At 44.2% G+C, this 57,280-nt stretch carries 62 protein-coding genes (1 of these 62 cut by a window edge); 45 read left to right on the forward strand and 17 right to left on the reverse strand.

Annotated elements, in window-relative coordinates:
• Window positions 1–64 precede the first annotated feature (64 nt).
• Genes RMO68_RS09800 through RMO68_RS09910 form a run of 23 tightly spaced genes read left to right on the forward strand, consistent with a single transcriptional unit; the run spans window position 65 to window position 24,683 of the window.
• The gene (locus tag RMO68_RS09800) at window positions 65–1,396 is read left to right on the forward strand and encodes an imelysin family protein (RefSeq protein ID WP_310440572.1); all 1,332 of its coding nucleotides are present in this window, start codon (window positions 65–67) and stop codon (window positions 1,394–1,396) included.
• Between the two features lie 2 nt (window positions 1,397–1,398).
• Window positions 1,399–2,703: a di-heme oxidoredictase family protein gene (locus RMO68_RS09805; protein WP_310440573.1), complete on the forward strand. Its 1,305-nt coding sequence runs from the start codon at window positions 1,399–1,401 to the stop codon at window positions 2,701–2,703.
• Window positions 2,703–3,665 (forward strand): imelysin family protein, encoded by a 963-nt coding sequence (locus RMO68_RS09810; RefSeq protein WP_310440574.1) that lies wholly within the window; start codon window positions 2,703–2,705, stop codon window positions 3,663–3,665. The genes RMO68_RS09805 and RMO68_RS09810 overlap by 1 nt, the downstream gene beginning before the upstream one ends.
• A complete protein-coding gene (locus RMO68_RS09815) occupies window positions 3,649–4,548 on the forward strand; it encodes a sterol desaturase family protein (protein ID WP_310440575.1) in 900 nt (299 codons plus the stop codon). Before RMO68_RS09810 ends, RMO68_RS09815 begins: the two co-directional genes overlap by 17 nt.
• A complete protein-coding gene (locus RMO68_RS09820; protein ID WP_310440576.1) occupies window positions 4,545–4,958 on the forward strand; it encodes a DoxX family membrane protein in 414 nt (137 codons plus the stop codon). Before RMO68_RS09815 ends, RMO68_RS09820 begins: the two co-directional genes overlap by 4 nt.
• On the forward strand, window positions 4,955–6,067 hold the full coding sequence (locus tag RMO68_RS09825) for a cytochrome-c peroxidase (protein WP_310440577.1): 1,113 nt from the start codon (window positions 4,955–4,957) through the stop codon (window positions 6,065–6,067). The genes RMO68_RS09820 and RMO68_RS09825 overlap by 4 nt, the downstream gene beginning before the upstream one ends.
• 10 nt (window positions 6,068–6,077) lie before the next feature.
• Window positions 6,078–7,079, forward strand: a complete 1,002-nt coding sequence (locus tag RMO68_RS09830; RefSeq protein ID WP_310440578.1) for a Fe(3+) ABC transporter substrate-binding protein — start codon at window positions 6,078–6,080, stop codon at window positions 7,077–7,079.
• A 3-nt stretch (window positions 7,080–7,082) separates the two neighbouring features.
• Window positions 7,083–8,651: an iron ABC transporter permease gene (locus tag RMO68_RS09835; RefSeq protein WP_310440579.1), complete on the forward strand. Its 1,569-nt coding sequence runs from the start codon at window positions 7,083–7,085 to the stop codon at window positions 8,649–8,651.
• Window positions 8,651–9,568: an ABC transporter ATP-binding protein gene (locus RMO68_RS09840; protein WP_310440580.1), complete on the forward strand. Its 918-nt coding sequence runs from the start codon at window positions 8,651–8,653 to the stop codon at window positions 9,566–9,568. The genes RMO68_RS09835 and RMO68_RS09840 overlap by 1 nt, the downstream gene beginning before the upstream one ends.
• Before the next feature lie 50 nt (window positions 9,569–9,618).
• Window positions 9,619–9,864, forward strand: coding sequence for a FeoA family protein (locus tag RMO68_RS09845; RefSeq protein ID WP_310440581.1), 246 nt, complete (start codon window positions 9,619–9,621; stop codon window positions 9,862–9,864).
• A complete protein-coding gene (feoB, locus tag RMO68_RS09850; protein WP_310440582.1) occupies window positions 9,854–11,965 on the forward strand; it encodes a ferrous iron transport protein B in 2,112 nt (703 codons plus the stop codon). Before RMO68_RS09845 ends, feoB begins: the two co-directional genes overlap by 11 nt.
• 34 nt (window positions 11,966–11,999) lie before the next feature.
• Entirely contained in the window at window positions 12,000–12,662 is a 663-nt protein-coding gene (locus RMO68_RS09855) for a response regulator transcription factor (RefSeq protein ID WP_310440583.1), read from the forward strand.
• Entirely contained in the window at window positions 12,659–13,957 is a 1,299-nt protein-coding gene (locus RMO68_RS09860) for an ArsS family sensor histidine kinase (protein WP_310440584.1), read from the forward strand. Before RMO68_RS09855 ends, RMO68_RS09860 begins: the two co-directional genes overlap by 4 nt.
• Window positions 13,958–14,725, forward strand: a complete 768-nt coding sequence (gene surE / locus RMO68_RS09865) for a 5'/3'-nucleotidase SurE (RefSeq protein WP_310440585.1) — start codon at window positions 13,958–13,960, stop codon at window positions 14,723–14,725.
• Window positions 14,722–15,360: a tRNA threonylcarbamoyladenosine dehydratase gene (locus tag RMO68_RS09870; RefSeq protein WP_310440586.1), complete on the forward strand. Its 639-nt coding sequence runs from the start codon at window positions 14,722–14,724 to the stop codon at window positions 15,358–15,360. Before surE ends, RMO68_RS09870 begins: the two co-directional genes overlap by 4 nt.
• Before the next feature lie 35 nt (window positions 15,361–15,395).
• On the forward strand, window positions 15,396–17,150 hold the full coding sequence (locus tag RMO68_RS09875; protein WP_310440587.1) for a GGDEF domain-containing protein: 1,755 nt from the start codon (window positions 15,396–15,398) through the stop codon (window positions 17,148–17,150).
• Window positions 17,151–17,199: 49 nt separating this feature from the next.
• Complete coding sequence (greA, locus tag RMO68_RS09880) at window positions 17,200–17,697, forward strand: transcription elongation factor GreA (RefSeq protein ID WP_310440588.1); 498 nt, start codon at window positions 17,200–17,202, stop codon at window positions 17,695–17,697.
• Window positions 17,684–18,697 carry an N-acetyl-gamma-glutamyl-phosphate reductase gene (argC, locus tag RMO68_RS09885; protein WP_310440589.1) on the forward strand — a complete coding sequence of 338 codons (1,014 nt, stop codon included), beginning with the start codon at window positions 17,684–17,686 and terminating at the stop codon, window positions 18,695–18,697. Before greA ends, argC begins: the two co-directional genes overlap by 14 nt.
• Window positions 18,687–19,430, forward strand: a complete 744-nt coding sequence (locus RMO68_RS09890) for a UDP-2,3-diacylglucosamine hydrolase (protein ID WP_310440590.1) — start codon at window positions 18,687–18,689, stop codon at window positions 19,428–19,430. Before argC ends, RMO68_RS09890 begins: the two co-directional genes overlap by 11 nt.
• Window positions 19,427–20,371: a chemotaxis protein gene (locus RMO68_RS09895; RefSeq protein ID WP_310440591.1), complete on the forward strand. Its 945-nt coding sequence runs from the start codon at window positions 19,427–19,429 to the stop codon at window positions 20,369–20,371. The genes RMO68_RS09890 and RMO68_RS09895 overlap by 4 nt, the downstream gene beginning before the upstream one ends.
• Window positions 20,372–20,380: 9 nt before the next feature.
• The gene (locus tag RMO68_RS09900) at window positions 20,381–22,852 is read left to right on the forward strand and encodes a chemotaxis protein CheW (RefSeq protein WP_310440592.1); all 2,472 of its coding nucleotides are present in this window, start codon (window positions 20,381–20,383) and stop codon (window positions 22,850–22,852) included.
• Between the two features lie 2 nt (window positions 22,853–22,854).
• Entirely contained in the window at window positions 22,855–23,349 is a 495-nt protein-coding gene (locus RMO68_RS09905) for a chemotaxis protein CheW (protein ID WP_310440593.1), read from the forward strand.
• Between the two features lie 29 nt (window positions 23,350–23,378).
• Window positions 23,379–24,683 carry an aminopeptidase P N-terminal domain-containing protein gene (locus RMO68_RS09910; RefSeq protein WP_310440594.1) on the forward strand — a complete coding sequence of 435 codons (1,305 nt, stop codon included), beginning with the start codon at window positions 23,379–23,381 and terminating at the stop codon, window positions 24,681–24,683.
• Here the strand turns inward: RMO68_RS09910 and RMO68_RS09915 are convergent.
• The gene (locus tag RMO68_RS09915; protein WP_310440595.1) at window positions 24,680–25,108 is read right to left on the reverse strand and encodes a hypothetical protein; all 429 of its coding nucleotides are present in this window, start codon (window positions 25,106–25,108) and stop codon (window positions 24,680–24,682) included. The two genes, RMO68_RS09910 and RMO68_RS09915, sit on opposite strands and share 4 nt — an antisense overlap.
• Complete coding sequence (locus RMO68_RS09920; RefSeq protein ID WP_310440596.1) at window positions 25,108–25,596, reverse strand: hypothetical protein; 489 nt, start codon at window positions 25,594–25,596, stop codon at window positions 25,108–25,110. Before RMO68_RS09920 ends, RMO68_RS09915 begins: the two co-directional genes overlap by 1 nt.
• A gap of 74 nt (window positions 25,597–25,670) precedes the next feature.
• On the opposite strand from RMO68_RS09920, the gene RMO68_RS09925 reads away from it, so the two are divergent.
• The 3 genes from RMO68_RS09925 (at window position 25,671) to RMO68_RS09935 (ending at window position 29,386) form a co-directional block, all read left to right on the forward strand.
• Window positions 25,671–26,369, forward strand: a complete 699-nt coding sequence (locus tag RMO68_RS09925; protein WP_310440597.1) for a DUF445 domain-containing protein — start codon at window positions 25,671–25,673, stop codon at window positions 26,367–26,369.
• Between the two features lie 78 nt (window positions 26,370–26,447).
• Complete coding sequence (locus RMO68_RS09930) at window positions 26,448–29,024, forward strand: ATP-dependent Clp protease ATP-binding subunit (RefSeq protein ID WP_310440598.1); 2,577 nt, start codon at window positions 26,448–26,450, stop codon at window positions 29,022–29,024.
• 8 nt (window positions 29,025–29,032) lie between these two features.
• A complete protein-coding gene (locus RMO68_RS09935; RefSeq protein WP_310440599.1) occupies window positions 29,033–29,386 on the forward strand; it encodes a hypothetical protein in 354 nt (117 codons plus the stop codon).
• Here RMO68_RS09935 and RMO68_RS09940 read toward each other — a convergent pair.
• Complete coding sequence (locus RMO68_RS09940; protein ID WP_310440600.1) at window positions 29,383–29,907, reverse strand: hypothetical protein; 525 nt, start codon at window positions 29,905–29,907, stop codon at window positions 29,383–29,385. The two genes, RMO68_RS09935 and RMO68_RS09940, sit on opposite strands and share 4 nt — an antisense overlap.
• A 142-nt stretch (window positions 29,908–30,049) precedes the next feature.
• On the opposite strand from RMO68_RS09940, the gene rpmH reads away from it, so the two are divergent.
• From rpmH to ruvX, 7 genes are read left to right on the forward strand one after another with little or no spacing between them, the layout of a single operon-like run.
• Window positions 30,050–30,184, forward strand: a complete 135-nt coding sequence (gene rpmH, locus RMO68_RS09945; RefSeq protein WP_013459438.1) for a 50S ribosomal protein L34 — start codon at window positions 30,050–30,052, stop codon at window positions 30,182–30,184.
• Between the two features lie 11 nt (window positions 30,185–30,195).
• Entirely contained in the window at window positions 30,196–30,540 is a 345-nt protein-coding gene (gene rnpA, locus RMO68_RS09950; RefSeq protein WP_310440601.1) for a ribonuclease P protein component, read from the forward strand.
• The gene (yidD, locus tag RMO68_RS09955; RefSeq protein WP_310440602.1) at window positions 30,518–30,850 is read left to right on the forward strand and encodes a membrane protein insertion efficiency factor YidD; all 333 of its coding nucleotides are present in this window, start codon (window positions 30,518–30,520) and stop codon (window positions 30,848–30,850) included. Before rnpA ends, yidD begins: the two co-directional genes overlap by 23 nt.
• The gene (yidC, locus tag RMO68_RS09960) at window positions 30,844–32,457 is read left to right on the forward strand and encodes a membrane protein insertase YidC (RefSeq protein ID WP_310440603.1); all 1,614 of its coding nucleotides are present in this window, start codon (window positions 30,844–30,846) and stop codon (window positions 32,455–32,457) included. The genes yidD and yidC overlap by 7 nt, the downstream gene beginning before the upstream one ends.
• Window positions 32,444–33,238, forward strand: a complete 795-nt coding sequence (locus RMO68_RS09965; RefSeq protein ID WP_310440604.1) for a Jag N-terminal domain-containing protein — start codon at window positions 32,444–32,446, stop codon at window positions 33,236–33,238. Before yidC ends, RMO68_RS09965 begins: the two co-directional genes overlap by 14 nt.
• Window positions 33,232–34,581, forward strand: a complete 1,350-nt coding sequence (mnmE, locus tag RMO68_RS09970) for a tRNA uridine-5-carboxymethylaminomethyl(34) synthesis GTPase MnmE (RefSeq protein ID WP_310440675.1) — start codon at window positions 33,232–33,234, stop codon at window positions 34,579–34,581. The genes RMO68_RS09965 and mnmE overlap by 7 nt, the downstream gene beginning before the upstream one ends.
• Complete coding sequence (ruvX, locus tag RMO68_RS09975; protein WP_310440605.1) at window positions 34,581–34,970, forward strand: Holliday junction resolvase RuvX; 390 nt, start codon at window positions 34,581–34,583, stop codon at window positions 34,968–34,970. Before mnmE ends, ruvX begins: the two co-directional genes overlap by 1 nt.
• On the opposite strand, the gene RMO68_RS09980 is transcribed toward ruvX, so the two are convergent.
• A complete protein-coding gene (locus tag RMO68_RS09980; protein WP_182729586.1) occupies window positions 34,947–35,588 on the reverse strand; it encodes a hypothetical protein in 642 nt (213 codons plus the stop codon). The genes ruvX and RMO68_RS09980 overlap by 24 nt on opposite strands.
• Window positions 35,589–35,752: 164 nt before the next feature.
• On the opposite strand from RMO68_RS09980, the gene ilvC reads away from it, so the two are divergent.
• From ilvC to RMO68_RS09995, 3 genes are all read left to right on the forward strand, one after another.
• Complete coding sequence (ilvC, locus tag RMO68_RS09985) at window positions 35,753–36,775, forward strand: ketol-acid reductoisomerase (RefSeq protein WP_310440606.1); 1,023 nt, start codon at window positions 35,753–35,755, stop codon at window positions 36,773–36,775.
• Window positions 36,776–36,833: 58 nt separating this feature from the next.
• On the forward strand, window positions 36,834–37,868 hold the full coding sequence (locus RMO68_RS09990) for a divergent polysaccharide deacetylase family protein (RefSeq protein ID WP_310440607.1): 1,035 nt from the start codon (window positions 36,834–36,836) through the stop codon (window positions 37,866–37,868).
• A 72-nt stretch (window positions 37,869–37,940) separates the two neighbouring features.
• Window positions 37,941–38,717 carry a DNA-processing protein DprA gene (locus RMO68_RS09995; protein ID WP_310440608.1) on the forward strand — a complete coding sequence of 259 codons (777 nt, stop codon included), beginning with the start codon at window positions 37,941–37,943 and terminating at the stop codon, window positions 38,715–38,717.
• Between the two features lie 9 nt (window positions 38,718–38,726).
• On the opposite strand, the gene RMO68_RS10000 is transcribed toward RMO68_RS09995, so the two are convergent.
• Genes RMO68_RS10000 through hemW form a run of 6 tightly spaced genes read right to left on the reverse strand, consistent with a single transcriptional unit; the run spans window position 38,727 to window position 43,645 of the window.
• On the reverse strand, window positions 38,727–39,041 hold the full coding sequence (locus tag RMO68_RS10000; protein WP_310440609.1) for a sulfite:cytochrome C oxidoreductase subunit B: 315 nt from the start codon (window positions 39,039–39,041) through the stop codon (window positions 38,727–38,729).
• 9 nt (window positions 39,042–39,050) lie between these two features.
• Entirely contained in the window at window positions 39,051–40,271 is a 1,221-nt protein-coding gene (locus tag RMO68_RS10005) for a molybdopterin-dependent oxidoreductase (RefSeq protein ID WP_310440610.1), read from the reverse strand.
• A 52-nt stretch (window positions 40,272–40,323) separates the two neighbouring features.
• Window positions 40,324–41,370: a tRNA preQ1(34) S-adenosylmethionine ribosyltransferase-isomerase QueA gene (gene queA, locus RMO68_RS10010; protein ID WP_310440611.1), complete on the reverse strand. Its 1,047-nt coding sequence runs from the start codon at window positions 41,368–41,370 to the stop codon at window positions 40,324–40,326.
• A complete protein-coding gene (gene tatC / locus RMO68_RS10015; protein ID WP_310440612.1) occupies window positions 41,348–42,130 on the reverse strand; it encodes a twin-arginine translocase subunit TatC in 783 nt (260 codons plus the stop codon). The genes queA and tatC overlap by 23 nt, the downstream gene beginning before the upstream one ends.
• A complete protein-coding gene (gene tatB / locus RMO68_RS10020; protein WP_310440613.1) occupies window positions 42,130–42,525 on the reverse strand; it encodes a Sec-independent protein translocase protein TatB in 396 nt (131 codons plus the stop codon). The genes tatC and tatB overlap by 1 nt, the downstream gene beginning before the upstream one ends.
• Before the next feature lie 58 nt (window positions 42,526–42,583).
• The gene (hemW, locus tag RMO68_RS10025; RefSeq protein ID WP_310440614.1) at window positions 42,584–43,645 is read right to left on the reverse strand and encodes a radical SAM family heme chaperone HemW; all 1,062 of its coding nucleotides are present in this window, start codon (window positions 43,643–43,645) and stop codon (window positions 42,584–42,586) included.
• A 70-nt stretch (window positions 43,646–43,715) separates the two neighbouring features.
• Here hemW and RMO68_RS10030 point away from each other — a divergent pair, with 70 nt between their 5' ends.
• The 8 genes from RMO68_RS10030 to motB all read left to right on the forward strand — a co-directional run bounded on the left by RMO68_RS10030 (window position 43,716) and on the right by motB (window position 50,577).
• Complete coding sequence (locus RMO68_RS10030) at window positions 43,716–44,186, forward strand: RNA pyrophosphohydrolase (protein WP_310440615.1); 471 nt, start codon at window positions 43,716–43,718, stop codon at window positions 44,184–44,186.
• Window positions 44,186–45,397, forward strand: a complete 1,212-nt coding sequence (locus tag RMO68_RS10035; RefSeq protein ID WP_310440616.1) for an aspartate kinase — start codon at window positions 44,186–44,188, stop codon at window positions 45,395–45,397. The genes RMO68_RS10030 and RMO68_RS10035 overlap by 1 nt, the downstream gene beginning before the upstream one ends.
• 53 nt (window positions 45,398–45,450) lie before the next feature.
• Window positions 45,451–45,945, forward strand: a complete 495-nt coding sequence (locus tag RMO68_RS10040; RefSeq protein ID WP_310440617.1) for a HobA family DNA replication regulator — start codon at window positions 45,451–45,453, stop codon at window positions 45,943–45,945.
• Window positions 45,932–46,555 carry a DNA polymerase III subunit delta' gene (locus tag RMO68_RS10045; protein WP_310440618.1) on the forward strand — a complete coding sequence of 208 codons (624 nt, stop codon included), beginning with the start codon at window positions 45,932–45,934 and terminating at the stop codon, window positions 46,553–46,555. The genes RMO68_RS10040 and RMO68_RS10045 overlap by 14 nt, the downstream gene beginning before the upstream one ends.
• Window positions 46,545–47,684, forward strand: a complete 1,140-nt coding sequence (folP, locus tag RMO68_RS10050; RefSeq protein ID WP_310440619.1) for a dihydropteroate synthase — start codon at window positions 46,545–46,547, stop codon at window positions 47,682–47,684. Before RMO68_RS10045 ends, folP begins: the two co-directional genes overlap by 11 nt.
• A gap of 2 nt (window positions 47,685–47,686) precedes the next feature.
• Complete coding sequence (locus tag RMO68_RS10055; protein WP_310440620.1) at window positions 47,687–48,838, forward strand: cation:proton antiporter; 1,152 nt, start codon at window positions 47,687–47,689, stop codon at window positions 48,836–48,838.
• A 103-nt stretch (window positions 48,839–48,941) separates the two neighbouring features.
• Window positions 48,942–49,715 carry a flagellar motor stator protein MotA gene (motA, locus tag RMO68_RS10060; protein WP_310440621.1) on the forward strand — a complete coding sequence of 258 codons (774 nt, stop codon included), beginning with the start codon at window positions 48,942–48,944 and terminating at the stop codon, window positions 49,713–49,715.
• A gap of 10 nt (window positions 49,716–49,725) precedes the next feature.
• The gene (gene motB / locus RMO68_RS10065) at window positions 49,726–50,577 is read left to right on the forward strand and encodes a flagellar motor protein MotB (RefSeq protein ID WP_310440622.1); all 852 of its coding nucleotides are present in this window, start codon (window positions 49,726–49,728) and stop codon (window positions 50,575–50,577) included.
• 140 nt (window positions 50,578–50,717) lie between these two features.
• Here the strand turns inward: motB and RMO68_RS10070 are convergent, their stop codons facing one another.
• The 7 genes from RMO68_RS10070 to RMO68_RS10100 all read right to left on the reverse strand — a co-directional run bounded on the left by RMO68_RS10070 (window position 50,718) and on the right by RMO68_RS10100 (window position 56,718).
• Window positions 50,718–52,199, reverse strand: a complete 1,482-nt coding sequence (locus RMO68_RS10070) for an anion permease (RefSeq protein WP_310440623.1) — start codon at window positions 52,197–52,199, stop codon at window positions 50,718–50,720.
• Between the two features lie 135 nt (window positions 52,200–52,334).
• Window positions 52,335–52,868, reverse strand: coding sequence for a peptidylprolyl isomerase (locus RMO68_RS10075; protein WP_310440624.1), 534 nt, complete (start codon window positions 52,866–52,868; stop codon window positions 52,335–52,337).
• A complete protein-coding gene (gene msrB / locus RMO68_RS10080) occupies window positions 52,868–53,272 on the reverse strand; it encodes a peptide-methionine (R)-S-oxide reductase MsrB (protein ID WP_310440625.1) in 405 nt (134 codons plus the stop codon). The genes RMO68_RS10075 and msrB overlap by 1 nt, the downstream gene beginning before the upstream one ends.
• Complete coding sequence (locus RMO68_RS10085; RefSeq protein ID WP_310440626.1) at window positions 53,265–54,725, reverse strand: hypothetical protein; 1,461 nt, start codon at window positions 54,723–54,725, stop codon at window positions 53,265–53,267. Before RMO68_RS10085 ends, msrB begins: the two co-directional genes overlap by 8 nt.
• A gap of 134 nt (window positions 54,726–54,859) precedes the next feature.
• Entirely contained in the window at window positions 54,860–55,144 is a 285-nt protein-coding gene (locus RMO68_RS10090; protein ID WP_013459477.1) for an HU family DNA-binding protein, read from the reverse strand.
• Window positions 55,145–55,491: 347 nt separating this feature from the next.
• Window positions 55,492–55,737, reverse strand: a complete 246-nt coding sequence (locus tag RMO68_RS10095; protein WP_310440627.1) for a helix-turn-helix transcriptional regulator — start codon at window positions 55,735–55,737, stop codon at window positions 55,492–55,494.
• A gap of 321 nt (window positions 55,738–56,058) precedes the next feature.
• Complete coding sequence (locus RMO68_RS10100; RefSeq protein ID WP_310440628.1) at window positions 56,059–56,718, reverse strand: hypothetical protein; 660 nt, start codon at window positions 56,716–56,718, stop codon at window positions 56,059–56,061.
• 169 nt (window positions 56,719–56,887) lie between these two features.
• Between RMO68_RS10100 and pyk the strand changes: the two genes are divergently transcribed.
• On the forward strand, window positions 56,888–57,280 hold the 5' portion of the coding sequence (gene pyk, locus RMO68_RS10105; RefSeq protein ID WP_310440629.1) for a pyruvate kinase. Its footprint extends 1,104 nt past the window's final position; 393 of the gene's 1,497 nt are visible here — the first part of the coding sequence; the start codon lies at window positions 56,888–56,890; its stop codon lies off the right edge, out of view.

The following is a 57,280-nucleotide window of genomic DNA, read 5'->3' on the forward strand; positions in this document are numbered from 1 at the left end:
GCAGGATGATGGCAGCTTTGATCGTCTCCTTGTCCGTCTGAACTATAACTTCTAAGGATATAACATGAAAATGATCTTAAAAACGGCAACCCTTTCCGTAGTATTAGCGATGTCGCTTTATGCGGCTCCGGCACAAGAGCCGAAAATGGCAATGCTCAGTAACTATGCGGCGATTGCATTAGCAAACTACAGTGATGCACTCAATGATGCCAAAGAGCTTGATAAAGCGATCAAAACATTTACTACTTCTCCGAACGAAACAACGCTGAACGATGTAAAATCGGCTTGGCTAAAAGCACGTGAGAGTTATGGCTCGACTGAAGCATTTCGCCTCTCTAACGGACCGATTGATGCGGAGGAGAGCTGGGTAGCGGAAAGTTACGGCGCATTGGAAGGTCAGCTTAATGCGTGGCCGCTTGATGAAAATATGATCGACTATACGATTGATGCGGAGGGTAAACGTACTTCCGGAAACATTATCGATACTAAAGGGAAATTCAATCCGGGCGGTGAAGGCTCAAAAGAGGTCGATGTAACGTCAATCACGGTCGATGCGATCACCGCACTCAATGAAAACGGCGGCGAAGCAAACGTGGCAACAGGTTACCATGCGATCGAATTTTTACTTTGGGGACAAGATCAAGATTACAGCAACTTCACCAAAGATGCGATCACCAATGGAGCTACAACAGCAGGGCAACGCCCTCTAAGCGATTATACTACGGATGTTAATGCGGATCGTCGTAAAGCGTTTCTTATCGCCGCTTCCGAAAAAATCGTTGCCGATTTAACGACGGTAAACAGTGCATGGAGCACTACCATCAGCGCTGATTGTTCTAAAGATGCGACAGGGTGCTATCGCGGTGCAATTTTGGGTGAACTCAAAGGGAACGATGCGGGCAAAAACATTGCACCTAAAGAGGGACTCAAACAGATCATGGCGGGATTGGGTGTGTTTATCAAGTCGGAGCTTGCGAACGAGCGTATCGCCGTAGCGGTATTGACGCCGAGCGAAGAGGATGAACACTCTTGTTTTAGTGACAACACGCACCGTGATATCGCCCAAAACTATCAAGGGTTCAAAAACATTCTAATCGGTCAATACGGCACAATTAAAGGTGCCAGTATGCTCGATAAAGTGGATCCGAAAACCAAAAAAGTGATCGAAAGTTTGATGAGCTCCATCGAAGCAAAAATCGCTAAAGTCGATGAAACTGCCAAAAAATCGGCTCACTTTGACTATCAAATCCGTAGCGATAACGCTATGTCAGGCGAGATCAAAAAACTCAAAAACGAGATGCGCAAACTGGGCGATATGATGGTATTGGTAGCGAAAGCTAACGGTATCCGCCTTAGCACCGATGATGTAACGGACCCTGAAGAGACGAAGTTGTAATCATGATTTTCCGACTAGCCACGGCAATCGTCCTTTTTGGGGCGTGCGCTTTAGCCAATCACCTAACAACGATTCAGACTAAAGCGCTTTTATCACAAGCTTACGGAAATCTCAGCAATGAGGAGAGTGAGCGTTTTATTCTGGGCAAAAGTTTTTTCCGCATACCGTGGGTCGAAGCACCGAGTGCAACTACGGCGCGTGACGGATTGGGACCGCTTTTTAGCGCCAATACCTGCATCAGCTGTCATCCTCATAACGGTGCGGGATCGGTCTATGGAAGTAACGGCGAGATCAGCCGCTCGCTGGTAACCCGATTTTCACTGAAAGCTCAAAGTGATTCCAAAAACGGGTTTGTCCCTGAGCCTATTTACGGGGCACAACTGAGTATCAATGGTGTCAAAGGGGTTCCTTTCGAGGGGAAGCCGACATTGCTGTATGAGCGTGTGATGAGCGAGTATGCTGATGGAAGCCGCGTTGAGCTTCGCCGCCCGATTCCGGGGGTAAAAGAACTGGGTTATGGTTCTTTGGACGCGGACACCGTTATCGCCAATCGACTAGCACCCGCATTGATCGGAATGGGGCTGTTGGATCAGATCAGCGATGCCGAAATTCTCTCACGTGAAGACGCGGAAGATAAGGATAACGACGGTATTTCAGGACGGGCCAATCGTGTGATGGATCCCATCACAGGTAAAAGTGCGATCGGTCGTTTTACATGGAAAGCTTCCGCCGTGAGTGTACGCCATCAGGTCGCTTCGGCATTTCACAACGATATGGGATTAAGCACGTCGATCTATCCGCATAAAAATTGTACCTCTAAACAAGCGGAGTGTTTGAATGCCCCTCGCGGACGGGATGCCCTGGATGTGAGCGATGAACGTCTGAATGCGGTCACGTTTTATGTGAGCCATTTACGTATTCCTAAACCCTCAGTAAATAAAAAAGGGGAAGCGCTGTTCGCTCAAATCGGGTGTACATCGTGCCATACTCCATCGGTTAAACTCTCGGATGGGACAATGATCGAACCTTACAGTGATCTATTGCTACACAATATGGGGGAAGGGCTCTCTGATAATCGTAAAGAGTTTGATGCAAGTGAGCGAGAGTGGCGTACTGCACCGCTGTGGGGGATCGGGAAACGTACTCTCGTATTGAATCAGCGCAACTATCTTCATGATGGGCGTGCGAGAAGTATCGAAGAAGCGATCCTCTGGCATGGCGGAGAAGCGCGGGGAGCACAGGAAAGGTTCCGGGCTCTTGGGAGTGCGGATAGACGTGCCGTACTCAATTTTTTAGAAGGTTTATAATGAAGAGAATAGTTTTAATACTCGTAACCGCACTCTCGTTGATGGCGGCGGACAAACCGTTTCCTCAAGGGGTTTATGATGAAGTGATTCTCGCCGATGCACGCAGTGCTCGTGAGAGTGCCAAAGCAATGGTCATTTCTTTAGAAAAAGGGTCTATGGAGAAACAAGCGTTTGAGAGGTTGGCTATGGATTGGAAGAGGGTGCAGGCTCTCTACATCGCGGGAGAAATCGACGAAGCGTACGCCGATACCCCTAGAGAGATTGATATCTACCACAACGCTAAAGAGGACATCACGGCACAGCTCGATCGGATTGTCGTCTCTAAAGAAGAGGTAGGCAAAGAAATGTTTAAAAACTCGTTTAAAACGATCAACGCCCTCGAATACCTTCTGAATAAAAAAGGGGTAAATGTTCAGCGAGAGCGGGCTATGGCACTCATCGCGGCACGTAATTTAGAGGAGAAATTCTCTACTATTGTTCAGGTGTACGAAAAAGAGCGTAAAAAACTTCTGAATGATGAGAGCCGTTTTAATGCTCTCGTGATGAATCAGCTGATTGCGAGTTCGTATGAACTCAAAGAGTGGCGTGTGGGTGAACCGAGCGGATTGGCGAAAAAATACAAAGGATCCCGCGATATCCGTCGTGCCGATTTGTACCGAAGCGGACTCTCACTCAAAGCATTGCAAGTGATTGTGGAGACCCACAAACGGGTTATGGACGCTTCCGGGTATGTCGATTTCGGCGATTACGCGATAAAAGCGGGTGCCGATTCTGAGGTGGTGATTGTCCGTAGAGCGTTAGCATCGGCGCTGAAAAATATCCAAACGATGAACACTGATCTGTTCGCTCCTGCCTCGAAAGGGCTTTATAGCGATTTGGGACGGCTCCATAACGGCTATTACATTTCACTCATCGGGGCGTTGAAAATGACCTCGAAGATACTGGATGCCGACGGTGATTGAGAATCTGCCGTGGGATTATTTTACTGATCCCTCTAAACGTCTCTATTGGCTCTATCTTGTAACCTCGGCAGTCATTGCCGCACTCTATTTGGCGGGAAATTTGAAAAAGCTTAGCCATGCTTTTTCAGCGATGATTTGGTGGCATCCGAGTGCGCGGCTGGATTACGCCTATTTTGTGATCTCGTTTGCGATCAAAGCGTTATTGGTTTTTCCATTGGTGGTGAGTGCGGGGGAGGTGACCCGCTTAGTCTATACGGCTCTGGCATCCCATGTCGAATACGTCGAAATCGAGATGAGTTATGAGGCGGTGATGGTGTTGTATACGCTTACCTTGTTTATCGTGAGTGATTTTACCCGCTATTGGCTCCACCGTCTCCTCCATAGTGTCCCTCTTTTGTGGAGGTTTCACAAAGTGCACCATAGTGCGCGGGTACTTAATCCGCTCACCTTTTATCGGGTTCATCCGGTTGAGAATATCCTGTTCGGGTTCCGCTATGCCCTGAGTGCGGGAGTCGTTACGGGAGTGTTTGTATTTGCATTCGGAAGTTTGGAGATGATCGATCTGCTCGGAGTAAATGCGCTAGTCGTAGTATTTTTGGCATTGGGGTCAAATCTGCGTCATTCGCATGTCGCACTATCCTTTCCGACGTGGGTAGAGAGAGTAATCTCTTCACCCGCACAACATCAGCTTCACCATGCAAATGGGACGATGAATACTAACTATGGCGGGGCATTATCTCTTTGGGATACCATTTTTGGGACTTTAGCCCTTAGCTCACAAACTAAGAGAACCCGTTTCGGTTTACGTCGTGAGCAAATGAGCGAGTATAAAACGATTTGGGCGTTGTTGTCCACACCATTTAAAATGAGGAAGCGTACATGAAATTAGAAAGAGCGATACTATTTTTACGGATATCTTTGGGGATTTGTTTCCTTTGGTTCGGAATGCTCAAATTCTTTAGCGGAATGAGTCCGGCGGAGCAGTTGGCGATCATGACAATGGATATTTTAACTTTCGGGTTGATCCCCTCAGCTATAGCGATTAAACTATTGGCATTTTGGGAAGTGGTGATCGGGATCGGGTTTCTTTTCGGAAAACAGATTAAATGGGTATTGGGACTCTTTTTTATCCATATGGCCTTGACGTTTTCTCCGTTGGTGATGTTTCCCGAAATCTGTTTTACTCAGGCACCGTTTGCGTTGAGCTTGGTAGGTCAGTATATCGTTAAAAATGTGGTGCTGATTATGGGCGGAGTGATTATCTATATTTTGGATTCGGAGGTGAAACAATGAGAAAAACAACTTTATTTTTACTGTTGGGGACGGCTCTGTTTGCAGGGGCAAAGGAGCAGGAAAAGCTGGGAGAGCTCCTCTTTTTTGATACCTCCCTCTCGAAAAATCGAACCCAGAGCTGTGCGACGTGTCATAACCCCCAAAACGGGTTCGTCGATAACCGCGACAACGGAATCGGAGCGATGGTATCGCTGGGGGATGATGGCAAAAGCTTGGGAGATCGTAATGCCCCTACCGCATCGTATGCCGTGTTCTCTCCCCATTTCGGGATCGATGCTAAAACTAAAAAGATCAAAGGGGGACAGTTTCTGGATGGTCGTGAAAGCGATCTAAAAGGTCAAGCGGGAGGTCCGCCGATGAATCCTATCGAGATGGGGATGGGGAGTAAAGCGGAGGTGATGAGTCGTCTCAAAGAGAACGCTCACTATGTGAAAACCTTTGAAAAACTCTACGGCAAAGGGGTTCTCAACAACGCGGATAAAGGGTATGATGCGATGAGTCGAGCCATCGCCGCATTCGAATCCACCAAAGCCTTTTCCCCCTTTGATTCGAAATATGACCGATATCTCAAGGGAAAATATACCCTTACACCGCAGGAGGAGTTGGGGAAATCGCTCTTTTTCTCGAATAACAACACAAACTGCGCGACGTGTCACCAGCTCAAAGGGGAAGATAAAGCACTAGAGACCTTTAGTAACTATGAGTATCACAACATCGGTGTCCCTTCTAATCCCACCCTTTTTGAACGAGGGATAGTAAAAAGCGGATTCGTCGATAACGGCTTGGCGAAAAATCCAAAAGCGGCGGCTCGTGAGAATGAAGGGAAATTCAAAGTTCCGACACTTCGAAATATCGCCGTAACCGCTCCGTATATGCACAATGGGGTATTCAAAGATTTGCGTACGGTGGTACTGTTTTATGATAAGTTTAACAACCCAGCACGCAAGTTGAATCCTGAGAGCGGTAAAGAGTGGGGCGAAGCGGAGATTCAGCACTCCATCAGCACCAAAGAGATGAAAGCCAAAAAGCTGAGTGATGAAAAAGTCGATGCGCTGGTGGCGTTTATGAAATTGCTTACCGATAAAAAATACGAACATCTGATCAAATAAGGAGAAAATCATGTTAAAAATTCTGTTACTATCAACTCTCGCAGCCCTAAGCCTCGCGGCGGCAGAGGTGAATGTCTACTCCCACCGCCATTACCCTAGCGATGCAGAGTTGTTCAAACGCTTTACGGCACAAACAGGGATTAAGATCAATCTGATCAAAGCGAGTTCGGATGAGCTCATTTCACGGCTAGAAAAAGAGGGGAAAAACTCCCCCGCCGATGTTCTCATCACCGTTGATGCGGCACGGCTCCATATCGCAAAAGAAAAAGGGTTGCTTACTCCGCTAAAATCCAAAGTACTTGAAGCCAATGTTCCGGCTCATTTGCGTGACAAACAGGGGTACTGGGTTGCCCTGACGAAACGGGCGCGTGTTTTAGTCTATAACAAAGAGACGATGAAACCCTCACAACTCTCGACCTATGAAGCACTTGTAACCCCTGCGTTTAAAGGAAAGGTTCTGGTGCAAAGTTCGAACAACACCTATAACCAATCGCTTTTGGCAGGCTTGATCGTCCATAACGGCGAAGCAAAAGCTCACGCGTGGGCAAAAGGGATCGTCGCAAATATGGCGCGTAAACCCTCCGGCAAAGATGTCGATCAAATCCGCGCCGTCGCGGCGGGAGTAGGGGATGTGGCGATTATCAACACCTACTATCTCGGGCAGCTTCTCGCTTCAGAACGTCCGAGCGATCAAGCTGTGGGTGAGATGGTAGCGGTCTACTTCCCGAATCAAAAAACGACGGGAACCCATATCAATGTCTCGGGGGCAGGGATCACGGCTTCGTCTAAAAACCGCGTCGAAGCACAGAAATTTATCGAATTTCTAAGCTCGCCCGAAGCACAAAGCGTATTTGCCGAGGTCAACTATGAGTATCCGGTCAATCCGAAAGTGAAACCTTCTAAACTCCTCGCTTCATGGGGGAAATTCAAAGAGGATAACATCGAACTCTACAAACTCGGAGAGAACAACGCCAAAGCGGTGAAAATCTTCAACGAGAGCGGATGGAATTAAAGGGTGAGCAGATACATCAACCGTTGGAGTATTCAGACCTATGCATGGGTATTTACCCTCTTACTCCCTGCGGGGGTCGTAATCGGCTATGCATTAGGGGCTGAGGGGGAGACGCTTCGCCATCTCAAAGAGACGGTGCTCACGCATACCGTTCTTAATACACTCTACCTTATCGCGGGAACATCCTTTGTTGCTCTCATTTTAGGGGTAGGGAGTGCCTACCTCACCACTTTCTACACGTTTCGTTTCGAAAAAACGATTGCTCTTTTACTCGCCATGCCCTTTGTTATTCCTGCTTATATCATGGGATTCGTATATGGGGATTTGTTTGGATTTTTCGGCCCCGTTCATCTGATGTTGCGCGATTGGGGGATCAAAGAGTATTTTGATGTATTGAATTTTTATTCCGTTGTGTTGATTTTGGGATTTGCCCTCTACCCGTATGTCTATTTGATCGTCAAAGCTTCGTTTAGCAAAAGCCGCTCATCGCTTCTCTATCCGGCACTTAATCTGGGAGCGGGAAAGTTTCGCCTTTTTTGGAAGCTGATTCTTCCCCTGTCGCGTCCGGCGATTGCGGGGGCGTTGACGCTGGTGGTGATGGAGTGTATCAGCGAATACGGCACACTCAAATATTACGGCGTTGATACCCTCAGCACCGCAATTTTCACTGCATGGTTCGGTTTGGAAGATCCTCAAAGTGCGGCCTATATCGCTTCGATAGCAACCGTTTTGGTAATAAGTGTATTGATTATCGAAAAAATTGCCCGTAGCGGAGCAACGTATAAAAGTGAAAAGCTCCTCTCTAAAATTCCTAAAGAGAGATTCACTTTTCTCGGCGGTGTTGGCGCCTATATATTTATGGCGGTTCCGATCCTCTTTGGATTTTTGATTCCCCTCTCGTGGATACTCACTTACGGATATACCAATATTTCTCAGATTGTAAAGGTTGATTATCTTGTGGTGATTTTCAATACCTTTGTTGTCTCAGGCGGCAGTGCGGCACTCATTGTAGCAGGAACATTGCTCATCGGCTATACGGCGCGCAATTTCCCCTACGGTATCAACCGTTACCTCTCCAAACTGGCCTCATTCGGTTACGCTCTTCCGGGGGCGGTGATTGCAGTGGGTATCGTGATTATTACCACCACTATCGACGACTATGCGGGGGAGAATCTCCTCTCAGGGACATTGGGGGTTCTCATTTTCGGATTTGTCGTCCGTTTTTCGGCGGTGGCGATCGGTACGGTAGATGGGAGTTTTGAGCGGCTTGGTCTCTCGATCAACCGTGCCTCGAGATCTCTGGGAAAAAGTCACTTCTCAACCCTTTGGCGAGTCGAAATCCCGTTAATGAAACGCCCTTTGATCTTTGCCTATGCTTTGGTATTTGTCGATACGATCAAAGAACTTCCGTTGACTCTCATTTTACGTCCGTTCAACTACGAGACACTGGCGACGAAAACTTTTGAGATGGCAGAATCCCAAATGGTGTATGAGTCGAGCGTCTACGCCCTATCGATCATCCTTATTGCAACCGTTCCGATGGTTTTGACTATTTTAAAAAGTGAGCGCTAATGTTAAAAATCGATCATCTCAGTAAACATTTTAAATCCAAAGAGGTTCTCAGTAGCGTTTCGTTGCACGTTAATCGAGGGGAAATTATTTCGATCCTTGGACGCAGCGGAAGCGGTAAAAGTACACTGCTAAACTTGATTGCCGGATTTGAGCGTGCTGATGAGGGGACAATCTCTCTTGAAGATACTCTTATAAGCGGGGCGGGGGCTTTTATCGAACCCTCCAAACGCTCTATCGGATTTGTATTTCAAAACTACGCTCTTTTTCCTCACTTGAGTGTTGCTGATAATATCGCATTCGGGATCACCCATCTGCCTAAAAATGAGCGAAAAGAGCGGGTGGAAAAACTGCTTTCACTGATCAGTTTAGAGGGATACGGTTCCAAATACCCCGATACCCTCAGCGGAGGAGAACAACAAAGGGTTGCGCTTGCACGGGTATTGGCGACGGAGCCTTCGGTGATTTTACTGGATGAGCCGTTCTCCAACGTCGATACGGTTCTCAAAACCACGATCCGAGATCAGCTTCTTGCTATCTTACGTGCGAGCGGAGCAACGGCACTGTTTGTCACCCATGATCCCCATGAAGCGATGGCGATCAGTGATCGCATCGCTTATATCGATAGCGGAAAAATAGTCCAATTTGATACTCCTGAAGTGCTCTATCACTCTGCGGTAAACGAAAATGTTGCCGCCTTTTTCGGTCCGATCAACCGTTATAAGGGAGGATTCGTTCGTGTTGAGCAGTGTCGTCTTGTAGAACAGGGGGGGATACATGGTGAAGTGTACACTTCCAAATTTATGGGAAACCGATATGAAACGACGGTTCATTTTACCTACGAGCAGGAATCCTGCCGCTTTTTGATCTATACTGAGCGACGATATGAAAACGGCGAAAAGGTGAATATCGAGTTTTAACCCTCCTTTAACAAGATAGTAATTATCATTTCATCAACAAGGGGTATGAAATGGATAATACGACGATGACGCTACTAAGCGCCTGCACCAAAGGGGGAATTGCCACCGTAGCCAAAATCAACGCTACCGGAGCGCTTAAACAACGCCTTATCTCATTTGGACTGATGAAAGGTGCTGAGATTACGATGCTTGAGTGCGGAATAACCAAAAGCACTTTTGAGATTAAAGTCGGAAATGTCTCTATCGCATTACGCCGTGAAGAAGCGGAACTCATCGAGGTATCCGATGTCCGCTAAAAAAATCACCGTCGCGCTTGTCGGACAACCCAATGTCGGCAAAAGTATGCTCATTAACTCGATCGGAAATGCACGTTTACACGTAGGTAATTTTACGGGGGTAACGGTTGAGAAAACAGTGGTTACGTTCGAGTACGACGGATACGGGTTCAGTGTTGTCGATCTCCCCGGAACGTATGCCTTTACCGATTACTCTATCGAAGAGCGGGTAACCCACGATTATTTGTGTAATGAGCAATACGATTTGATTATCAATGTTCTTGACTCCACTAATATGGAAAAAAATCTTCAACTCACGGCAGAGTTGATGACGATGAGCAAAAAAATGGTGATTGCCCTCAATATGTCCGATGAAGCGGATAAAGAGGGGATAGAGATCAATGCCTCTTATTTGACGCAGCTTCTCGGCATTGCGTGTGTGCGGGTATCGGCAGCGGCAAAGACAGGTCTCGAAGAGTTGATGAAATCGGTGATTGCCGTTCATGAAGCACCGTTTCAAGAGCAAAAACTTATTTTCAGCGAAGCGGTCGAGGAGGAAATTTCTCTCATTAGCGAGTATCTTGATCGTCATAAGTTCAAAGCATCTATTAGCAACCGTAATATCGCTATTAACTTGCTCCAAAAAGAGAAAAAAACCTACCGTGTGCTGCATGATAATCCGATTTGGACGGAACTTCAGCCGATGTTAATTGAGGCGGATCGTCATGTACTGCTCCACCACGACACGGATGATATGAAAGAGGCGTTAGCCGAAGAGTACCTCTCTTTCAATCGGGGAGTGATTGCCGAAGCGGTCAAAGTCAGACCCAAAGCTCCGCAGATAAAGACGACGACGGAAAAAATCGATTCGGTGTTGATCCATCCGATTTTCGGAATTCCGATTTTTCTCTTTTTTATGTGGGGATTATTTCAGCTCACGTTTGAGATCGGTTCTATCCCTATGGACTGGATCGATGCGTTTTTCGGATGGTTTGGAGAGGTTGTCGGTTCCACGATAGGCAATGATGAAATCCGCTCTCTCATCGTGGATGGAGTGATTGCGGGGGTAGGGGCGGTTGTTCTGTTCGTCCCGAATATCGTCATTTTGTTTGTCGGGATAGCGTTGCTCGAATCGACAGGGTACATGTCACGTGTTGCTTTTTTGTTGGATGGGTTTTTCCATAAATTCGGGCTTCACGGGCAGTCGTTTATTCCTCTCGTTTCAGGGTTCGGGTGTTCGATTCCGGCCTATATGTCGGCGCGTATTCTAAAAAATGACCGTGACCGCCTCCTCACCCTTTTTGTTATCGGGTTTATGAGCTGTGGCGCACGGTTACCTGTTTATGTCCTCTTTACGGGAGCCTTTTTCGGTCCTGAGATGGCGGGGAATGTCTTATTCGGTATCTATATTCTCGGTGCGATGATCGGTCTTGTAGCGGCAAAAGTTCTTAAAATGACCGCTTTCAAAGGTGCGGATGAACCGTTCGTTATGGAGATGCCGAAATACAGACTTCCTTCGGTGAGACTTATTTGGCACACCGTCGTGACCAAAACGATGATGTATCTCAAAAAAGCGGGAACTTTTATCGCCGCCGCATCGTTATTGGTTTGGTTTCTCAGTACCTATCCGAAAGATAGTTCCCTCGATACACTATTCGGTGCAAAAATCGAGGCGGCTATTTCTGAAAACGAGGTCAAAATTCTTGAAAATCAGCTGGCGGAAGCACAGCTTTCCCAAAGCTTTTTAGGGCAAATCGGTCATGCTATCGAGCCGATATTCACACCGCTTGGGTTTGACTGGAAAATGGCGGTAGCACTTCAGACGGGCTTGGCAGCGAAAGAGGTCGTAGTCTCGACCATGGGGGTTTTATACTCTTTAGGAAGCGATGCGACCGAAGAGGATCATTCCCTTCTAACCACGATTAGCAGTCAAATTCCTTTTGCTTCGGCGGTAGCGTTTATTGTAGTCATTATGACGTATCTGCCGTGTTTGGCGGCATCGGTCGTCTTTACCCGTGAAGCGGGGGGGATCAAATATTTCGGTTATTTGTTCGTCTTTACGACGATTGTCGCTTATTCGCTTGCCTATATTGCGTATCACGCAGTATTGTGGCTGAGTTAGGCAATCATTAACTACTCTTTGTTACAATATCACCATGAGTAAAATATTAATGATAGAAGACGATCTCGAACTAGCCGAGATCCTCACCGAATTTTTAGAACAGTTTCAATTTGACGTAACGACGGAAGATGATCCGTTCAAAGCACTGAGTATTCTCAAATTAGAGAAATTTGATGCGGTAATCCTCGATTTGACGTTGCCGGGGATGGATGGGTTAGAGGTGTGCGAAGCGATCCGTGCGCGTCAAAATATCCCGATCATCATCTCTTCGGCTCGTTCCGATGTTACCGATAAAATCAACGCGCTCGAACTCGGAGCCGATGATTACCTCCCGAAACCCTACGATCCGCGAGAGCTTGAAGCCCGTATCCATTCGGTACTTCGTCGCTATGACGCGGCTTCGGAACTTGCTTCCCAAAGTACCTGTGATTTTAAACTTAATGAATCCGCCATGCAGATCAGTTATAAAAACCGACCGCTAGAGCTCACCAATGCCGAGTACGGTATTTTGGCACATATGATAAAAAAACAGGGGATGGTCGTTTCGAGAGAAGATTTAATCCATAACGTGAGTGCGATTAACGAGGACTCATCGAACAAAAGTATCGATGTTATGATGGGGCGTATCCGCAACAAGCTCGGGGACAAATCCCTTATTGAATCGATTCGTGGCATCGGCTACAAACTTTTAAAATGATTAAAAACAATGCGGTTCTCGCAACCGTAATATTTGCCATGGTGGTGAGTGTATCGAGCGTAAGTTATACTTTTTATCAACTCTATCAAACCAATCGTGCCAAACATATCGATAATATCTTCACCAAACATTCGCTTATTAGCCAAATCTATCATACCTATCTCATTAAACAGACATCTCAGCCGATGTTCGAAGCAAACTTGGCACTGTATGACCTTGAAGAAATTAATGATGAAAAAATGCACGAGATGATCATCCGTCATGGGAGAATACTAAAAACAGACGGTAATGCGGATGAGATTATGGATGAATACGTCCTCTCAATCTCTCCGTTTGAAACGCAGGTTTCTCAGCAGGTGATTACCTCGATGATTGAATACAAAGACAATATCTATTTTTGGGTAGAGTCTTCCCGCCATAGCGTCTTGCTCGAAGATATGAAAATCGAACCTTACCGTGCCCTTAATCTCCTTTCGGCGTATGGGACATTGATGAGCGTTTTGCTTATATCCTTTGCTTTGATTATTTATCGCTTACGTCCGTTGCGTCGTTTGCGAAAACAAATTGCCCGTTTCGGAGAAGGGGATATGGGGGTGAGGTTTAAAACGTCCGGCGGTGATGAGATCGCATTGATCGCCAACGAACTCGATTCCACCCAAAATAAAATCCGTTCTCTTATCGAATCGCGTACCCTCTTTTTACGCAACATTATGCACGAACTTAAAACCCCTATTGCCAAAGGGCGGATTATCACAACGATGTTGAATGATGAGAAACAACGCGGCCGGTTTGAGGGGATATTTGAACGTCTTGAATCGTTAATCGGAGAATTTGCTCTGATCGAAGAGATAACGTCGGGAAATCAGTACCACGAGAAAAAAGAGTATCGGCTGATCGACATTATCGACGGTGCGATCGATCTTGCGATGGTAGAGTACGAAGCCGTTGAACGTGAGATCGATGCCTCGATTAAAATCGAAGCCGATTACCGTCTTTTTGTGACGGCGGTGAAAAATTTGATCGATAATGCGATTAAATATTCTCCCGAAAAATCGATGAAGATTTGGATGGAAGAGGGGGAGATCATTTTTGCGAATGAGGGTGAACCGCTCAAAAAACCGTTGAGTTATTACATTGAACCTTTTACTAAAGAGCATCCGACAAAAGATAGCTTCGGATTGGGTCTTTACATTGTCGATGCAATTTTAAAAGAGCACGATTACGTGCTGGCGTATGAGCGGCGGGATCTCCTCAACTGCTTTATTTGTGTTCCTGTAAAAACCAAAAGGAAATAGATGAAAAAAATTTTGATTACGAACGACGACGGGTATGAATCGGCGGGGCTTTTAGCACTTATCGAAGCGTTAGAAGGGTTGGGACAGATTACCGTTGTCGCCCCCTCGACCGAGAAATCGGCATGCGGACACTCTCTGACCCTTACTCGACCGCTTAGTTTTATTAGCGTCGGGGATGATTTTTACAAACTCGATGACGGTACCCCGAGTGATTGCGTCTATCTTGCCCTACATTCGCTGTTTGAGGAGTCCAAACCCGATTTACTCATCAGCGGGATTAACAAAGGTTCCAACATGGGAGAAGATATCACCTATTCGGGAACGGCGGCAGCGGCGATGGAAGCGGTACTGCACAGTGTTCCGGCGATTGCCATTTCACAGGTGATGGACTTCACCCAGCCTATCGGCGATTTTTCGTTGGCAAAACAGGCAATCCGTCATCTGGCACAGAAAATTTTGATGGGAGAATTTCCACTCAACGAGCGGGAGTTTTTGAATGTTAACATTCCCCATGATGTAGAGGAGTTAGAGTTTGCCGTGACCTATGCGGGGTATCGCTATTATGCTAACGATGCCCATCTTCACCGTAACCCTCGAGGGATGGAATATTATTGGCTCGGACTTCATCCGTTGGAATATAAACCGCGTGAAAAACGGCAGGCACTTTGCGATTTCGAAGCGATTGAAGCGGGGAAAGTGTCGTTAACTCCGATCAAACTCGACATGAGTGCCTATAAATCAATGCAGCAATTACGAGAGTGGCTGTGAGAGATACCCGTACCCGCCTCGTATTCGGCGAAGAGGTTTTTGACAAACTTCAAAACGCCAAAATCCTTCTCCTCGGTGTCGGCGGTGTGGGAAGTTTCTGTCTCGATTGCCTCTACCGCTCTGGGGTACGAGATATCACGATTGTCGATTTTGATCGCTATGACCTTACCAATCAAAACCGCCAAATGCACTCGGAAAATCATGAGGGGGAGTTAAAAGTCGATGCTCTTAAACAGCACTATCCCGAAGTGATAGCTATCAGCGATAAGATTACCCCCGAATGGGTAGAAGCATTTGATTTTGAACCCTATGATTTGATCCTCGATGCTATCGATGATATGTGGGCAAAAATTGCGCTGATTCAAAAATGCTATCCGAAACTCATCTCATCGGTAGGTTCGGCAAAACGGCTTGATCCGACGAAGATTGAAGTGCGCTCGATTTGGAAAACCGAAGGGGACCCTTTCGCTTCCAAACTGCGCAATGAACTCCGTAAACGAAAATTCAAAGGGGACTTTAGCTGTATCAGCTCCTCCGAACTTCCCCGAATCAAAGAAAAAGGGAGTTTTGTTGCGGTCACAGGATCGTTTGGATTAGCGATGTGTTCGCTGGCATTACGGAGAATCGGTTTGTAACCTTTTCGTGATGTGAGAGTTTTATACTCCTCATCATGGAACCTCTTCACCCCCTATATCATCACTACCTCGAAATTCTGGATGTGGCATTTCAGCCTGTTGTAGATATCCATTCCGGAGCTATTTTTGGGGTGGAAGCACTGCTGCGAGGGACGGATACCCTCGGTTTTGAGAGTATCGCCTCTTTTTTTGACCGTCTTTACGAAGAAAATATCCTCTATACCTTTGATCTTCGTCTTCGTGAAAAGGTGATTGAGAAGTTTTGCACGATAGAAGGGTATGAGAGCCTCAAACTTTTTTACAATCTTGATAATCGTGTGTTAGAGATGACCGATTTCTCAAAAGGAAATACCCACCGTTTGCTTAAGCGGTATAATTTAGACCATAAAGCGATTGTTTTTGAGGTCTCCGAACATAATGAAATTCTCAATCTCGATCATTTTACACAGCTGATGCATCACTATGAGGATGAGGGGTTTTGTATCGCAATCGATGATTTCGGAATAGGGCAGTCAGGATACAAACTTCTGTATCATTGCGCCCCAAACATTATCAAAATTGACCGCTTCTTTTTAACCTCTATCGACAAAGACCCGAAAAAAAAGCTCCTTGCTCGAAATATGGTACAGCTCTCTACTCTTATGGGGTGCCGTGTGGTTGCCGAGGGGGTTGAGAGTGAACGCGAACTTATGGTCTGCAAAGAGATCGGATGCCATATGGTTCAGGGGTATTATATTCAACGTCCGACACTGGACTGTAGCTTGATTGTTGATAAATATCTCATTGACTCGATTGGTTTTCGGGGAGAAAAACACTCACTTAGCAATCAGAAAATTGTTTTAAAACGGCTCGAACCTCTCAAATCGATTATGATCAGTGATACGATGGAGACGCTGCTGGATCTGTTGAATGAAAAAGGGACGTACCTCGTTCCCGTCGTCGATAATGCGATGCAACCTCTGGGGATTATTCATGAGCATCAGCTCAAAGCGATAGCGTGTTCCCCTTATGGGCGCTCTTTGACCCAAAACCGTTCTTCCAATCTCTCCGCACTCGAAACCTATATCGAACCTATCCCGGTAGTCGATTTGACGATGCCCTTGGAGACAATGATAGAGCTTTTTTCCCTTTCTCAAAACGCACCGGGAGTTTTGATTGTGGAATCCTCCCGTTACATAGGATATCTCAGCGCACGGGAGATGATCGAGGTGGTGCATGAGCGCAATCTGATTCGAGCCCGTGATGAAAATCCACTTACCAGACTTCCTGGCAATTTTAGAATCAACGAATACATTGCTAATGTTATCGAGAGCGGTACGGATGCCGTTTTAGCATATTTCGATTTCGATCATTTTAAACCTTATAACGATTATTATGGGTTCCGCAACGGGGATCGGGTGATTTTACTGTTTGCCGAACTGATGCATAAAGTGTTGTGTACCGATTATTTCAAAGGGCATATCGGAGGAGACGATTTTTTTGTCGGTGCAATTTTGGATGAGATACAAACGTTTGAAAAAGTACGTGGTGAAATTGAGACCTTGATTGCGACGTTTAGTGATGAGGTACAGGCATTTTACGAACCCGCAGATCGTGAACGCGGTTGTATTGTTGCGGAAGATCGAGATGGTAATAGCCGTGAGTTTAAACTTCTTGGTGTCAGCTCGGTCGTTATCCGTATGGGAAGCAATTCCGTGATTACTTCAAGCGAACATTTACAGCGAACCTTTGCTATGGAGAAAAAAACCGCTAAAAAATCACCCGATCATATGAGCATCATCGGTTATTGAGACGATAGCTTTGGTATAATGTCCTATTATTATTTCTGCGGAGCTAACAGTGGAACAAAAAGAACCTATGACAAAATACGGGTTTCAGCGATTAAGTGATGAGTTGAATACCCTTAAAAATATTGACTTACCGGCAGTAAATGTCGAAATCGATCGTGCTAAAGAGTACGGCGATTTAAAAGAGAATTCCGAATACCATGCGGCGCGTGAAAAGCAATCCTTTATCGGCACACGTATCGCAGAATTGGGTGATATTCTTTCTCGCGCGCAAATCGTAGATCCGAGTGAACTTGAACATGCCCGTATCAGCTTCGGTTCGACCGTGGTACTGTGTGATTTAGATAGTGATAAAGAGGTCTCGTATACGATTGTCGGAGGATGCGAAAGCAACCCTGAGCGAGGTCTTATCTCCTTTAACTCACCGTTGGCAAAACAGCTTTTAGGTCGTGAGGAGGGAGATGAACTTAATGCTAAACTTCCCGGCGGCACCAAAAACTTTGAAGTGATGAGTGTAAAATATCAGGAGATCGTATTTGAAAGCCATTAATGTCGGCATTATCGGAGTCAGCGGTTATACAGGATTAGAGCTTGTCAAAATGCTCATTTCCCATCCGATTTTCAATCTTGTCTATTGTGCCAATACCGAAGGTGCAACAACCGTGGCGGAACTTCACCCCTCACTCTTGGGGGTATGTGAGCTTAGTGTTGAAAAGGTGGAGATAGAACATGCCGCACAGATATGTGACTTGATCTTTTTGGCGCTTCCTCATAAAACCGCAATGCAGAGCGCAAAGGGGCTTTTGGAGCGTGGGGTAAAAGTAGTCGATCTCTCCGCCGATTACCGTCTCAATGCCGAAAACTACGAAGCTTTTTATTGCGAACACGAAGATTTGGATAACCTCTCGCATGCGATCTATTCGATCCCTGAACTTCACGGTACGTTAGCAGAAGGGGCAAAACTTATTGCCAATCCGGGATGTCATGTGACGGCATCACTCCTCGCATTGGCTCCCTTTTTAGATTACATTGATCTCTCTCAGCCCATTTTTATCGACTCCAAAACGGGTGTTTCAGGGGCGGGGAAATCACCGACGAGCAGCGTCCATTATGTCAGTATTAATGATAACATTAACTGCTATAACATTATCAAGCACCGCCATGCTACCGAGATCGAACAGCACGCAAGCTCGCTCTGCAACAATGCGGTAAAGGTAACGTTTGTCCCCTCTCTTGTTCCGATGACGCGGGGGATGTTGGCGTGTGTTTACGCAACCCTAAAAACCGAGTGTGATCCGCTTACCCTTATGGAAACGTTTTATGAAAACAAACCTTTTGTCCGTGTCCGTAATGCACCTCCCCATACGAAAATGACTTCGGGAACTAATTTTGCCGATGTGTACGCCACGCGTCACGGCAATGCACTTGTTGCTATGTGCGCGATTGATAACTTGATGCGGGGTGCGAGTTCACAGGCTCTAGTCAATGCCAATATTATGATGGGATTGGACGAGAGCCTCGGTATCCCACGTATCGCGTATGTCCCATAAACCGCTTCAAGAGGGGGCAATTTTAATCGCCGATGCCCATTGTGCTCCTTGGCGTACAAGCTTTATCGATTTTCTTCGCGCTCTTGATTCCAATGAGATTGTAACCCCGCAGCTCATTTTGATGGGGGATATATTTGATATGCTCTACGGTCCGATTCCGCGAACGTATCACTACAATAGCGAAGGAATTACACTTCTCAATCGCCTCTCCGAACGACTTGAAATCATCTATTTAGAAGGAAATCATGATTTTTTAATCGGTGATTTGTTCCCGCTTATAACCGTAATCCGTCGTGAATATCAGCCTCTTCTCCTCACGTATGAAGGGAAAAACATAGCCCTTTCACACGGTGATAGTGCGATGGGGATGGGGTATGAAATCTACACGGCATTGATTCGAAGCCCCATTGTTTTAGGATTCCTCCGCGCGGTAGATATTCTCGGAGGAGGATTTATTGTGAGATGGCTGGAAAAACAGATGAAACGCAAATCCCACTGTCGAAATATCCAAAACTTTGAGGTATTGATCGAATCGCGTTTGCAGTCGTTTAACGCAGACTCGATCGATATTTTAATAGAGGGGCATTTCCATCAAAACCGCTCTTTTGAATTACCCGGATTTGATTACATTAACGTTGCCGCTTTTGCTTGTAATGAAAGATACTTTACTGTACAATCAATGCAAAATAAGACGTTATTGCACGAAGCAGTTTTTCGTAAGGAGCCCCTATGAAGGGACAAGGAGATATTTTAAAAGTCGGAAGCAACGAGATGGAGCTTGTCGATTTTCGTATATTTAAACGCGAAGGCGATGAAGTATACGAGGGAATATATGGTATAAACGTCGCAAAAGTGCGCGAAATCATCCGATTTCCTAAACTCACCGAATTACCGGGGACACCTCCGTTTATCGAAGGTATTTTTGATCTTCGCGGTGTTGTTATTCCGGTGGTGAATTTGGCTAAATGGATGGGGGTAGATGCTCCGGACAATGTGGATAAAGAGTCTCGGGTTATTATTACCGAATTTAACAATATCCTCATCGGTTTCGTCGTCCATGAAGCGAAACGTATTCGCCGCATTAACTGGAAAGATATTGAGCCTGCATCTTTTGTTTCCGGTGATGGCGGCATGGACAGTTCTAAGATTACGGGTGTGACCCGTATCGAAGATGATGCGGTTCTCTTGATTCTCGACTTGGAGAGTGTTGTCCAAGAACTCGGTCTTTATCAGCCTGCCAGCGGTAAACTCGAAGAGGGAAAATATAACTTTAGCGGTTACGTTCTTCTTCTTGATGACAGCTCTACGGCACGACGTATCATTAAAGAAGCGTTGGAGCAAATGGGCTTTGATGTTATTGAAGCAACCGACGGTCAAAACGGAATTAAAATTCTTGAAGATATGTATGATAAATACGGTGAAGAGATCTCTTCTAAACTTCGCCTTATCGCTTCGGATATTGAAATGCCGTTGATGGACGGGTTTCATTTTGCCGCCAATGTAAAAGCGGATGCACGGTTTAAAATGATACCGATTGTCTTCAACTCTTCCATTAGCGATTATTTCAGCGAACTTCGCGGAAAAGAAGCAGGCGGGGAAGCGTATTTGGTCAAATTTGATTCGAATTTATTTTACGATGAAGTAGCGCGTGTCGTACGTGCTCACATTCAATAGGGGTTAGGCATGGATGAATTTCAAGAGATATTACAGGACTTTTTGGTTGAGTCATTTGAACTGATTGAACAGCTTGACCAAGACCTTGTCGAGTTGGAGTCACGACCGGACGATTTGGATTTGCTCAATCGTATTTTTAGGGTAGCCCACACGATCAAAGGGGCAAGTTCATTTTTGAACTTTGATGTACTCACCCATTTGACCCACCATATGGAAAATCTCCTCAATATGGCACGTCACGGAGATTTGGTTATTGACGCGGATGTGATGGACGTTATTCTAGAATCAATCGATTTGATGAAAGGATTGCTCGTCCGTATTCGAGACAGCAGTGAAGACAGCGGATTGGAAGTAGGACCGTGTGTCACACGTTTGGACGCAGTTGCAAACGGTACATCAGTCCCTTCGCAAGGGCATACTCCTCCTGCTCCCGCTGCTGCTGCGGCACCTGAACCGGTAGCCGTTGCTGAAGAAGAACCTGATTATTCAGGGATGAGCGAAGAGGAAGTCGAAGCGGAAATCGAGCGTCTTATTGCGGTACGCCAAGCAGAAGACGCAGCGAAACGGGCCAATAATGCGCCAGCAAATTCAAGCGTAGAAGAAGAGCCGGATTACTCAGGAATGAGTGATGAAGAGGTAGAAGCGGAGATTGAACGTCTGATTGCCCTTCGTCAAGAAGAAGATGCGGCGAAACGTACACACAAAGCTCAAGAGGATGAAGCACCGATCTCTGCTCCGGTTCCTGCAGCTCCTAAAGCGGATGCCGCCCCTGCGGTAAAAGCTGCTGCCGCACCGGCACCTAAAAAAGTAGAATCCAAAGATGATGCTGAAAATCGCGGTTCAGTCGTAGAACAAACTATTCGTGTTGACGTTAAACGACTTGATCATTTGATGAATCTTATCGGGGAACTCGTACTCGGTAAAAACCGCCTAATTAAAATTAATGATGACGTTGAAGAGCGTTACGAGGGGGAAGCTTTCCTTGAAGAGCTAAACCAAGTCGTATCGATCGTCTCACTGGTTACAACCGATTTACAAATCGCGGTTATGAAAACCCGTATGTTACCGATCGGAAAAGTGTTTAACAAATTCCCTCGTATGATTCGTGACCTTTCTCGTGAACTAAATAAAAAAATCGAGCTTGAGATTACGGGTGAAGATACCGAGCTTGATAAATCGATCGTAGAAGAGATCGGCGATCCACTTGTCCATATCATCCGAAATTCATGTGACCATGGGATTGAAACACCGGAAATTCGTCTTGCTTCCGGTAAAGAAGAGGGTGGAACCATTCAACTCAAAGCGTATCATGAGGGGAACCACATCGTTATTCAAATTATTGATGACGGTAAAGGGCTTGATGCCGATATGCTCAAATCCAAGTCCATTGAAAAAGGGATTATCACCGAAAAAGAAGCCGATATTATGTCTGAGAAAGAGGCATTCGGTCTTATTTTCCGTCCGGGATTCTCAACCGCCGCACAAGTTACGAGTGTTTCAGGGCGCGGGGTAGGGATGGATGTTGTTAAAACGAACATTGAAAAATTAAACGGTATGATCGATATTGATTCCGAAGTGGGTCAAGGTACGTCGATGAAACTCAAAATTCCTCTTACCTTGGCAATTATCCAAGCGTTGCTAGTCGGAGTACAAGAAGAGTATTATGCAATCCCTCTCGCTTCGGTTCTTGAGACGGTTCGTATCAGTAAAGATGAAATTTATACCGTTGAGAGCCGTTCGGTTATGCGTCTTCGTGATGAAGTTCTTTCTCTTGTTCATATCGGCGACATCTTTGAAGTGGAACGCGTATTTGATAACAGCGAACACGCGTACGTTGTTGTTCTTGGACTTGCAGAGAGCAAAATCGGACTTATCGTCGATTCTCTGGTCGGACAAGAAGAGATCGTTATTAAATCACTCGGTGAATATCTCAAAGGGATAGAAGGGATCGCAGGGGCAACCATTCGCGGTGATGGCGGCGTCACCTTGATCGTTGACGTTGCGGCGTTGATGCAGATGGCTAAATCGGTCAAATCGACGGTCGGACAAGAGAGTGCGGAAGCCAAAGGGCGATCCGGTACTAAAAATTCAGCAAGTGACTATACCGTTATGATCGTCGATGATTCAAAAACAGACCGAACTATTATGCGAAAAGCACTTGAACCGATGGGTATTACCCTTGTCGAAGCAACGGATGGGGTAGAAGCTCTCAACATCCTCAAGCAGGGTGATCATATGTTTGACGGTATGTTGGTCGATATTGAAATGCCGCGAATGGATGGATACACATTGGCAGCAGAGATTAAAAAGTACAATAAGTACAAAAATCTTCCGCTCATCGCCGTTACATCACGTACCGGCAAAGCGGATCGGATGCGCGGGGTAGAATCAGGAATGGTTGAATACATCACGAAACCGTACTCACCGGAATATCTGATGAATGTCGTCAAGCGCAATATCAAGTTTAATGAGGGGCTATAACTATGAGCGAAAAACTTCAACAAATTATCAATAAACAAAACAAAGCCCTCTCCGGAGACGATGTTAAAATCGATGAAGTGATCCAACTGGTCGGATTCATCGTCGGAGATGAAGAGTTCTCGGTGCCCATTTTAAGTATTCAAGAGATCATTAAACCGATCTCTTGGACGCGTGTTCCACAAACACCTGAGTATATTTTGGGTGTATTTAATCTTCGCGGTTCCGTTATTCCGCTGATTGATTTGCGTTCACGTTTCGGATTAGAGATGATGAAACATACCGAAGAGACCCGATTTATCGTTATGAAAAACGGTGATGATGTTGCGGGATTTGTAATCGATCGCCTGACAGAAGCAATACGTCTACCAAAACGGGATGTCGGTCCGGCACCGGATACGATCGCGGAAGAAGAGAGTATGATTGACGGCGTCGGTAAACAGGCGGATCGCATCATTACCATCCTCAAAGTAGGAAAACTTCTAGAGAGAAATTTCTAAATCTGACTCATTTATGGCACAATATCGCCATGAATGAAACACACTTTTTAAATTGTCGCCATAATCTTCTTCAGTTGATGGAAGAGGGTGTGGCGATTATTACTTCAGCACCTGCTAAAATCCGATCAAACGATACCGAATATTCCTACCGTCAAAACAGTGATTTTTATTACCTCTGCGGGTTCAATGAAGACAATGCCCTTTTAGTATTGATCAAAACATCCGAATCAACAAAAACGATTTTATTTGTCGAAGCATATAATGACGAGCATGCGTTATGGAACGGAGCGCGATTAGGGGTAGAGGGAGCACGTGCGCGTTTTAGCGTTGATGAAGTGTATGCGAGTAGTGAATACGGCGGCATGATAAAAGAGATTTTACGGGAGCATGTGAATCTTTATATCGATTTGTACTGTGATTCTCCCCGAATAGTCGAAGCCAAAGGTGCCGCACAAGCACTTCACAGCATGCGTGGCATAAAACGCCATGTCCGCTCTATTCGTGATGTCACCTATCTTATCCGATCCTTGCGCCTTATTAAATCAGACGAAGAGATTGCAACGATACGTCAAGCGATAGCAATTACCGCTGAAGCGCACCATGAAGCAATGAAGGTATGTCAACCCATGATGAGAGAATATCAGCTTCAAGCCGCGATGAGTTATATTTTTCTCAACAGCGGTGCGGTGAGTGAAGCTTATGGTGCGATTGTAGCGGGGGGAAATAATGCCAATACGCTTCATTATGTCGATAACCGCGAGGAACTTCGTGATGGGGATTTAGTCCTCATCGATGCGGCATGTGAATGGGAACTTTATGCCAGTGATATTACCCGAACATTTCCGATCAACGGGAAATTTAGTAATGCTCAGCGTGAAATATACGAAAAAGTACTTGAGGTGCAATTACGTGTAATCGAAGCGATCAAACCGGGGATAAAGAGAGATTATCTTCAAACCTACAGTGAAGAACTTCTTTGTGATGCTCTTATTGCATTAGGTATTTTGAGCGGTGAGCGAGAAACCCTGATGGAAGTGAAAGCACATAAAAAATATGCACCGCACGGGATAGGTCATTGGATGGGATTGGATGTTCATGATCCGTGTCCGTATGTAGATGAATCGGGAGAATCGCTCGCTTTTGTATCAGGTATGGTGATGACGATTGAGCCGGGGCTGTATTTTCGCGCTGATGATGAGTCTGTCCCTGAGTGCTATCGCGGTATCGGTATTCGCATCGAGGATAATATTCTCGTCACACAAGAGGGGCATGAGAACCTCTCGGCGATGATCGCCAAGAGTGTGGAGGAGATTGAGGGGATGTGTCAAAACTAATTATTATAGCTATAACTCCATCCGCTGAGGCCGTCTTTTGCCTCTTTGAACCCTTCCGAATCTCCTAAAAAATCGATAATATGTAGTAACGTCCACGGGATAGTATTCGCTTCGGCATCATCGATGATATGTTTGGGCATCGGGGTTTCTTGGGTTGTGAGGGCAAAGGCGATCCGTTCACGGTTGCTTAACACATGAGAGGTTGCGGTGATCCCTAGTTCACGGCAAAATTTTTCCAAGATAAGAGGTTTTACCTCTTCAGGAACCATTTCGGCAGTGTTTAAAATAATACTAAAATGGATTGGGTACTCATCAACCATCATAGAAGGTGATGCCATTAGAATATAATCGACATTTTCAAGAAGTGTACTAATCTCTCCTGATGAGAGATAACTGTTGATTTTAAGTGCTTGCATCTCTTGCATTAACATTTTCCTTCAAGAATTTTACTAATCAAAGAGGTCATTCCGATATGGAGATTATAGTTCGTAATCGGAAAATCGACCCACTCATCATTGAGATTGACCGTATAGCCGCTCAAATAGGTTCCCAATATCTCTAAGTCAATCGGCGTATACGCGCTACAACGCTCGGATGAGAATTTGGTACGTACCAACTTTCCCTCCTGATTACTTTGTGCGAGCGTAAAAGCGATCGTTTTGAGACTGAGGAGATCGCACCAGCGGATAAAGAGTGCAGAAGAGAGTTCAGGTTGTGCATTTCCTTCGGGATCAAATAAGAGATTTTGTTCTCGCAAGGGAATTAAAACACTTAAAATAGCTTCACAAAAAGGGAGACTTTTTTGTCGCCAAAACGGAGCTTCGTCACTTCGATCAAGTGCTACGGAAAGGGCGCCTAAAATTTCAGAACGTTCACCGTTACGAAGCAGAGTTTCCATACTATTAAGAATCATAGTAGCGCTCCTTTTTTGGGTGTAACTTTAACCTTTTTTGTATAATACACGTATTAACGATAGGAGTTTTGAAAATGGATAAAGGATGGATAACCAACGGAGTCTCTTTAGGGGTTGTAGGCGTTTCATATATGGTTGAGGGAGCGTTAGGTTCAGCATTACGAAGTGCAGGTTTGTTTGCCTTGTCGGGTGCCGTGACGAACCAGCTAGCAATCCATATGCTGTTTGAAAAAGTACCTTATCTTTACGGTTCAGGGATTATTATAGATCGCTTTGAGTCGATACGAACGGCACTTAAAATACTGATAATGGAACAATTTTTTACCCCGGAGAAAATCGAGAGTTTCGTCCGAAGCCAAGAGCGGACGATTAATTTAGCCCCGATTATCGAAGAGACCGATTTTACCCCTGCCTACGATGCTTTGGTTAGAAGCGTCATGGATTCGCCTTTGGGCGGAATGCTGGGAATGTTTGGCGGTGAAGCGATTATCGGTAAACTCAAAGAGCCGTTTTTGGAGAAGATAAAAGCATCAACCATCGAAATAGCGCAAAGTGAATCTTTTATGAACGCCTTAAATACGCATTTGCATCAAGGGGGTAGCCATTTGAGTGCATCCATTGAAGAGATTGTTGAATCGCGTCTTGCTGAACTTACTCCTGAAATGGTGAAAGAGATGTTACATGCATTAATGAAAGAGCATTTGGGATGGCTCGTGGTATGGGGTGGCGTCTTCGGAGGGGGTATCGGATTAGCCTCTTCATTTCTACTTTAAGTAATTTTACTTAAAAGACTTGACAACAAGTGACTCAAAGTATTATAATGTTTGCAACTAAATTATAAGGATTTAACAATGCAAAATATTTTTGAAAAACTAACCCACCAAATGACCGAGATGATCGAATCTTCGATCTCTTTAGCGCTACACAATAAAAACAGCGAAGTCGAACCGATCCATTTTTTATGGGCATTGCTCGCTAACAGCAATTCACCGCTTAATCAGATGCTTGCCAAAATGAGCGTTGATAAAACGGCGATTGAACTCGATGTCAAAAGTGCGGCATCCAAACTTCCGAGTGCCTCGCACGTCACCAAAGAGAGCATCCGACTTTCTCGTAATTTTGCCCATTCGCTTGAAGTGAGTACGGGGGAAATGGCAAAAAACGGAGACAGCTTCTTAGCAATCGATACTTATATCGTAGCTAACCTCCAAAACGATCCGTTTAAAGCGATTTTAGGTAAATACATCGATCTCAGAGAGCTCGCCAAAACTTTTGAAGCTTCCCGCGCAGGGCAAAAAATCGAGTCACAAACCGCGGATGAAAATCTCGAATCGCTCTCTAAATACGGAATAGATTTGACCCGTGAAGCCGCTGAGGGGAAACTCTCGCCGGTGATCGGAAGAGATGAAGAGATCGGACGGATGATGCAGATCTTGATCCGTAAAACGAAAAACAATCCGATTCTCCTCGGAGAGCCTGGCGTCGGTAAAACGGCTCTTGTCGAGGGATTAGCACAACGTATCTATAATAAGGAAGTACCGCTTAGTCTCCAAAATAAAAAAGTGATTGCCTTAGATATGAGTGCATTGATTGCGGGGGCAAAATATCGCGGTGAGTTCGAGGATCGTCTCAAAGCGGTGATTGATGAGGTAAAAAAATCGGCCAACGTTATCCTCTTTATTGATGAAATCCATACCATTGTCGGTGCGGGTGCATCAGAGGGATCGATGGATGCGGCGAATATCCTCAAACCGGCATTGGCTCGTGGGGAATTGCACACAATCGGGGCGACAACACTCAAAGAGTATCGTAAATATTTCGAAAAAGATGCGGCATTGCAACGCCGTTTTCAGCCGGTCAATGTAGATGAACCGAGTGTCAACCAATCACTACAAATTCTCCGAGGGCTGAAAGAACGTCTTGAAGCTCACCATAATGTTACCATTACCGACTCGGCACTGGTAGCGGCGGCAAAACTCTCTGATCGCTATATCAATGACCGATTTTTACCGGACAAAGCGATCGATTTGATTGACGAAGCGGCGGCAGAGCTGAAAATGCAGATCGAATCAGAACCGAATGCTCTAGCCGGTGTCAAACGTAAATTAACCAATTTACAAGTCGAGAAAGAGGCTCTTAAAATGGAAGAGTCGGCAGCCAATACCAAACGGCTCGAAGAGATTGAGCGGGAACTTGCCGATGCAGGTGAAGAGCGTCGAAGTTTGGAATCGCAGTTTGCCCATGAAAAAGAGGTATTTGAGAGGGTCGCAAAGATTAAAGCGGAGATCGAATCCAAACGCCGTGAAGCCGAAAGTGCGAAACAAGCGGCCGATTTTAACAAAGCGGCTGAGATCGAATATGGACAAATCCCTAAACTTTTTGAGGAAGAAAAAGCACTCCAAGAGAGATGGAAAGGGATGGTAGCCGAGGGGACACTCCTCAAAAACAGTGTCGATGAAGCCTCTATCGCGGGAATCGTGAGCCGTTGGACAAAAATTCCGGTGAATAAAATGCTCCAAAGTGAAAAAGAGAAGATTCTTCACATCGAGGAAGAGCTTAATCGCGATGTCGTAGGGCAAGTGGAAGCGACCCACGCCGTAGCCCGTGCGATCAAGCGGAACAAAGCGGGACTCTCCGATAAAAGCCGTCCGATAGGATCGTTCCTCTTCCTCGGTCCTACGGGAGTCGGGAAAACACAGACGGCGAAAACGCTTGCGAAGTTCCTCTTTGACAGCAGTGAATCGATGATCCGTATCGATATGTCCGAATATATGGAGAAACATGCCGTTTCCCGTCTCGTCGGTGCCCCTCCGGGATACGTGGGGTTTGATGAGGGGGGACAGCTTACCGAAGCGGTACGCCGTAAGCCTTATAGCGTAATCTTGTTCGATGAGGTCGAAAAAGCCCATCCCGATGTGTTTAATGTCCTCTTACAAGTGCTCGATGATGGGCGTTTGACCGATAACAAAGGGGTGGTGGTTGATTTTACCAATACGATCATCATCTTGACCTCTAATATTGCCAGTGACAAGATTATGGCGCATCACGGGGATGCCGGATTACAAGATATGGTTTTGGGTGAGTTGAAACAGCACTTTAAACCCGAATTTTTGAACCGTTTGGATGATGTCGTGGTCTTTAATCCGTTGGGAGAAGCGCAAATTCTCAGCATCGTCGATCTTTTCTTTAGAGATATTGCGGCAAAAGTGGAAGAGCGTGACATTACCCTCACCCTCACCGACAGCGCGAAACGCTACATTGCGAGTGCAGGGTTCGATCCGGTTTACGGTGCGCGTCCACTCAAACGTGCACTCTATGAGATCGTAGAAGATCGCCTTGCTGATTTAATTTTAGGCGGCGAAGTGGATGAGGGCTCATCGGTCACTTTTGATGCCGTTGGAGATGAGATTACCGTTTCTGTGGCATAATTTGCATCATGAAAATAATTGCCTTACTCTTTGTATTATTATTGCAGCTTTTGGGGTGCACGGGTGATTGTATGACCTGTCATCCCGCGCTTCTTAAAAATATCGATAACGATCACCGTCATAAACCGATGACGACCTGCATCAAATGTCACAGTGCTGATCCGGCTAAAATGGCCGATTGCGGGTCTGATTGTTTTTCTTGTCATCCGGTGGCAAAGATTGAAGGGGTACGGGTTGCAGAGCATGCAGTGATTCGTGAGTGCCGCGATTGTCATATGAAACTCAAAACGCGACTCGATTTGAGCAATGTTCCGACGGGGCAGTCGGTCATGCCGACTTTACGCGATTTTTTAAAGCCTTAAGCGTATATCGGCTCAAACATTTTGTCAAATCCGTCGATGATTTTCTGCATTAATTTTTGAGCCTCTTCAATCATTTTATCCATAGACTTTGTCTCTTTAGCGGCATTATCAAATAGATCTACTACCCCTTTTTTGGCATGATTCTTAACATTATCATCGCTATTTTTGAGATTTCCGATGAGCTTTGTCACATCCGAAGCGATTTTGTTGATCGGTGAGGTTTGATTCTCCTCTTCGAGCTCTTTCATAAATTTATCAATATAGGGTTGTGCTTTTTCCATAAAGGCATTGATCTCTTCTTGATCTTGTTCGCTAATACCGTTGCTATCGAGATTAAAAGAAAACGCCTGCATGGAAGAGAAAGAAAATGATTGTTCTTTGCTATTGGACGTCGTTTTTTCATTCAGGGAAAGAGACTGTTCATTTTCGAAATTAAGGGAGAGTATATCACCCGAACTTGTTTTCATCTGAATGTTCAGTTCGTGAGAACGGTAAGCATCATAAGAGGTAGAAGTTGTCATAAGGGAACCTTTAAGGGTTGAATCTTAGTGAGTATATCGGACATATTACAGATTTTTTTAACAAGCTTTTGTGAAGCTTAATCGACCTTTAAGTAAGAATTGTCTATTATTGCGTGCTAAAAATTTCTAAAGGGAATGGCTTATGAAAAGAACATACCAACCGCATAATACGCCACGTAAACGTACTCACGGTTTCCGTGCACGTATGGCGACAAAAAACGGCCGTCGAGTATTGAACGCTCGTCGTGCTAAAGGTAGAAAACGATTGGCTGTCTAAATAGCTTCTCGATGCTAAAGCTCCACAGTGAGTTTCAGCGTGTTTATCAACGCGGAAAGAATGCGCACAGCACATCGATCGCGTTGTTTTATCTCCCTTTAACGGGAGAAAAAAAAGTTGGATATACGGCCAGTAAAAAAGTTGGAAATGCAGTAGTGAGAAATCGATGTAAAAGACGTCTACGGGCTCTTTTTGATGAGTTTTCATCTAATGCGCAAGACGGATGGTACGTTTTTGTCGCCAAGAAAGGGTTATTTGACAACTCTTTCGACATTGTGCGACGCGACTGCAAATATGTTTTAAAACGGACGGGTGCCATGGCTGGAGCAGGTGATGATAAGAATATTCTTTCTTAAGCTCCTGTGGCTCTATCGGCACTCTTTCTCTTTGGTGACACGCGGTGCGTGTCGTCACTATCCCTCATGCTCCGAATATGCCCTCTGGCAGTTTGAACGCAATACTCTTCCCCGTGCATTTTTATCCACTTTTTTGCGAATTTTACGATGCAACCAGCTTTTTTCAGGCGGTATTGATTATCCAATTATCAACAAACCGAAATTAAAACCCTCCGAACTCTCCATAAATACGATAAAATACTGGTTTGTTCCATATCAACAGAATTATTTTCTGATTAAAAATTTTAAGTTTAAAGGGTCCCAGTGCTAGAAAAGTTTACCCCAAATCAGCGACTTCTCGTTGCCGTCGCTTTATCTTTTGTCTTTTTTATAGGCTATACCACTATTTTTCCTCCTCAAGCACCTAATAGTGACAATAATATTACTGAAGCCAGTACAGCTCAAGAGGTTGCAGTTAAACCGACTGCTACAACGGAAATGTCGACAGAATCTAATACGTCGTCGATTTCTGATATCAAAACAGTAACTACGGATACACTTACGACGATTAGTGCAAAAGAGTTTACCTTGAAAATCGATACTCTCGGTCGAGTAGGATCGGTTATTTTAAGCAATGCAAAACATAACGGTAAAGATGGGAAACTCTCAGAACTGATTGCTTCCAGCGGAGCAAAACCGCTTCAGATCCGTTTTATGGACGAAGCGTTAAATACGGCGGCGGCGAAAACTCCTTACACAACGAATATTAGCAATATCACATTGGGAGAGAACGGCAAATCAACGGTTGTTCTGAGCCAAAATCTTCCTGAACTAACCGTGACGAAAACGATCACTTTTTACGCTGACGGTCATTATGATGCAAAAATTGCCCTTTCAAAAGAAAAGCGTTATTCACTCTATTTAGGTCAACATCCTGAAATTATTGAGCAAATGATGACGGTTGTAGGGGGAATGGTTTATTCAGGCGATAACCTGACCACTATTTTTGAAGACGGTGATGTTGAAGGACGTTCTATTTTTAGCGATGTCCATTTGGTATCTGCTTTCGATCAATATTATGCGACTATTTTTTACGGGTTCGATAAAGCAACTCAAGTAACGGTTGAACGCGATATGAACAGTAACCCTGTTACTTATTTGGAAGGGACGCAGAATTTTACATTTAACGGTTATATCGGACCGAAAGAGTATAAAACGCTTGAATCTATCAACCCTGTGTTGGTTAATGCAATTGAATTCGGATGGTTTACTTTCGTCGCAACACCGATTTTTAAGGTATTAATGTGGTTGCACGGATTACTCGGTAACTGGGGTTGGGCGATTATAGGTCTAACTATTCTCATCCGTATTTTCCTTTACCCTTTGACCCACAAAGGGATGGTATCGATGCAAAAGATCAAAGACATTGCACCGCGTATCAAAGAGGTACAAGAAAAATACAAAGGGGACCCTGCACGTATGAATGCGGCAGTGATGGAGATGTATAAAAAACACGGCGCAAATCCATTGGGCGGATGTCTTCCGTTGATCCTCCAAATCCCTGTATTTTTTGCAATTTACCGTGTATTGCTTAATGCTGTCGAACTTCAAGGGGCTCCATGGCTATTATGGGTTACCGATCTTTCGCGTATGGACCCGTACTACATCCTTCCGATTTTGATGGGTGCGACGATGTATTATCAACAAAAGATTACTCCGAGCAACTTTACGGATCCGTTGCAGGAAAAAATCTTTAAATTTTTACCGGTCATTTTCACGTTCTTTTTCTTTACATTCCCTGCGGGACTCGTATTGTACTGGTTCGTGAATAACCTTTTCTCTATTGCACAACAGTATTTAGTGAACAAACAGTTCGAAGCGGCACGTGCAGTACGCCACGAAGCTCATCTTGCGGAAAAGCATCATGAAAAAGATTGAATCTCCTACGTTAGAAGAAGCGTACGCTAAAGCGGCTTCGGAGTTCGGATGCTCCGTTACCGCACTTCAAGTTGAGATCGTCCAATTTCCTTCCAAAGGGGTATTGGGCCTTTTTAAAAAGTCGGCGATTATTATTGCCAATCTTCCCCATTCTGCAGTCCAAAAAACTGAGAAGCCTGTGGTGGTAAAAGAAGAAGCGGCTATCGAAACTCCACCTTATTCTGAACCGGAAGAGTTAGTGCTAGGGGATGAGTTTTACGAACAAGCTGATGATTTTGAGGAAGCCTCCGAGATGGAGGGAGATTTTTATGAACTCTCTGCACAAGAGTGTGCGGATGAAGTGAAAGAACAGATTAATATCCTCTTTAAAGATATATGCTTTGATATCAACCACATTGATGTCAGTGTTTATGATGAAAATACGCTTCTTGTTGAATTTACCGGTGTCGATGCGGCATTGATGATCGGCAAAGAGGGGTACCGTTATAAAGCGCTCTCGTATATGCTGTTCAACTGGATTAATGCAGTATACGGAATGCAGTTACGTTTGGAAATTGCTGAGTTTCTAAAAAACCAAGAAGAGTCAATCTCCCGTTATCTGGTTAACGTATGTGATGTTATTGATCAAGACGGACGTGCTCAAACCAAAGTTTTGGACGGAGTATTAGTACAAATTGCCCTTAAGCAGCTACGTGATCGTTATCCGGATCGTTACGTTGCTATTCGTTCGACTCGTGATGGCGGTAAATTTATCATCATCAACAGTTACCACGAATATTGATGTCTGACACCATTGCTGCTATTGCCACGGCAAATGGCATCGGCTCCATATCGATTCTCCGGCTGAGCGGAGATCGGTCTCTCTCCATTGCTTTAAAGCTAACCCAAAAACAACATCTTCAGCCCCGTTACGCTACGTTGACTTCTTTGCATCAGAATGACGGAACCTTGATTGATGAGGCGATTGTTATCTATTTTCAAGCGCCGCGAAGTTTTACCGGAGAAGAGGTAATAGAGTTTCAGTGTCACGGCGGCTATGTAGTTGCTGAATCGTTACTTCGAGCGGTATTATCCGAGGGGGCGCGTTTAGCCGAGCCGGGTGAGTTTAGTAAGCGTGCTTTTTTAAACGGACGGCTCGATTTGACGCAAGCGGAAGCAACTGCCGCATTGATTGAGGCTAAAAGTGACGATGCCGCACGGATATTAGCGCGTCAGATGAAGGGGGAGCTGCGTGGATACATCGAAGGTATCCGCGATTCGCTTCTCGAAATCTTGGCCTATTCCGAAGTTGTCATCGATTATGCAGAAGAGGACTTACCTCAGAACGTGGTAGAGCAGATCGAAGCAAAACTTTTACGTATTAAACAGACCCTTTCACGAACCCTCGAATCAAGCCGCAGACGCTCAGGTCTGATGCAGGGATTTCGGGTTGCTATTATCGGTAAGCCTAACGTCGGCAAAAGTTCACTCCTGAATGCACTTCTTGATTACGAACGTGCCATTGTCAGCGATATTGCAGGGACGACTCGTGACACGATCGAAGAGCAGGTACGCATCGGTACCCATTTGATCCGTCTTGTCGATACGGCAGGGATACGCAACGCACATGATGAGATTGAGCGGATCGGGATTGAGCGTTCTATCGCCGCAATCGAAAATGCCGATGTTGTGATTGCATTGTTTGATACGAGCCGCTATATCGATGATGAAGACCGTGCGATTATCGATTTAATCGAGCGTTACCGAGAAGAGAAGCCGTTTGTGCTAATTTTGAATAAATCGGATTTGCCTCAGTCATTCGATAGCGTAACAATAGAGCATTATAAACCGATTCGTCTGAGCTGTAAGGAAGATACGCACGTTTTAGTCGACACGTTGAGTGCATTGATGGATCATGAGAATGACGGTGAAGAGATGATGCTTATATCAGCACGTCAAATCAATGCTACCGAGAGGGCTGTACACTCAATTGATGAAGCACATGAGCCGCTTCGAGACGGTGAATTAGAGTTTTTCTCTTTTCATATTAATGATGCTATACGTGCTATTGCTTCTATCAGTCGGCCGTATGAGCTTGATGAGATGTTCGATAAGATGTTCGGCCAGTTTTGTTTGGGAAAATAATGGGGACGATTATCGCGATTGATTTAGGGCTGAAGCGGATAGGATTGGCTCTAAGTTCAGGTGCAGGAATCGTTACCCCCCTTCCGGCGGTAGAGCGCCGCAACCGCAACCAAGCGGCAAATGATGTTAAAAAAGTGCTAAATGAATACGAAGCGACAACAGTAGTAGTCGGTATCCCGATGGGAAGCACGACCGAGGATGAGATGCGCCGCAGAGTGGCTCATTTTATGAATCTGGTTGAATTTAGCGGAGAAGTTGTGTATCAAGACGAATCCCACAGCTCCCAAGAAGCCGAAGCGCTAATGCGAGGTGAAATCCGCTACAAGCGCGATGGTCGGATCGACTCCCTCTCGGCTAAGATTATTTTAGAGCGGTATTTGAAAATATAGTGCCGCTTCGGCTTCATCATCGGTGAGGGTTGTAAAATCAGGATCGTTGGCTAACTTTTCTTTAATTATTGAAGCACAATATTCGAACGCAATGGCTCTGGCGTGATCTAGCTCCTTCACAAATCCCATCCCACTAAACTGATACGGCTCTTCTTGCTCGATGCATAGGAGAATACCTTCACATTTTTCTTCGAACTGTTCGACAATGTCACGATAACCGATAGAAAATTCGGTAGCATGCCATCCAATATCTTCTAATACTTTATCCGAAAACTCAGCAATTCCATCTCCCGTCGTATCATCGTACAAAGCTCTTTTTTGATTATATCCAATGATACTTTGCCACGCACCGGAGGCTTTGATAAGGAGTCGATCATCATCTTCGACGATTCGGTAGCTATCTCCGAGCATCGAACTGATGGGACGGGATAAATTTGTAGAAAGGGGGGATATCGGGGAAATCAAACCCTCATAAATAGTGATCTGATCTGCTTTAAACGGCTCAAATACGATCTTCCCATCATAACCGATTGCGAATCGTTTGGCTGAATTAGCGGCATGTAAAAAATCATCTTTGGCAACGATAATAATCTCTTTAAAAAGGTTGAATTTTTTCATAAAGGTCCCCTCTTTTTTGGGTGAATTGTAGCATGGGATCGTTGCACCATCCTTAGCAGAGGATTTAGCATAAGGATATAAGGGTGCGCTAATTTATTTTTATGCAAAAGTGGAGTATAATTCGCCAAATTTTAAGCCTATGAGCTTACTCTAAGGATACCTTTATGGCATTGAGCGTCTACTACGATAAAGATTGTAATATCGAATTAATCAAAAGCAAAAAAGTGGCAATGATCGGTTTTGGATCACAAGGTCACGCACACGCGGAAAACCTTCGCGATAGCGGTGTCGAAGTTGTTGTCGGTCTCCGTAAAGAGGGAAGTTCATGGGCAAAAGCGGAAGCTAAAGGGTTCAAAGTTATGACCGTTGCAGACGCATCTGCTTACGCTGATGTGGTTATGATCCTCCTTCCGGATGAAAACCAAGCAGAAATCTACAAAAACGAGATTGAGCCGAATTTGAAAAACGGTGCAACCATCGCATTCGGTCACGGGTTCAACATTCACTACGGACGTATCCATCCACGTGCCGACATCAACGTAACGATGATCGCTCCTAAAGCACCGGGTCACACTGTACGTTCTGAATTCGTTCGCGGCGGCGGGATTCCTGATCTTATCGCGGTAGGACAAAATCCGAGCGGAACAACACGAGAATTGGCTCTTTCATACGCATCGGCTATCGGTGGCGGACGTACGGCGATCATCGAAACGACGTTTAAAGACGAAACAGAAACAGACCTTTTCGGAGAACAAGCGGTTCTTTGCGGTGGTGCGGCATCTCTCGTTCAAGCGGGATTCGAAACATTGACAGAAGCGGGTTACGCACCAGAACTAGCTTACTTCGAGTGTCTTCACGAATTGAAACTCATCGTTGACTTGATGTTCGAGGGCGGGATCGCGGATATGCGTTACTCTATCTCTAACACAGCGGAATACGGTGACTACGTAAGCGGTAAACGTGTTATCAACGCGGAATCAAAAGCGGCAATGAAAGAAATTTTACGTGAAATTCAAGACGGACGTTTTGCAAAAGATTTCATTCTAGAAGGTCAATCGGGTTATCCTCGTATGAATGCTGAACGTGCAAATGCTCGTGCATCGTTGATCGAGCAAACGGGTGTGAAATTACGCTCTATGATGCCGTGGATCTCTAAAAATAAAATTGTTAACCAAGCTACAAACTAATTCCCTTTTTCAGAGCAATGGGCTCTGAAAACTTCTATCGAAAGAGGTACCTTCTTTTATGGACAACCCCCCTCTTTATCAAAAATATCTCTCTTTAAAATATTTAGGTTGGGGACTTTTTGGTCTCGTTATCTTTCTTAGTGCTCTGTTGATCGGATATTTTATCGGATTTAATCAGGCAGAAGATGAACTCGCACATGAGCGTCAACAAACGCAAAAACTCATTCAACAAATAGAGCAGATTGCTTCAATTGATGAGCATTACTCACCGGCGGCTAAAACCAAAGAGACGTTGTATAACACTGAAATAAAGCATTTGCAAAAAGAGCTTCAACTTCTTTTGGAAGAAGAACATCGACGTGAACCGATAAAGCCGCAACATGAATACGCTCCGAAAGAGCCGAAAGCTCCACCTCCCCCTGCGGCTATACGTCCTAAACGTCTCGATGGAACCCCTGCAAAATTGGTGATAATCATCGATGATGTTTCGTATGAAAGAGATGTTAAAGCAATTCAATCGACAGGCTTACCGTTAGTGATGTCTTTTTTACCTCCTAGTCCGCGACATCCTGAATCAGGGCGGTTGGCACAGCAGCAAAACCGGTCTATGGTTCATTTGCCTTTAGAAGCAATTGATTTTAATGATGAAGAGCCCTTTACGCTTCATGTAGGTGATTCAGAAGAGGCGATTGAAAAACGGGTAGATGTTCTTAAACAGCTGTTCCCGAATGCCCGTTACTTCAACAATCATACCGGATCAAAATTTACAGGTGATCGCGATTCGATGGAGAAATTGATTCGTGTACTAAAAAAAGAGGGGATTCAGTTTGTTGACAGCCGTACTATCGGAAAAACCAAAGTTCCTGAGGTTTCTACTCTCTTAGGGATGCGTTATATCGGGCGGGATGTTTTCCTCGATCACAAAGATGGGGTACGCAATGTGAAGCGGCAAATCAAAGAGGCGGTAGAGAAAGCCAAAGAACATGGAACGGCTATAGCGATCGGGCATCCCCGCCCTGATACGATTCAAGCGCTTAAAGAATCCAAAGATATTCTCAGTGAAGTACAATTGGTGGGTATTGAGCAAATTTGACAATTTGACATACTTTTTCCCCTTTTGAAGATTCTTTGATATTGTTGTGCATTCTGAGAAAAAAGAGTCACCATGTACACGACCCTTCCTTTTAATATTCCCGAACTCTCATCGATGAAGCATTATCCAGATCAACTCTATTATCGAGGTGAATTAGAATTGTTGTATCGTCCAAAAATCTCTATCGTCGGAACACGTCGACCCAACCCCTATACTCGTGCGATCACATTTGAGCTTGCAAAAAAACTCTCATTCTCCGGTGTGACAGTTGTTAGCGGTGCGGCAGCCGGAGTGGATGCAATCGCCCATCAAGGTTCGGGTGCAGACAATACAATTGCAATTTTACCAAGCGGTATCAATGTACGCTATCCTTCTGCCAATGCGGAACTGATTGAATCAATCGAAAAAAACGGGCTTACCATCAGTCCGTTTGAACCTGATTTTACAACACGAGAGTGGAGCTTTGTCGTTCGTAATGAGATTGTTGTTGCGTTAGGGGATGCACTGATAGTTACCGAAGCAGACATTGGAAGCGGAAGTATGCGCAGTGTTGAATATGCTTTGGAAATGGGGAAATCGATTTATGTTTTACCCCATCGTATTCGAGAAAGTACGGCTACACGATCACTTTTGAGAGAAGGAAAAGCAACGGCAATAGATGATATCGATCTTTTTGTTGCTCAGGTAAGCCAAAAAGGGCGAAACGCTATCAAAGATACGCTCTTTGTATCATTTTGTCGCACTAACCCCACGTATGAGGAGGTTGTGGCAAAATTTCCGAGTGATATTTTTGAAGCGGAACTTTCAGGGGTGATTGAAGTTCGAAACGGAAGAGTGGTTGTCGTCTAAGTACGGCTTTTAGTGCTGAGCCGTACTCTCGTATCCGTAGTGTTTAACAAGATAGTTGATAATAATCTGCTGATCTTCTTTACCGATGGGGGCTTTGAATTCATTGACCATTTTAGCAACGGTTCCACTCCAGTATGGGCGGCTTTTTTTCCCTTGGTTAAGGATATATCCCCATGAGTGGCAGATTAGGCAGTATTGTTGGGCTACTTCATCATGATCACCTTTTACCATCGGATAATCAACGTACGGCATTTCGATCGGTTTAGCAACTTGAGAAAATGCGGTGACGGCCAAAAATAGAGTGAGTAAGAAAATTTTTTTCATTTATACGCCTTATACAATTTTAACATTGACGCTATCGACAGCATTATATTGGTATCCACCTGCATTCCAACCGATTTCATTAACTTGCGGCTGAATATTTCCGATACGGTTAATGGCACGGACCATAATGGTGTATTCCCCTTTGGCTTTAGGTTCCCATTGGTAGACCCATGGACGATAAGCATATTTTCCGTAATCTTTTTGAAGTTCGGTAGCACTCCAGCTTTTCCCGCCATCGGTGGAAATCATCACCTCTTTGATCCCTTTTCCCTGATCGAAAGCAACTCCGGTTACTTTGACACGGGATCCTTTTTTAATCACGGTGTTGGGTGTTGGATAACCGATAACCGATTTGACTTTCATGACCGCTATGGGTTTGCGTTTGTACTCAAAATCACTTCCTGAAATGATACATTCGCAATCATTATCAGGAACGGTGTACGCGACATCCATAAAGAAACTTTTACGGTATTCATCCATAACGGTGATCTCAGAGAGCATTTTTACCCAGCTATCTGAAAAGTGCCCCGGAATGACAAGACGTAACGGGAATCCGTTGAGATAAGGGAGATCTTCGCCGTTCATGGCATAGGCTACAATCAGTTCCCCGCTCAAGGCTTCATCAATATTCATTTCTCGGAAGAATTTTGGAGTTTCATCCATTGCAGGTTTTTCCAGACCGTTGACACCGACCCATTTGGCTGAGCCTTTGACTCCCGCGCGATTGAGGATATCTTTGAGGCGAACACCTTTCCACACGGCACAGCCCATCGCTCCATGCCCCCATTGAACACCATGGGTTGCAGGACCCGTTCCTGCGAAATATTTACGGCTATTTCCGCCACATTGAAGAACCGAAGTGATTTCTACGGGTTCAAATTTACTTTTCAAATCATCGACACTGAGTGAAAGCGGAGTTTCAACTGAGCCTTGTACCTGAAGACGAAATTCGTTTAAGTCAATGTAAGTTGGAATGTCAGGCATGTGCCATCGAACGAAAAATTGATCATTCGGAGTGATGGCTTGGGTGAAAATATCACGAGGCGATTCAAGAAGAGGAGGTCGATCAGAGATTACTTTGAGAGGTTTTTTCTCAGGAAAAGCGATCACTGGAGGTACAAAATCTTTACTATCTGTGATGATTTTTTGTGCCGTTTCTTTGCCCAATAGGGTAGATGCACCTAAAATAAGACCGGCGCCTAAAAAATGTCTGCGGTTAATTTTATCCATAATATAATGCCTTGGAAAGGAATATCACTATTTTATCATAATTAGGAGTAATTTAGAGTATAAGCATCGCATCACCGTAGGAGAAAAAGCGATACTTTTCATCGATTGCTGATTGGTATATACGGTGTGTCTCTTCCAGCCCGACAAAGGATGCGACCAGCATTAGAAGGGTAGATTGGGGAAGATGAAAATTAGTTAGCAGGTGATTAATCCGTTTGGGTGGGTTATTCGGATGTAAAAAGAGATTGGCTTCACCCTTTAATTCCTGAGTACGGACATGGTACTCGACCGTGCGTGTCGAGGTCGTACCAACACTCAAAAGGGAGATGTCACTGTCGATAAGCTCTTTGGCGGCAGAACTAATGTCAAAATACTCCGAGTGCATCGGATGATCGGTGATAACAGCAGCCTCGACGGGTTTAAAGGTGCCTGATCCGACATGGAGGGTGACAAAGGCGTGAGGATGAGAGGAACAAACGGCTTCAAAGAGTGTATCACTAAAGTGGAGTGATGCGGTGGGTGCCGCTACCGCTCCCTCATGGTGAGCAAAGACGCTTTGGTATTCCCGTTCATCTTCGGAGTCGTCATCCCGTCCCAAATACGGCGGGAGGGGGATGTGTCCGATTTTCTCCAATATAGGGAGTAATTCTTCAAAACGGATGAGGGTATTCGCGCGATAAAAGTTCACATCACGTGAACCGTCTTCATGTAAAGTGATAATGCGAGCCGTGAGTGTATCCTCAAAAAGTAAGAGGGTATCTACTTTTACCCGCCCTTTGATATAGACATTGATCGCATAGGCATCGTGGGGACGGTTGATAAGGAGCTCAATGGCTCCGCCACTCTCTTTTTTCCCATAAATCCTAGCTTTGATTACTTTCGTATCGTTAAAAATGATTCCACAGTTTTCGGGGAGAAATGATTCAAGTGCATCGAAACGCGCATGGGTGATCGATTTGTCGGTACGGTTGTAGACGAGGAGGCGGGCATGATCTCTTGGGTGGATAGGGTGGGTGGCTATGAGACCTTCGGGGAGATGGTAATCATAGCTTTTACTGAGGAGAGGATCGAGCGGTTTAGTCAATGGTCTCTTCTTCATCTTCAGCAATATAAGGTTCTTCTTTCGGTGCCGGATTGACAGCACGGACAATAAGAATAGAAATTCCGTAGAGGAGAATGAGTGGCATTGCCATCAATATCTGGGTAATAACGTCAGGAGGAGTCAAAATAGCTGCAATAATAAAGATCAAAACGATGGCATAGCGGAAAAATCCGATCATAGCCTTATCATCAATAAGTCCTAAAAGGGCGAGAAAATAGCAGATTACCGGTAGCTCAAACGACAAACCGAATCCAAACATGATTTTGGTGAAAAATTCGACGTAATCTTCGATATTGATCATTGGAACAAATGAGGCGCTTCCAAAGGCAATTAAGTAACTGAATCCGAACGGGGTGACGACATAATAAGCAAAAGCCGCTCCCATTGCAAACATAACGGTTCCCCCGACGACAAACGGAATAAGCATTTTTTTCTCATTAGCATAAAGCCCCGGAGCGATAAACATCCAAAATTGCAGTAGAATGATAGGAAGTGCGGCAAAAAGTCCCGCAAAAAAGGATACTTTCATCGCAACGAAAAAAGTTCCTCCGAGCTGAGTGGTGGTGATCATTCCTTCAGCCGCTTTAGTGGAGACTTTGGCAACAGAGGCAATTGCTTCTGCTAGAGGTGCGGTTACCCAAGCTAGCAGTGCTTCGTGAAAGTTAAACATGACAAAAAACATAATAATAACGGCGGCAACACTGATACCGAGCCGTTTGCGCAGTTCGGCTAAATGGGGTTTTAAATCTTCAAACATTAGACATTCTCTTCATTCGGTTTGGTTTCTGTCGGTTTAGGCTTAAAGGTGATCACTTCAGGCTCTTTGGGAGCGGATGGAGCGGAAGAAGGTATATCGAGATTGATCTCATTTTTGAGAACATTAAGTTCGGTACCGATCTCGGTCACATTGGTCATACGCTCTAGTTCTGCACTTGCGTCGGTCAACTCTTTTTTGTAGTTGAGCGCCTCTTGTTTCATATCCGCAAACTTCATCTCTTCTTCAAGAGTTGCACGAGCTGTGTTAACTGTCCCTTTGACACTGCGGAAGAACTTAGCAATATCTACCATCGTTGAGGGGAGTTTGTCCGGACCCAAAAATAAAATAGCGATAATAATGATGATTAATATTTCGCCGATACCCATTCCAAACATTGCATTCGTCCATTACATAAAATTTTAGTTAGTGATGAGGATTTTACCCAAAGAAAGTTTAAAACCCTTCTATCCTCAGTGCGATTTCATCAGCGAGTAAAAAATCACTATTAAAATAGCGCCCCCCATGAAAGTTTAGAACTCCTTCGCGACAGAGTATATCAGCCTGATTTTTTTGTTTATCGTTTAAAATTTCGGCTTCCACTCCGACAAAACTTCGAAATCCCAAAAAGAGTTTTTCACTTAAAAGCGCCTCTTCTTCTATCTCTTCAATCATGATCTCACAGGGGTTTTGAATGTAGTGTTCGACATTGCTACTGGGGTAATAGCGCTGATTATTTAAAAATCCGACGGCACCGGAGCCGATACCGATATAGGGCTGATGTTTCCAGTACCCGATATTATGAAGTGAACGGTATTTTCCGAAATTTGAAATTTCGTACTGTTCGTAACCTTTTGCCGTGATTTCACGAAAAAGCCATTGGGTAAGTTCTAACTCTTCTTGCGCGATTTCCGGTGTTTTTTCAAAGGCAGTTTCCTCTTCGATCGTCAATGCATAAAGGCTGATATGATCGATGGGGAGTGTCAATGCTTGATGAATATCTGAGGATAAAAGGGCTTTGGTATCGCCACGTACCCCGTAAATCAAATCGATACTGAGGTGTTTATAGCCGATAGCGGCAGCCGTTCGTATTGCTTCGAGAGCGTGTTGGGTGTGATGCGCACGTCCCAATGTTTTTAATTTATCATTATTAAAACTCTGTACGCCGAAGCTGAGACGATTAACCCCAAGCTCATACATACCCTCTAGCCATGTTCTTGTGGCACTGTTGGGATTGGCTTCGGAGGTGATTTCAGCCCCTTTACTTAAATAAGGGTCAATCATTTCAAAAAGTGGACGATAAAGTGAGGGGTCGATGGTAGAAGGGGTTCCTCCACCGATAAATACGGTATGGATAGGATTTTCACGACTCACATTAAAACGGAGCAGTTCAGATTCGAGCTGGATACGAAGCGCGTTCATGTAGGTTTCGCGCTGGGAAAACTTATCAACATAAGAGTTAAACGCACAGTAGGAGCATTTGCTATCGCAAAAAGGGATGTGAATGTATAAAAGCATATTAGGATTATAGTATTTTTAATGGCGAATAGTTTACAATACCGCTCCAAAATAGACTTAAAGATGGTGAATGACCGAAAAAAAGTTCTACCGACCGAATGTGGCGGCGATTATTGTCTCTCATGAGTATCCTGAGACCAAAGATATCTTTATCGCCGAACGTAGTGATTTGGAGGGAGTATGGCAATTTCCTCAAGGGGGAATTGACGAAGGCGAATCGGCAGAAGAGGCACTTTTTAGAGAACTCGGTGAAGAGATTGGAACCAACAAGGTAGAGATCATCGCTGAGTATCCTGATTGGATTGCGTACGATTTTCCTTCCCATGTTGCTCTCAAAATGGCTCCCTACGCCGGACAGAAACAACGTTATTATTTAGTACGTTTGAAAAAGGGGGCTAAAATCGATTTGGATACCAAGCACCCTGAATTCAAAGCGTATAAATTTGTCAATATTGATGAGCTGTTGAGTCATGTCGCTCATTTCAAAAAACCGGTTTACGAACGTGTTATTTCCCATTTTAGAACCAAGGGGTATCTGTAATGCTAATTGTCCAAAAATTTGGCGGAACCAGTGTCGGCGATTTGGAACGGATCCAAAACGTTGCTGCGCGTGTCTCGCAAACTCTTAAAGAGGGTCATCAAGTTGTCGTCGTCGTATCGGCGATGAGCGGTGAGACCAATAAGTTAATCGCTTTTGCGGAACATTACACTTCTACCCCTGAGCGAAGTGAAGTTGATATGCTTCTGAGTTCGGGGGAGCGGGTAACGGCAGCACTTCTTTCTATCGCCTTGAATGCGATGGGGCACAGTGCTACGTCGATGAGCGGCCGCCGTGCGGGAATCGTAACCGATAGTATTCATACCAAAGCACGTATTGAGAGCATTGACCCAAGTGTGATGCATGCAGAACTTGCCGCAGGAAAAGTGGTAGTGGTTGCAGGGTTCCAAGGGGTGAGTGAAAGCGGTCAAGTAACCACACTCGGACGTGGGGGATCGGATCTCTCTGCTGTTGCCGTTGCGGGAGCGCTGAGAGCGGATTTATGTGAAATTTATACGGATGTAGACGGTATTTATACAACCGACCCGAGAATTGAGCCACGCGCTAAAAAAATGGATAAGATCAGCTACGATGAGATGCTTGAACTTGCATCCCTCGGAGCCAAAGTACTCCAAAACCGCTCTGTTGAGCTTGCTAAAAAATTAAACGTTAACCTTGTAACCCGTTCTAGCTTTAGCGATGCGGAAGGGACACTTATCACAAAGGAAGAGAATATTATGGAACAACCACTTGTCAGCGGAATCGCACTCGATAAAAACCAAGCACGTGTATCACTCAGCGGAGTGATTGATCGTCCAGGGATTGCTTCGGATATTTTTACCCGTTTGGCGGACAACAGTGTTAACATTGATATGATTATCCAAACTTCAGGGCATGATGGTAAAACCAATCTCGATTTCACCGTCCCTAAGACGGAATTGATTGATGCGAAGAGAGTGGTTGAAACTTTTATTGCGGATGATGAGATCTCGGAAGCGTCTTATGATGAAAACATTTGTAAAGTCTCTATCGTCGGTGTCGGAATGAAATCGCATACGGGTGTTGCCGCAAAAGCATTTCAAACGATGGCGGCAGAGAATATTAATATCATGATGATCTCTACTTCCGAGATAAAAGTATCGATGGTTATCGATGAAAAATACGCGGAACTTTCCGTTCGTTCACTCCACAGTGCGTATGAGTTGGACAAATAGTGCGTCAATTTGATCAATGGACATTAGAGTCGATCCGCTCCGAGGGAGCGTCGATGAGTTGGTTTGAGGAACAACGTTTTGAGTGGACCCCTGCAATTGCTAATGCCATGGATCAGGTTATGGGAGGAAAAAGTCTTGTACTTATTACCGATCATGATCGTAAATGGTTTGCCCATTATATTACGTCATCTCTCAATAAACGGACTCAAGATCGTCCGATGATTCCTATCGTTTGTATCGACTCTCTTTATCCCCACTATGATCATATTAGTGGCGGAGAGGCAATTGATATGATTAGCGATATGCTTGATATCGCTTTTAAAGGGGAATATTTCTTTTGGTACGTTGGACGCGGGGATGATCGCCGTGCTGATATTGCCAAACGCAATGCAAACTCTTTGTTATGGATTATGGATGAACGGTTTCAAAATGCTTTGGTACTTCGTTCACACGATCCGTTAATCGATGTAAAATTGCTTCAGCTTTACCGTTTATTCGACAAAACTCTCAGTGCCGTTTTATTTGGGGAGATCAATGTTCGCGAATGAACGGGGCGGAATTCTCATTACGGCCCAAATGGAAGAACGCGCACGAGAGATTGAAGAGTCTCGTCGTCCTCTGCGGTGTGTTACCTTTATGCGGGACGATTTTAAAATCGAAGACGCCAAAGAGGTAATTTCGGAAGCTTATAAAAGCGAAGAGAATACAAAAACATTGATTCTCGGAGCTAAAAGTTTCACGGTTCCGGCACAAAATGCCCTTCTTAAAATCCTCGAAGAGCCTCCTCGAAATATCATTTTTATTCTGCTCGCTCCGAATAAAAGTACTTTTCTTCCGACGGTACGTTCTCGCTTAAGCCTCTCCCAAGAACATCATCCCCACATACATGAATCACTATCTATAGCTCTCAAAAATCTTGACCTTTCAGGATTATTCGCTTTTGTAAAAGAGCATGACCGATTGAAGAAACATGACGCTAAAGAGCTAATAGAGCGATTGATGTATCAGGCAATCCATGTTGAAAAACTTTCTCTCTCAACACAGCAACTTGATGGTTTTGACAAAGCACTTCGGCTGATTGAGTTGAACAGTCGTTTTCAGAGTGTGTTGGTGATTGTTTTGATGAATTTTATCAAAGAGGTCAAACGTGGTCGTTGAAAAACTCTCCAATAGTATTGATATGCGCCGTGAACTCAAACGTATCGGTGTAGACGGAGGCGGTGTTTCGATCTTGGAGGATAAAGGGCACATACATGTGATACGTATCCGTGAACTGCATGTCGGAGGGGCTAATATTCTTAAACAAGATGCCCTTAGTATCGGTGCCGATTTAGCGGTTCCTCGAGGGACGGTTACCGCATCTACTCCTCACGTTGATGTGGTGTTAATCGCTACGGAGCGTCAATTACAGCAACTGGTTAAAAAAGAGAAAGCACAACCTTTTGGGCTGAAACAGCTTTCCGAGGAGCTGGAAAGTTTTTGTCATTTGAAACGGGATGATTCGATCACGATTATGGGGATTTTGAATGCGAATGAGGATAGTTTTTACCATGGCAGCCGTTTTCAAGGGAGCAAAGCGATAGAGCGGATCGAGACGATGATCGAAGAGGGTGCCGATATGATTGATCTCGGCGGTGTATCGAGCCGTCCGGGTTCGATAGCGGTGAGTGCGGAGGAAGAACTCTCCCGTGTGGCTCCAATCATTGATGCTCTGTACGAGCAAAAATTCTATGAAAAAACACGCCTTAGTCTCGACAGCTACGAACCTCTCGTTATCCACTATGCACTGGAGAGAGGATTTCATATTATCAACGATATTACAGGATTAGCCAATGATGAGGTGGCACGTCTTTGTGGCAGTTACGGTGCTACCGCTATCATTATGCATATGCAAGGGAACCCAAAAAGTATGCAGGAAAATCCCTCCTACTCTTCGGTTATCAGCGATGTAGAGGATTTTTTTCGTGAGCGTATCGAAAAAGGGGACGCTTTTGGTATCAAAGATATGATTCTCGACTGCGGGATCGGTTTCGGGAAGCGTACGGAAGATAATTGTACTCTAATTACCCATCAAAGCCATTTTTTGCGTTTAGGGAAAAAACTTTTAGTGGGCGCAAGCCGTAAATCGATGATCGATGCTATTTCCCCATCAAAAAGTGACGAGCGTTTGGCAGGAAGTATCGCCATTCATCTCAAAGCGATCGAAGAGGGTGCCACAATTTTGCGCGTGCATGATGTAAAAGAGCATGTGCAAGCGATTAATGTTTGGAAAGCGCTGAGAGGATAAGGATGAGCAATACCGTTGTTATTATTACTTTATCTCTTTTGGTTTTGCTCTCACCATTCTTGTCACGTGTCACTAAAATACCGGTAGTCGTGATTGAAATTTTGCTCGGAAGTTTAGCTGGATATTTCGGCTTTCTGGTTGAAAATGAACTCTTTAAAATAATTGCAAAAGTAGGATTCTTATACCTGATGTTTTTGGCAGGCATGGAGGTTAATCTGAAAGCCTTCGGTTTTGAGAAATCTTCCCTTTTGCGCCGTACAATTATCTATTTTCTTATGTTATACGGGTGTTCTCTTGGACTCTTTTTGTATCTTGATCTAAGTGCTGTTTATTTGGTAGCCTTTCCGATTTTTTCACTCGGTATGCTGATGGCATTGGTCAAGGAATACGGTAAAGATAAACCGTGGTTAGCATTAGCACTCAATATAGGGATTATAGGTGAATTGGTCAGTATTATGGCACTAACCATTCTAAGTGGGGGGTTGGAATATGGGTATAACCGCGAGTTTGCTTTTACTCTGGGAGGACTCTTTTTATTTTTGATCGCTTTTGTCCTCTTTTTTCGCGGAATCAGAATCTTATTTTGGTGGTATCCTGGACTGAAGACCCTTATTATGCCTCATGATGACGGGAAAGATCAAGATATCCGTTTCTCAATGGCATTGATGTTTATTATGGTCGCCGTAATGCTTTATCTCAAAATCGATGTTGTATTGGGGGCGTTTTTGGCAGGGATGTTTATTGCTACTTACTTTAAACATAAAACAGAGCTTCCTGAAAAACTCTCCTCTTTCGGATTTGGATTTTTAGTCCCTATTTTCTTTATCCATGTCGGTTCGACCCTTGCATTGGATGCGTTTACCGATGTGAAAATCTTAGAACTCGCCCTTTTTATAGCCGGTGCAATAATCGGTATTCGCCTCATCAGTTCACTGGTTGCGTACAGCGGATATTTGGGATTTAAAAACACAATTTTATTTTCCCTGAGTGATTCAATGCCGCTTACGTTTACGGTTGCTATCGCTACTTTAGGGTATCAAGCCAATGCGATTACTCATGATGAGTACTATGCATTTATTGTGGCAAGCATGGGAAGCGGAATTTTTCTGATGGTATTGATTAAAATTTTGTATACTTTTTTTAACAAGAAATAGAGACTTTAGCACTATTTTTTAGTGAAAACAAGGTACAATGAATGCAATAATTACGGGTAAATACAAGGATGTATAATAATTACCCTGAACGAGAAGGAGTCACGTGGATTTAACGGTTATTTTAGGTATGCTGATCGCAGTTGCATCTATTTCGACTGGGGATATTTTAGATGGTGGGAATCCGATCCATATTATCCACTTAGCTTCATTGATCGTTATTTTCCCGACGGCAATGGCAGCCTCAGCAGTTGCTACGGATGGCGAATTCGTAAAAGGTGCTTTTAAAAATCTTGGTCCTATCGTTTTTAAAAAAAGTCCTATTGATTTACATTCAAGAATCAAACAAATTATTGAATTATCCACTATGGCACGACGTGACGGTCTTCTATCCTTGGAACAAAAAGTGGCTCAACTTGATAATGAATTTTTGAAACAGGGACTTAGCATGGCGGTTGACGGCAATGAAGTCGATACCATTGTTGAAACCCTTGAACTCGTAATCGAAGAGACGGAACATTATTATCACGGATGTGGGCATTATTGGCTTCTTGCAGGAGAGACTTCTCCGGTTATGGGTCTTATCGGGGCGGTTTTGGGTCTGATCCTCGCGCTTCAAAAACTTGATAACCCCGCAGAGATGGCACAGGGTATCGCGGGGGCATTTACCGCAACCGTAACAGGTATCTTCTCATCCTACGTCCTTTTAGGGCCGTGGGGAAGAAAAATGATCGCAAAATCACACCATATCGTCAAAGAACAAAAATTAATGTTAGAGGGAATTATCGGGATTGTTCACGGTGATAATCCTCGTACCCTTGAAGCAAAATTATTGAATTTTCTTTCGCCTGCGGAAGAAAAACACAGCCAATTTAACTAATGAGTAACTAATGGCTAAAAAACATAAGTGTAAAAAGTGTCCTGAGTGTGAAGCGGGTGAAAAATGGGCGGTTCCTACCGCCGACTTTTTTAGTCTTCTCCTTGCCCTTTTTATTGCACTTTTTGCTATTGCTTCGGTTAATACCGAAAAAATTAGAGCAGTCAAAGAAGAGTTTGTAAAAATCTATGATTATGCTCCGGTCCCTGAATCGGTTACTCCGGTTATGAATATGGTGACTGAGAGTGAGCCGACACCGGATGCGACGGCGAATCCTGCCGGAGCAGCTCCTGTCGCGGACGGAGGCTCTATGTTGGTAGGTTCACCACCGGTTCCGGACAGTCAAGTTGTATCCGAAGCAATTCAAAAAATTCAACAGGATCTTAAAAGCGCATCTATGGGTGCCGGACCGTTAGATCAAAGTATGGATGGAGTTTTATTAAAACTTCCTACCTCTATCCCTTTTAAAGGGGCAAATGCGACAATAGACAATGAAGAGATCCATTTGTTCCTTAGACGCATTGCTGACATTATTAATACGCTTCCTCCGAGCGTTGATATCTCGGTTCGCGGTTATACCGATAACTCACCGCTTCCTAGAGGTGCAGCTTATGCCGATAACATTGAATTATCAAGCCGAAGAGCCGATACGGTGATGCGAGAATTAATTCGTAACGGTGTCGCACCTGAGCGTCTCTCGACTGCAGGATTCGGATCGGCTAAGCCGGTTGCTGAAAATACGAGTGAAACGAATCGGGCTAAGAACAGAAGGGTAGAATTTTATATGTATGTTTCGAATGATGCGCCGCTTGATCAAGCAAAACAAAATAATATTTTAGATGCCCTAAGTAAACTTCAAAAATAATCCTCGTAACTTTCCCCTCAATACCTTTTTACAATTCCTCTTTTATAGAGGAAGCTCAATGAATAAAGAGGATAATTATTATAATTTTAGAGAGGAAAAAGAGGGGTTGAAGTGATTTTTGAGTGGATAAGGTATTTGGCTTAGTAGCCAAATACTATTTTAAGAGCAAAGAAGAAGAGGGCTGCCATACCTGCGGCTGCAGGCAAGGTAATAATCCAAGCCATGGCGATCGGCTTCATCAATTTCCAGTTTGCGTCGCGGTTTAGGACTCCGATACCGATGATAGCACCGACGAGGATGTGGGTTGAGGAAACAGGGATACCCAATACGGTTGCAAACAAAATGACCAATGTAGCCCCGAGCTCTGCAGCAAATCCCGTTATCGGGAAAATCTCGGTGATACGACTTCCAACGGTTTGGATGACCTCTTTTCCGATAAACCACAATCCGGCTACAAGAGCAATACCGAAAGTTGCCATAGCAATTACGGGAACAGGTGATTCGGCATTAATATTGCCTGTCGCTAAAATATCGATAATTGCAGCAAAGGGTCCGATAGCGTTTGCAATATCATTGGCTCCGTGACTAAACGCAAAAGAGGATGCGGTGAGGACTTGCAGCATACTAAAGACGCGCATGGTTGCTTTATGCGGAGTATCTTTGTGCATGACTTTAATAATTGCATAAACAACCCCGTACATAAGGGTAGAAAGAACAGCTAGTAACATGTAGATTTGGGCATCATTAAGACCTAAATTAGCATGTTTAAGCCCTTTGAACAAGAGCATTCCTGCTATCATTGCCGTTCCAAATGCCGCAACAATCGGAGCATGGGTACGAAGGGCATAAAAAGCGTTTTGCTTTTTCTTAAGACGATTGAGCTCATGCATTTGCTCTTCAAAACGTCCTTGTTCTTCAGCGGTTGCTGTTGCTTCGTTGTAGGAAGCTTTCAGCGCAGATACTTGTTCTTTGATTTCAACGATATGTGCTTCAACTGTATCATTGTAATCGAGGATGTATTTTTTTAAATACCAATAAATACCGTATGATGCCATCCCACCTAAAACAGGAGAAATAACCCAGCTAATAGCGATTTTACCCACTTGATCCCAGTGGACTAAACCGAATACCGATTCTCCTACTTCCATTGTCGCGTATCCAAGCGCGATGGAGCCCCCCAGGATTCCTCCAATAATAGCATGCGTTGTCGAGACGGGGTAGCCTTTAAAGGTAGCGTACAAGAGCCATGTTCCCGCTGAGAGGAGGGAGCCCATCATAACGAAAACGAGCAGCATAGGATCAAAATTCATGGCGGAAATATCGACAATCCCTTTTCGGATAGTATTGGTGACTTCAGCCCCGGCGAGCATAGCTCCGCCGAGTTCGAAAATAGCCGCAATCATGAGGGCTTGTTTAACGGTGAGGGTTTTTGCACCGACACTGGTACCGAATGAGTTAGCAACGTCGTTACCGCCGATATTGAAAGCCATGAAGATCCCGAAAAGGGTAGCCAAAACAAAAAGAGTATAGTTATTTTCGAGATAGTTAAATCCCCAGACCATGAAAATTGCGGTCATAAGAACAAAGATACCACCGAAAAAGAGGTTGTCGCGAGAAAACATGAATGCTCCATGCATTAAGATTGTAAACGAGGGACGGAATATTATTACGAAACCATTACAATAAGGTTACGAAATGATTACAAATTATGCCCGTTTGTCTCTTTGAGAAGACTTTGACGGGCAATACAGATGCGATTAGGGGAGTAAGGTAGCTTTAATAATTTTTTGAGTTTGAAGAGGTTTGTCACCGCTGCGTTGACCGTTGGTTTGAACATTGTTGAGTTTACCGAGTGTGTCCATACCCGCGATGACTCGACCAAAAATGGTATGATAGCCGTTTAACCACGGAGTCGGTGCAGTCGTAAGAAAAAATTGGCTCCCGTTGGTACGCGGTCCGGCATTTGCCATGGCTAAAATACCGGCTTTATCAAACACAACACCGGATTTGAATTCATCCTTAAAAGGTTTTTTCCAAATGGATTCTCCCCCTGCGCCGGTGCCGGTCGGATCACCCCCTTGAACCATAAAGTTTTTAATGATACGGTGAAAGGTTAATCCGTTGTAATAACCGTTTTTGACATGGGTAGTAAAGTTTTCTACCGCCATCGGAGCGACATCTTCATACAGTTCCAAGGTAATATTCCCTTGAGTGGTTTCGAGAAGAACTTTTGGGTGTGAAGCGGCAAACGAGAACGTGGCCGCCAACAATAAGCTAAGTAATAATCGCATTAAGACTCCTGTGAACGTGGTATAAAGTTAAGACAAACCGAATTCATACAATAACGTAGTCCGGTCGGTTTAGGACCGTCTGGGAAAACATGACCCAAATGGGCATCGCAAGTCGCACATAGGACTTCGACACGGATCATACCGTGGCTGATGTCTTTTTTTTCTTCGAGTACATCGGGGGCAAGAGGCTGATAAAAGCTCGGCCATCCGGTACCCGAATCAAATTTGGCAGTGGAATCAAACAGCGGTGATTCGCAGCAGACACATCGGTAGATACCATCTCCTTTAAAGGATGCGTATTCTCCGCTAAACGCTCTTTCCGTCCCATGTTGACGAGCAACATGATAAGCCTCGTCTGAGAGCAGACGTTGCCACTCTGCATCGCTTTTTACTATTTTAGTCATTGTGCTCTCCCATCGGGTTTGAAAAAGAGATTATAGTCGCACTTTCTGATGCACGGCTTAGCAGATAGGTGTAATTTTGTTCTTCTTCCGATCCGATAATATAAATATGGGGGAGATGAAGTCCATACGTATTTTCGGGGAGACTCAGGATGAGGTTATCAAGACTCCTGTATTGTAAGCTAAATTCAGAGGTAAGAATATGTGAATTTCGATGTAAAGCTTCCTCTATAGCCTTTTTGTACACTTCTAATTGATGAGCACGTGGGAGGATGACCATGATGGTTTCCGCAGAGGTAGATTGTAAATGGAGACTTAGTTCCGATAGTAATGTTGAAAGAACTTTTTCAGCGGAGGATGAAATTCTTTTGCAGGGTATTTTTTTTTGATACTGATTATGTAAAATAACCGCTGAATGGGCTAGCGGACTCTTTTCGCTCTGTGCAGACAAGAGGAGCCAGCGCTTTTGTCGATGTTCTATGAGTCTCTCAATCAATAGATTATCCATGATATGAGAATCATCACAGATAATAATCGAAGCATTTTGAAAATCATCTAACTCTTCAATCCTTTCTAATGCTTCCGGTGTATAAAAACTAAGTGATGGGAGGTTGATGTTGAGTATCGCGTATTCGACCAATGCAATGAGTTCGTGACGTAGAATTTCACCCCCGATGAGGGTTGGAGTAATAATTAAAATTTTTTCTTCGGAATTTTTGAGCAGTAAAAGGAGTATTTTACGAACTAACAGGGTACTTTTACCGCTGTTATACTCACCCAAAAGTGTTGTTACCGTATCGGTGTAATCGGTATCCAGAAAGAGCTGTTGCTCTTGTGAGAGAAAAGCACCGTAGGGTTGTTCTTTTGTAGGGAGAAGCAAAGTATGTGATTGAAGTGAACCCATTACTTTTAGGGTGGCATACGGTTCGTTTCGTTGTGTTATTAGAGCAGTGAGCTTCTGATACATCGATTCTTTGGATGTATTAGAAAATATGAGTCGCTCTTTGGGAAGAAGTTCATGAAAAGAGGAGTCTAACGTATCGAAATCTTCTTCTTTGAGTGAAGGCATCCAAATAAATCGTTCGATAGGGGTTGAGTCAAAAGAGAGTATTGCTTCAAGTTTATTATGTAAGAGTGTTTCAGTAGTGTCTAAATGGGTAGAAGATCTCTTTTTCCCCTTGTTCGAGGCACGCTCAATTTTTGCTCCGTTTAGCGTTGCTAAATCCCAGAATATTTTTTCTCCGAAATAAATTCCTCTATCGGGTATAAACACTAAAAGATCGATCTGAGTCGCGGTGTCTTGGTAAAATAAATCAAAATTTTTATAAAAGAGTCCATCGGCTTCTTCTGCTATTTCTTGAAAAAAGGTGAGTTGGAGTGCAGGAGATTCTTGTTGTAGTGTATCATCCGTTAGCGATTTTTTTTGGAGAAAACGGGTTAAAAAGGAGAAAAACACCTATACCTTCTTTAACGTGTAGCTTTAAAATAACAATTATAACTGATTTTAAAGATAAATAAACACAAGAATTAGGAGAGCAAAGCAGTAAAATAAGCCGAAGGCAAAAGCGCTTCGGCATTATTAAGGGGTGATTATTTTCCGGCTTCTACGCTGTCTTTAAGACTTTTGCCCGGTTTGAATTTAGGAACCATTTTATCTTTGGTGCTGTAAGTTTTGCTCGTACCAGGAACTTTACCGCTTTTCCCTTTTTGGAGAGTAGACGTAAAGCTTCCGAATCCTACTAAAGAAACCTCTTCTTTTGCAACGAGTGCTGCAGTTACCGCTTCAGTAAAAGCTTTAATAGCTGTTTCAGCTTCAACTTTAGTTTTGTAACTACCGCTTTTTTGAACCAATTCTACGAATTGTGCTTTATTCATTTATTGCCCTTAATTTAGATATGCGAATAACACAGAAGCCTCCGCCACACACGTGCAGAGAGAGGGAAAAGTGTTTTAGCCGCGAATACTTTAATATCTCTTACCTTAAAATTTTCTTCTTTTTTGTATTTTATTGAATAGTTTTGTGATTTTGTGGTTTTTTAGGCTATTTTTTAGCCATTTTTTTGAACTTTGAGTCAATGTGAGCGGGGATACCAATTTTTTAGTATTAAAATCAAGGGTGAAGCTTCTGCTCCAAAGTGACCACTTTTGGACAAAATTTTCCGATGAAGAGATCGATAAAAATACTTCTTCCAACCCGATACGTTCTTGTTCACTCAAACTGCTCATGATTTGTTTCCTAACTTATTGATTTTTCGTACTACACGAATGATTTCATCATCCTCAAGCATCCCAAGCATTTCAAGTACGGCTTTGGCGGCTTGCGGTTTGGCGTTTCCCAGTCGCCAGTCTTGATACGTTCGCATAGAAATTCCCAGCTCTGAAGCCATATCTTTTTGGGAAATCTTCTTACCGTTACGCCCAGCCTCAACGGCATTGTGAAGAAGATTAAAAAGATCACTCATTTCCATCGCTCCATTGTAATATCCTTTTCTTAAAATAAACATTAAAACGTATAAAATATAATTAAAATATCGTATAAATAATCACTATGTGTATATAAACTACACAAAAACATGTATAGCATAAACTATACCAACATTTTAAATCATTAATATGTATTAAATATACGATAAACCGTATGTTTAAATACCTGTTGAATGGCAATGAGTGAAAAGAAAAAGGTTATGAGGGGCAATAAGTGAAGATACGATTTAAAAATGGGTATTAAAAAAGTAAAAGAGAAGGGAAAAGTGTGTGGGAAACGTTAGAAAGGGAAGGGAAAATATCCCTTAGGAGAGAAAGTCGGTATAGTCGTATTTGGAAAGATCGACGTAGAATTCACCCTCTTTTTGGATAATACGGACATCACTTCCGTAGGAGAGTTCAAAGCGACGTTTTATCGCTTTGCGCTCTTCTGAACCCATACCGATAAATTTAAGATATCGTTTAAGCTCAATAATCCCACTTGAAAGTGAGGATGCGATTGGCGGGGTAGAGGTGATATCAACATCCTGTACACTGTTGTCCCGTGAGAGGAGGAGTTTTGTATTAATGACTTCCAAAAGATTCTTAAGTTGTTCATCTTTAGCGGTATAAATCTCTTCGATCCGTTCACGTTCGGCAATCAGCATCTGCTCTTTATCATTGACAAGACGATCAATTTTAGATTCGAGCTCTTTGATTTTGAGTTTTAGTTGCTGATTCTCTTTTTGGTAGAGAGCGATAATCATGCCGACCGTTGTTTTTTGAGGAGCGGGCATAGAGGGGACAGATTTAATGTTCTGTGCAAGCTCTTGACGTTTTTCTTCATTCAAAGAACTTCTAGGGACAATAATATAGGTAATGCCCCCTTCAATAATATAGTTAAGACGTTTGGTCCGAAGTTTGTTTTGGATCATCTCTTTGGACATTTTAAAAGTTTTGGCATATTCATCAACCGTAAAACGCATACATCCTCCTTAAGGATATGGTAGATGTTATATTACCCAAAAAAGTGGCGCAACGTTTAATCTATTCTAAAAACACGGAGAATGGCTAAAACTTGATCGAGATGGTTTCTTGAATGACCTAAAAGTGTGTTACTATTTCCGAAAACATCTATTAACGGGTAACTTTATAATGCAAAAACGAACCAAAATCTTGGCAACGGTCGGTCCGGCATCTGATAATGTAGAGACGCTTGCCGCCTTAATCAAAGCAGGGGTAAATGTCTTCCGCCTCAATTTTTCTCACGGTACTTACGAGTATCATACTGAGGTCTTAGCCAATATCCGGATTGCAATGCGTCAAACAGGCTTGATCGTTGGGGTGATGCAAGATATCAGCGGTCCAAAAATCCGTGTCGGAAAGCTGAGGGAAGAGTTTCATTTAGAAAGCGGCGATTGTATCGATTTTCATTATGAGACGTGCGAAGGGGAGAAAATAAGTGATAACCGTTACCGCCTCTCGATCAATCAAAGCGATATTCTCCGGATGTTGCATGTAGGAGATTTTATCTATTTATACGACGGA

Origin of the sequence: Sulfuricurvum sp. (assembly GCF_031427015.1) — a bacterium.
GTDB lineage: Bacteria > Campylobacterota > Campylobacteria > Campylobacterales > Sulfurimonadaceae > Sulfuricurvum.

Excerpts from the sequence above, each read along its gene's own strand:
- RMO68_RS09800 (WP_310440572.1), top strand. The coding sequence starts at position 65 with ATGAAAATGATCTTAAAAACGGCAACCCTTTCCGTAGTATTAGCGATG.
- RMO68_RS09805 (WP_310440573.1), top strand. The coding sequence starts at position 1,399 with ATGATTTTCCGACTAGCCACGGCAATCGTCCTTTTTGGGGCGTGCGCT.
- RMO68_RS09810 (WP_310440574.1), top strand. The coding sequence starts at position 2,703 with ATGAAGAGAATAGTTTTAATACTCGTAACCGCACTCTCGTTGATGGCG.
- RMO68_RS09815 (WP_310440575.1), top strand. The coding sequence starts at position 3,649 with ATGCCGACGGTGATTGAGAATCTGCCGTGGGATTATTTTACTGATCCC.
- RMO68_RS09820 (WP_310440576.1), top strand. The coding sequence starts at position 4,545 with ATGAAATTAGAAAGAGCGATACTATTTTTACGGATATCTTTGGGGATT.
- RMO68_RS09825 (WP_310440577.1), top strand. The coding sequence starts at position 4,955 with ATGAGAAAAACAACTTTATTTTTACTGTTGGGGACGGCTCTGTTTGCA.
- RMO68_RS09830 (WP_310440578.1), top strand. The coding sequence starts at position 6,078 with ATGTTAAAAATTCTGTTACTATCAACTCTCGCAGCCCTAAGCCTCGCG.
- RMO68_RS09840 (WP_310440580.1), top strand. The coding sequence starts at position 8,651 with ATGTTAAAAATCGATCATCTCAGTAAACATTTTAAATCCAAAGAGGTT.
- RMO68_RS09845 (WP_310440581.1), top strand. The coding sequence starts at position 9,619 with ATGGATAATACGACGATGACGCTACTAAGCGCCTGCACCAAAGGGGGA.
- feoB (WP_310440582.1), top strand. The coding sequence starts at position 9,854 with ATGTCCGCTAAAAAAATCACCGTCGCGCTTGTCGGACAACCCAATGTC.
- RMO68_RS09855 (WP_310440583.1), top strand. The coding sequence starts at position 12,000 with ATGAGTAAAATATTAATGATAGAAGACGATCTCGAACTAGCCGAGATC.
- RMO68_RS09860 (WP_310440584.1), top strand. The coding sequence starts at position 12,659 with ATGATTAAAAACAATGCGGTTCTCGCAACCGTAATATTTGCCATGGTG.
- surE (WP_310440585.1), top strand. The coding sequence starts at position 13,958 with ATGAAAAAAATTTTGATTACGAACGACGACGGGTATGAATCGGCGGGG.
- RMO68_RS09875 (WP_310440587.1), top strand. The coding sequence starts at position 15,396 with ATGGAACCTCTTCACCCCCTATATCATCACTACCTCGAAATTCTGGAT.
- RMO68_RS09890 (WP_310440590.1), top strand. The coding sequence starts at position 18,687 with ATGTCCCATAAACCGCTTCAAGAGGGGGCAATTTTAATCGCCGATGCC.
- RMO68_RS09895 (WP_310440591.1), top strand. The coding sequence starts at position 19,427 with ATGAAGGGACAAGGAGATATTTTAAAAGTCGGAAGCAACGAGATGGAG.
- RMO68_RS09900 (WP_310440592.1), top strand. The coding sequence starts at position 20,381 with ATGGATGAATTTCAAGAGATATTACAGGACTTTTTGGTTGAGTCATTT.
- RMO68_RS09905 (WP_310440593.1), top strand. The coding sequence starts at position 22,855 with ATGAGCGAAAAACTTCAACAAATTATCAATAAACAAAACAAAGCCCTC.
- RMO68_RS09910 (WP_310440594.1), top strand. The coding sequence starts at position 23,379 with ATGAATGAAACACACTTTTTAAATTGTCGCCATAATCTTCTTCAGTTG.
- RMO68_RS09915 (WP_310440595.1), bottom strand. The coding sequence starts at position 25,108 with ATGCAAGAGATGCAAGCACTTAAAATCAACAGTTATCTCTCATCAGGA.
- RMO68_RS09920 (WP_310440596.1), bottom strand. The coding sequence starts at position 25,596 with ATGATTCTTAATAGTATGGAAACTCTGCTTCGTAACGGTGAACGTTCT.
- RMO68_RS09925 (WP_310440597.1), top strand. The coding sequence starts at position 25,671 with ATGGATAAAGGATGGATAACCAACGGAGTCTCTTTAGGGGTTGTAGGC.
- RMO68_RS09930 (WP_310440598.1), top strand. The coding sequence starts at position 26,448 with ATGCAAAATATTTTTGAAAAACTAACCCACCAAATGACCGAGATGATC.
- RMO68_RS09935 (WP_310440599.1), top strand. The coding sequence starts at position 29,033 with ATGAAAATAATTGCCTTACTCTTTGTATTATTATTGCAGCTTTTGGGG.
- RMO68_RS09940 (WP_310440600.1), bottom strand. The coding sequence starts at position 29,907 with ATGACAACTTCTACCTCTTATGATGCTTACCGTTCTCACGAACTGAAC.
- rpmH (WP_013459438.1), top strand. The coding sequence starts at position 30,050 with ATGAAAAGAACATACCAACCGCATAATACGCCACGTAAACGTACTCAC.
- rnpA (WP_310440601.1), top strand. The coding sequence starts at position 30,196 with ATGCTAAAGCTCCACAGTGAGTTTCAGCGTGTTTATCAACGCGGAAAG.
- yidD (WP_310440602.1), top strand. The coding sequence starts at position 30,518 with ATGATAAGAATATTCTTTCTTAAGCTCCTGTGGCTCTATCGGCACTCT.
- RMO68_RS09965 (WP_310440604.1), top strand. The coding sequence starts at position 32,444 with ATGAAAAAGATTGAATCTCCTACGTTAGAAGAAGCGTACGCTAAAGCG.
- ruvX (WP_310440605.1), top strand. The coding sequence starts at position 34,581 with ATGGGGACGATTATCGCGATTGATTTAGGGCTGAAGCGGATAGGATTG.
- RMO68_RS09980 (WP_182729586.1), bottom strand. The coding sequence starts at position 35,588 with ATGAAAAAATTCAACCTTTTTAAAGAGATTATTATCGTTGCCAAAGAT.
- ilvC (WP_310440606.1), top strand. The coding sequence starts at position 35,753 with ATGGCATTGAGCGTCTACTACGATAAAGATTGTAATATCGAATTAATC.
- RMO68_RS09990 (WP_310440607.1), top strand. The coding sequence starts at position 36,834 with ATGGACAACCCCCCTCTTTATCAAAAATATCTCTCTTTAAAATATTTA.
- RMO68_RS09995 (WP_310440608.1), top strand. The coding sequence starts at position 37,941 with ATGTACACGACCCTTCCTTTTAATATTCCCGAACTCTCATCGATGAAG.
- RMO68_RS10000 (WP_310440609.1), bottom strand. The coding sequence starts at position 39,041 with ATGAAAAAAATTTTCTTACTCACTCTATTTTTGGCCGTCACCGCATTT.
- RMO68_RS10005 (WP_310440610.1), bottom strand. The coding sequence starts at position 40,271 with ATGGATAAAATTAACCGCAGACATTTTTTAGGCGCCGGTCTTATTTTA.
- queA (WP_310440611.1), bottom strand. The coding sequence starts at position 41,370 with ATGAAGAAGAGACCATTGACTAAACCGCTCGATCCTCTCCTCAGTAAA.
- tatC (WP_310440612.1), bottom strand. The coding sequence starts at position 42,130 with ATGTTTGAAGATTTAAAACCCCATTTAGCCGAACTGCGCAAACGGCTC.
- tatB (WP_310440613.1), bottom strand. The coding sequence starts at position 42,525 with ATGTTTGGAATGGGTATCGGCGAAATATTAATCATCATTATTATCGCT.
- hemW (WP_310440614.1), bottom strand. The coding sequence starts at position 43,645 with ATGCTTTTATACATTCACATCCCTTTTTGCGATAGCAAATGCTCCTAC.
- RMO68_RS10030 (WP_310440615.1), top strand. The coding sequence starts at position 43,716 with ATGACCGAAAAAAAGTTCTACCGACCGAATGTGGCGGCGATTATTGTC.
- RMO68_RS10035 (WP_310440616.1), top strand. The coding sequence starts at position 44,186 with ATGCTAATTGTCCAAAAATTTGGCGGAACCAGTGTCGGCGATTTGGAA.
- RMO68_RS10040 (WP_310440617.1), top strand. The coding sequence starts at position 45,451 with ATGAGTTGGTTTGAGGAACAACGTTTTGAGTGGACCCCTGCAATTGCT.
- RMO68_RS10045 (WP_310440618.1), top strand. The coding sequence starts at position 45,932 with ATGTTCGCGAATGAACGGGGCGGAATTCTCATTACGGCCCAAATGGAA.
- RMO68_RS10055 (WP_310440620.1), top strand. The coding sequence starts at position 47,687 with ATGAGCAATACCGTTGTTATTATTACTTTATCTCTTTTGGTTTTGCTC.
- motB (WP_310440622.1), top strand. The coding sequence starts at position 49,726 with ATGGCTAAAAAACATAAGTGTAAAAAGTGTCCTGAGTGTGAAGCGGGT.
- RMO68_RS10070 (WP_310440623.1), bottom strand. The coding sequence starts at position 52,199 with ATGTTTTCTCGCGACAACCTCTTTTTCGGTGGTATCTTTGTTCTTATG.
- RMO68_RS10075 (WP_310440624.1), bottom strand. The coding sequence starts at position 52,868 with ATGCGATTATTACTTAGCTTATTGTTGGCGGCCACGTTCTCGTTTGCC.
- msrB (WP_310440625.1), bottom strand. The coding sequence starts at position 53,272 with ATGACTAAAATAGTAAAAAGCGATGCAGAGTGGCAACGTCTGCTCTCA.
- RMO68_RS10090 (WP_013459477.1), bottom strand. The coding sequence starts at position 55,144 with ATGAATAAAGCACAATTCGTAGAATTGGTTCAAAAAAGCGGTAGTTAC.
- RMO68_RS10095 (WP_310440627.1), bottom strand. The coding sequence starts at position 55,737 with ATGGAAATGAGTGATCTTTTTAATCTTCTTCACAATGCCGTTGAGGCT.
- RMO68_RS10100 (WP_310440628.1), bottom strand. The coding sequence starts at position 56,718 with ATGCGTTTTACGGTTGATGAATATGCCAAAACTTTTAAAATGTCCAAA.